The sequence below is a fragment of the Akkermansia sp. BCRC 18949 genome (assembly GCF_045011645.1).
Lineage (GTDB): Bacteria > Verrucomicrobiota > Verrucomicrobiia > Verrucomicrobiales > Akkermansiaceae > Akkermansia > Akkermansia massiliensis.
Window position 1 is genome coordinate 691,188 of the sequence record NZ_CP123619.1, and the last position, 57,671, is coordinate 748,858.

40 protein-coding genes (2 of these 40 cut by a window edge) are annotated in these 57,671 nt (G+C 58.6%); 25 read left to right on the forward strand and 15 right to left on the reverse strand.

Annotated elements, in window-relative coordinates; all coding sequences use genetic code 11:
• A protein-coding gene (carB, locus tag P8A25_RS02850; protein WP_022396588.1) for a carbamoyl-phosphate synthase large subunit crosses the window boundary here: on the reverse strand, positions 1-1,966 show its 5' portion. The gene continues 1,238 nt to the left of window position 1, outside the view; 1,966 of the gene's 3,204 nt are visible here — the first part of the coding sequence; it begins with the start codon at positions 1,964-1,966; its stop codon lies beyond the left edge, outside the window.
• Between the two features lie 257 nt (positions 1,967-2,223).
• Complete coding sequence (locus tag P8A25_RS02855; protein WP_022396589.1) at positions 2,224-4,359, reverse strand: glutamine synthetase III; 2,136 nt, start codon at positions 4,357-4,359, stop codon at positions 2,224-2,226.
• A 398-nt stretch (positions 4,360-4,757) separates the two neighbouring features.
• Between P8A25_RS02855 and gltB the strand changes: the two genes are divergently transcribed.
• The 3 genes from gltB to P8A25_RS02870 all read left to right on the forward strand — a co-directional run bounded on the left by gltB (position 4,758) and on the right by P8A25_RS02870 (position 12,517).
• The gene (gene gltB / locus P8A25_RS02860) at positions 4,758-9,197 is read left to right on the forward strand and encodes a glutamate synthase large subunit (protein WP_215442464.1); all 4,440 of its coding nucleotides are present in this window, start codon (positions 4,758-4,760) and stop codon (positions 9,195-9,197) included.
• A 288-nt stretch (positions 9,198-9,485) separates the two neighbouring features.
• Positions 9,486-12,014 carry a two-component regulator propeller domain-containing protein gene (locus tag P8A25_RS02865; protein WP_215442465.1) on the forward strand — a complete coding sequence of 843 codons (2,529 nt, stop codon included), beginning with the start codon at positions 9,486-9,488 and terminating at the stop codon, positions 12,012-12,014.
• Positions 12,011-12,517 carry a hypothetical protein gene (locus P8A25_RS02870; RefSeq protein ID WP_022397198.1) on the forward strand — a complete coding sequence of 169 codons (507 nt, stop codon included), beginning with the start codon at positions 12,011-12,013 and terminating at the stop codon, positions 12,515-12,517. Before P8A25_RS02865 ends, P8A25_RS02870 begins: the two co-directional genes overlap by 4 nt.
• A 186-nt stretch (positions 12,518-12,703) precedes the next feature.
• Here the strand turns inward: P8A25_RS02870 and P8A25_RS02875 are convergent, their stop codons facing one another.
• Positions 12,704-15,163, reverse strand: a complete 2,460-nt coding sequence (locus tag P8A25_RS02875) for an autotransporter-associated beta strand repeat-containing protein (RefSeq protein WP_215442466.1) — start codon at positions 15,161-15,163, stop codon at positions 12,704-12,706.
• Between the two features lie 622 nt (positions 15,164-15,785).
• Here P8A25_RS02875 and P8A25_RS02880 point away from each other — a divergent pair.
• Together P8A25_RS02880 and P8A25_RS02885 are read left to right on the forward strand one after the other, a co-directional pair.
• A complete protein-coding gene (locus P8A25_RS02880) occupies positions 15,786-18,329 on the forward strand; it encodes a two-component regulator propeller domain-containing protein (RefSeq protein ID WP_215442467.1) in 2,544 nt (847 codons plus the stop codon).
• Positions 18,326-18,853 carry a hypothetical protein gene (locus tag P8A25_RS02885; RefSeq protein WP_102726592.1) on the forward strand — a complete coding sequence of 176 codons (528 nt, stop codon included), beginning with the start codon at positions 18,326-18,328 and terminating at the stop codon, positions 18,851-18,853. The genes P8A25_RS02880 and P8A25_RS02885 overlap by 4 nt, the downstream gene beginning before the upstream one ends.
• Positions 18,854-19,188: 335 nt before the next feature.
• Here P8A25_RS02885 and P8A25_RS02890 read toward each other — a convergent pair whose 3' ends face one another.
• A complete protein-coding gene (locus P8A25_RS02890; protein ID WP_215442468.1) occupies positions 19,189-21,186 on the reverse strand; it encodes a beta-N-acetylhexosaminidase in 1,998 nt (665 codons plus the stop codon).
• Between the two features lie 237 nt (positions 21,187-21,423).
• Here P8A25_RS02890 and P8A25_RS02895 point away from each other — a divergent pair, with 237 nt between their 5' ends.
• Complete coding sequence (locus P8A25_RS02895) at positions 21,424-22,212, forward strand: hypothetical protein (RefSeq protein WP_146018241.1); 789 nt, start codon at positions 21,424-21,426, stop codon at positions 22,210-22,212.
• Between the two features lie 43 nt (positions 22,213-22,255).
• On the opposite strand, the gene P8A25_RS02900 is transcribed toward P8A25_RS02895, so the two are convergent.
• A complete protein-coding gene (locus P8A25_RS02900; protein WP_102726589.1) occupies positions 22,256-22,855 on the reverse strand; it encodes a M15 family metallopeptidase in 600 nt (199 codons plus the stop codon).
• A 201-nt stretch (positions 22,856-23,056) separates the two neighbouring features.
• Here P8A25_RS02900 and P8A25_RS02905 point away from each other — a divergent pair, with 201 nt between their 5' ends.
• From P8A25_RS02905 to P8A25_RS02915, 3 genes are all read left to right on the forward strand, one after another.
• Positions 23,057-24,847, forward strand: a complete 1,791-nt coding sequence (locus P8A25_RS02905) for a chloride channel protein (RefSeq protein ID WP_215442469.1) — start codon at positions 23,057-23,059, stop codon at positions 24,845-24,847.
• Between the two features lie 197 nt (positions 24,848-25,044).
• Positions 25,045-26,571, forward strand: a complete 1,527-nt coding sequence (locus P8A25_RS02910) for a sigma 54-interacting transcriptional regulator (protein ID WP_215442470.1) — start codon at positions 25,045-25,047, stop codon at positions 26,569-26,571.
• Positions 26,568-27,461, forward strand: coding sequence for a squalene/phytoene synthase family protein (locus tag P8A25_RS02915; RefSeq protein WP_022397733.1), 894 nt, complete (start codon positions 26,568-26,570; stop codon positions 27,459-27,461). Before P8A25_RS02910 ends, P8A25_RS02915 begins: the two co-directional genes overlap by 4 nt.
• A 1-nt stretch (position 27,462) precedes the next feature.
• Here P8A25_RS02915 and P8A25_RS02920 read toward each other — a convergent pair whose 3' ends face one another.
• From P8A25_RS02920 to P8A25_RS02930, 3 genes are all read right to left on the reverse strand, one after another.
• Positions 27,463-29,052, reverse strand: a complete 1,590-nt coding sequence (locus tag P8A25_RS02920) for a glycoside hydrolase family 75 protein (RefSeq protein ID WP_215442472.1) — start codon at positions 29,050-29,052, stop codon at positions 27,463-27,465.
• Entirely contained in the window at positions 29,049-29,894 is an 846-nt protein-coding gene (locus P8A25_RS02925) for an SDR family oxidoreductase (protein WP_250715597.1), read from the reverse strand. Before P8A25_RS02925 ends, P8A25_RS02920 begins: the two co-directional genes overlap by 4 nt.
• Before the next feature lie 440 nt (positions 29,895-30,334).
• Positions 30,335-30,757: a DUF6941 family protein gene (locus P8A25_RS02930; RefSeq protein WP_022397736.1), complete on the reverse strand. Its 423-nt coding sequence runs from the start codon at positions 30,755-30,757 to the stop codon at positions 30,335-30,337.
• 192 nt (positions 30,758-30,949) lie between these two features.
• Here P8A25_RS02930 and P8A25_RS02935 point away from each other — a divergent pair, with 192 nt between their 5' ends.
• From P8A25_RS02935 to P8A25_RS02955, 5 genes are all read left to right on the forward strand, one after another.
• Complete coding sequence (locus P8A25_RS02935) at positions 30,950-34,486, forward strand: ATP-binding cassette domain-containing protein (protein ID WP_022397737.1); 3,537 nt, start codon at positions 30,950-30,952, stop codon at positions 34,484-34,486.
• Positions 34,487-34,712: 226 nt separating this feature from the next.
• Complete coding sequence (locus P8A25_RS02940; protein WP_022397738.1) at positions 34,713-35,279, forward strand: hypothetical protein; 567 nt, start codon at positions 34,713-34,715, stop codon at positions 35,277-35,279.
• Positions 35,280-35,543: 264 nt separating this feature from the next.
• Positions 35,544-36,422 (forward strand): hypothetical protein, encoded by an 879-nt coding sequence (locus P8A25_RS02945; protein WP_146019189.1) that lies wholly within the window; start codon positions 35,544-35,546, stop codon positions 36,420-36,422.
• Positions 36,419-37,051: an ATP-binding cassette domain-containing protein gene (locus P8A25_RS02950; protein WP_022397740.1), complete on the forward strand. Its 633-nt coding sequence runs from the start codon at positions 36,419-36,421 to the stop codon at positions 37,049-37,051. The genes P8A25_RS02945 and P8A25_RS02950 overlap by 4 nt, the downstream gene beginning before the upstream one ends.
• Entirely contained in the window at positions 37,014-38,159 is a 1,146-nt protein-coding gene (locus P8A25_RS02955; RefSeq protein WP_022397741.1) for an FtsX-like permease family protein, read from the forward strand. The genes P8A25_RS02950 and P8A25_RS02955 overlap by 38 nt, the downstream gene beginning before the upstream one ends.
• 128 nt (positions 38,160-38,287) lie before the next feature.
• On the opposite strand, the gene P8A25_RS02960 is transcribed toward P8A25_RS02955, so the two are convergent.
• Both P8A25_RS02960 and P8A25_RS02965 read right to left on the reverse strand, forming a co-directional pair.
• Positions 38,288-38,755, reverse strand: a complete 468-nt coding sequence (locus P8A25_RS02960) for a hypothetical protein (RefSeq protein ID WP_215442475.1) — start codon at positions 38,753-38,755, stop codon at positions 38,288-38,290.
• A 47-nt stretch (positions 38,756-38,802) separates the two neighbouring features.
• Complete coding sequence (locus P8A25_RS02965) at positions 38,803-39,285, reverse strand: hypothetical protein (protein ID WP_022397743.1); 483 nt, start codon at positions 39,283-39,285, stop codon at positions 38,803-38,805.
• 337 nt (positions 39,286-39,622) lie between these two features.
• On the opposite strand from P8A25_RS02965, the gene P8A25_RS02970 reads away from it, so the two are divergent.
• Together P8A25_RS02970 and P8A25_RS02975 are read left to right on the forward strand one after the other, a co-directional pair.
• Positions 39,623-40,786: a hypothetical protein gene (locus tag P8A25_RS02970; protein WP_022397744.1), complete on the forward strand. Its 1,164-nt coding sequence runs from the start codon at positions 39,623-39,625 to the stop codon at positions 40,784-40,786.
• A 79-nt stretch (positions 40,787-40,865) separates the two neighbouring features.
• Positions 40,866-41,822 (forward strand): hypothetical protein, encoded by a 957-nt coding sequence (locus tag P8A25_RS02975; protein WP_102726585.1) that lies wholly within the window; start codon positions 40,866-40,868, stop codon positions 41,820-41,822.
• 75 nt (positions 41,823-41,897) lie between these two features.
• On the opposite strand, the gene P8A25_RS02980 is transcribed toward P8A25_RS02975, so the two are convergent.
• Both P8A25_RS02980 and menB read right to left on the reverse strand, forming a co-directional pair.
• Positions 41,898-42,728: a hypothetical protein gene (locus P8A25_RS02980; protein ID WP_022397746.1), complete on the reverse strand. Its 831-nt coding sequence runs from the start codon at positions 42,726-42,728 to the stop codon at positions 41,898-41,900.
• Between the two features lie 12 nt (positions 42,729-42,740).
• The gene (menB, locus tag P8A25_RS02985; protein WP_022397747.1) at positions 42,741-43,565 is read right to left on the reverse strand and encodes a 1,4-dihydroxy-2-naphthoyl-CoA synthase; all 825 of its coding nucleotides are present in this window, start codon (positions 43,563-43,565) and stop codon (positions 42,741-42,743) included.
• A gap of 281 nt (positions 43,566-43,846) precedes the next feature.
• Between menB and P8A25_RS02990 the strand changes: the two genes are divergently transcribed.
• The 7 genes from P8A25_RS02990 to P8A25_RS03020 all read left to right on the forward strand — a co-directional run bounded on the left by P8A25_RS02990 (position 43,847) and on the right by P8A25_RS03020 (position 52,901).
• On the forward strand, positions 43,847-44,923 hold the full coding sequence (locus P8A25_RS02990; RefSeq protein WP_146019188.1) for an ATP/GTP-binding protein: 1,077 nt from the start codon (positions 43,847-43,849) through the stop codon (positions 44,921-44,923).
• Positions 44,913-45,710: a hypothetical protein gene (locus P8A25_RS02995; RefSeq protein ID WP_102721885.1), complete on the forward strand. Its 798-nt coding sequence runs from the start codon at positions 44,913-44,915 to the stop codon at positions 45,708-45,710. Before P8A25_RS02990 ends, P8A25_RS02995 begins: the two co-directional genes overlap by 11 nt.
• 166 nt (positions 45,711-45,876) lie before the next feature.
• Positions 45,877-48,321, forward strand: coding sequence for an ATP-dependent zinc metalloprotease FtsH (ftsH, locus tag P8A25_RS03000; RefSeq protein ID WP_022397750.1), 2,445 nt, complete (start codon positions 45,877-45,879; stop codon positions 48,319-48,321).
• A gap of 21 nt (positions 48,322-48,342) precedes the next feature.
• On the forward strand, positions 48,343-48,693 hold the full coding sequence (gene rsfS / locus P8A25_RS03005) for a ribosome silencing factor (protein ID WP_102726581.1): 351 nt from the start codon (positions 48,343-48,345) through the stop codon (positions 48,691-48,693).
• 325 nt (positions 48,694-49,018) lie between these two features.
• Entirely contained in the window at positions 49,019-51,520 is a 2,502-nt protein-coding gene (gene mutS / locus P8A25_RS03010; protein WP_404838758.1) for a DNA mismatch repair protein MutS, read from the forward strand.
• 1 nt (position 51,521) lies between these two features.
• Positions 51,522-52,115, forward strand: a complete 594-nt coding sequence (locus tag P8A25_RS03015; protein WP_102726579.1) for a 3'-5' exonuclease — start codon at positions 51,522-51,524, stop codon at positions 52,113-52,115.
• Between the two features lie 54 nt (positions 52,116-52,169).
• A complete protein-coding gene (locus P8A25_RS03020) occupies positions 52,170-52,901 on the forward strand; it encodes a GDSL-type esterase/lipase family protein (RefSeq protein ID WP_215442479.1) in 732 nt (243 codons plus the stop codon).
• 76 nt (positions 52,902-52,977) lie between these two features.
• Here the strand turns inward: P8A25_RS03020 and P8A25_RS03025 are convergent, their stop codons facing one another.
• Positions 52,978-55,293: a thioredoxin family protein gene (locus P8A25_RS03025; protein ID WP_180972878.1), complete on the reverse strand. Its 2,316-nt coding sequence runs from the start codon at positions 55,291-55,293 to the stop codon at positions 52,978-52,980.
• Positions 55,294-55,374: 81 nt separating this feature from the next.
• Between P8A25_RS03025 and P8A25_RS03030 the strand changes: the two genes are divergently transcribed.
• Together P8A25_RS03030 and P8A25_RS03035 are read left to right on the forward strand one after the other, a co-directional pair.
• Positions 55,375-55,782 carry an OsmC family protein gene (locus tag P8A25_RS03030; RefSeq protein ID WP_022397756.1) on the forward strand — a complete coding sequence of 136 codons (408 nt, stop codon included), beginning with the start codon at positions 55,375-55,377 and terminating at the stop codon, positions 55,780-55,782.
• A gap of 132 nt (positions 55,783-55,914) precedes the next feature.
• Positions 55,915-56,376 carry a hypothetical protein gene (locus tag P8A25_RS03035; protein ID WP_146017876.1) on the forward strand — a complete coding sequence of 154 codons (462 nt, stop codon included), beginning with the start codon at positions 55,915-55,917 and terminating at the stop codon, positions 56,374-56,376.
• Positions 56,377-56,387: 11 nt separating this feature from the next.
• Here P8A25_RS03035 and P8A25_RS03040 read toward each other — a convergent pair whose 3' ends face one another.
• Together P8A25_RS03040 and P8A25_RS03045 are read right to left on the reverse strand one after the other, a co-directional pair.
• Positions 56,388-56,852, reverse strand: coding sequence for a hypothetical protein (locus P8A25_RS03040; protein ID WP_022397758.1), 465 nt, complete (start codon positions 56,850-56,852; stop codon positions 56,388-56,390).
• Positions 56,842-57,671: the 3' portion of an MFS transporter gene (locus P8A25_RS03045; RefSeq protein ID WP_180971081.1), read on the reverse strand. Its footprint extends 1,783 nt past the window's final position; only the last 830 of its 2,613 coding nucleotides appear in the window; its start codon lies beyond the right edge, outside the window; the stop codon is at positions 56,842-56,844. The genes P8A25_RS03040 and P8A25_RS03045 overlap by 11 nt, the downstream gene beginning before the upstream one ends.

The window sequence follows — 57,671 nt, forward strand, 5'->3', positions numbered from 1 at the left end:
TGGTGCCGATGACGGGCACGCCGTGGGCTTCCAGGGCGTTGGCCAGGTTCAGCGGCGTCTGGCCGCCGAACTGGACGATGACGCCGTCCGGCTTCTCCTGCTCGCAGATGTGGAGCACGTCTTCCAGCGTCAGGGGTTCAAAGAAAAGCTTGTCGGAGGAATCGTAGTCCGTGGAGACGGTCTCAGGGTTGGAATTCACGATGATGGTTTCATACCCCATTTCCCGCAGGGCCATGGAGGCGTGCACGCAGCAGTAGTCGAACTCGATGCCCTGGCCGATGCGGTTCGGGCCGCCTCCCAGGATGAGGATCTTCTTCCGGCCCGTGTCGCGCGCCTCGTTTTCATCCCCGTACGTGGAATAAAAGTAAGGCGTGTATGCCTCAAACTCCGCGGCGCAGGTGTCCACCAGGCGGTAGCCGGGCACGATGCCCTGTTCGCGGCGTTCTTTCCGGATGCTTTCCTCCGTAGTTCCGCGGGCCAGGGCGATCTGCCTGTCGGAAAAGCCCAGCTTCTTGGCTTCCCGCAGGTCCAGCGCGTCCAGGCGGTCGCCCGCCTTCGCCAGGTCCCGCATCTGGGCCAGGAACCAGGGGTCAATCTGGGTGAGCTGGTGCACCTCGTCCAGGGAAAAGCCGCTGCTGAACGCCGTCTGAATCCAGAAAATGCGTTCCGCCGTGGGGACGGCCAGCTTCCGCGTGATTTCCTCCGCGGTGGGCTTCTGCGGCGCCTTCGCGTCGAAACCCCAGCCCCAGCGGCCCGTTTCCAGGGAGCGCAGGGCCTTTTGCAGGGATTCCTTGAACGTGCGGCCTATGGCCATGGCTTCCCCCACGGATTTCATGGAGGTGGTCAGGTGCTCGTCCGCCTGCTTGAACTTTTCAAACGTGAAGCGGGGGACCTTGGTCACCACGTAGTCAATGGTGGGCTCAAAGCAGGCGGGCGTTTCCCTCGTGATGTCGTTGCGCAGTTCGTCCAGCGTGTAGCCCACGGCCAGCTTGGCGGCCAGCTTGGCGATGGGGAACCCCGTGGCCTTGGAAGCCAGAGCGGAGGAACGTGAAACGCGGGGGTTCATCTCAATGACGATCATGCGGCCGTTGGCCGGATTGATGGCGAACTGGATGTTGGAACCGCCCGTTTCCACGCCGATCTCCCGGATGACGGCGAAGGAGGCGTCCCGCATGACCTGGTATTCCCTGTCCGTCAGGGTCTGGATGGGAGCCACGGTGATGGAATCCCCGGTATGCACGCCCATCGCGTCAATGTTCTCAATGGAGCAGATCACCACGCAATTGTCCGCGCGGTCTCTCATCACTTCCATTTCAAACTCCTTCCAGCCGATGAGGGATTCCTCAATCAGGATTTCGGAAACGGGGGAGAGGTCCAGCCCGCGGGCGCAGATTTCCTCAAACTCCGTCTTGTTGTACGCCACGCCGCCGCCCATGCCGCCCAGCGTGAAGGCGGGGCGGATAATCAGGGGAAAGGTGCCTATGTCCCCGGCTACCCGGCGCGCCTCCTCCATCGTGTGGGCGATGCCGGAGCGCGGCACGTCCAGGCCGATGCGGATCATGGCCTCCTTGAACAGGTTGCGGTCCTCCCCGCGGTCAATGGCGTCCGCATGGGCGCCGATCATGCGCACGTTCTCCCTCTCCAGCACGCCGCTGCGGTGGAGCTCCATGGCGCAGTTCAGGGCCGTCTGGCCGCCCAGGGTGGGGAGCAGGGCGTCCGGCTTTTCCCGGACGATGATTTTCTCCACGAACTCCGGGGTGATCGGTTCAATGTAGGTGCGCGGGGCGGTCTCTGGGTCCGTCATGATGGTGGCGGGATTGGAGTTGACCAGCACTACTTCATAACCTTCTTCCCGGAGGGCCTTGCAGGCCTGGGTGCCGGAGTAGTCGAATTCGCAGCCCTGGCCGATGACGATCGGGCCGGAGCCGATCACGAGAATCTTTTTGATGGAGGTATCTTTAGGCATAATGGCGATGGAAGAATCCTGTGGTTCTGGACCGTGGATTTCCGCCGGGGGAATTAAGTGCCCGCAGGGCTCCGGAGGAAAGTTTTTTTACGGCCAATGACGCGGATTTTTCAGGGGTTGGTGGTCGGTGGAAAACAGTGGGAAAAAGGGCGGCCGGGACAGGGCGCGCCAAGGCCCCGGAGCCGTGCCTTTCCCTCTGCGGGCAGAGGCTTGCCCCGCAAGGGGGCCGGCAAAGCTCCGGAGCTCGTCGGTGCACCCTAATAGATGAACAGCATTTCCCGGTACTTGGGGAGAGGCCAGGACCGGTCGTTCACCAGGGTTTCTGCGGCATCGACGCTGGTTCTCAATCGGGACATCGCGGCAAGGATGTCCTCATGGCAGCTCGTGAGCGCGGTTTCCAGGGTATCCAGGTCGGACACGACGGAATCCAGGGCGCCGCCCAGCTTGTCCGCCAGCTTTTGCAGGGCGGCGGTCCCGTTGGTCCGCTTGGCGTCCAGCGCCCTGGAGAGCGCGGAAACGGTTTGCTTGTATTCGTTGCGCAGGGCAGGGAGGATGATGGTGGCCGCCATTTCCCAGGACAGGCGCCCTTCAATGCGGATGCGCCTGTGGTATTCCTCCAGGAAAATCTCAAACCGGGATTCCAGTTCCCTGCGGGAGAACACCCCGTACTTCTCGAACAGGGCCACATTCTTCTCATTCACCAGGGTGTGGAGGGCGGTCATCGTGTTTTTCAGGTTGGGAAGGCCGCGGCGTTCCGCTTCCTTCACCCATTCCTCCGAATAATTGTCTCCGTTGAAGATGATTCTCTTGTGTTCGGAAATCCTGCGCTTGAGCGTCTCCTGGAGCTGGGCCAGGAAGGTCTCCGGAGCGAAGGAGGAAAGCTCCTCCGCCAGGGAATCGAAGGCCTCCGCCACAATGGTGTTCAGGGTCATCATGGGGCCCGCGCAGGACTGGGCGGAGCCGGGGGCGCGGAACTCGAACTTGTTGCCGGTGAAGGCGAACGGGCTGGTGCGGTTGCGGTCCGTCGCGTCCCGGGGAAGGACGGGCAGCGTATCCACGCCGATCTGGAGCGTGTCGTTGCGCCTGCCGCGGCCGGATTCCCCGTTGATGATATTCTCGATCACTTCATTGAGCTGGTCGCCCAGGAAAATGGAGATAATGGCGGGAGGGGCCTCGTTCGCGCCCAGGCGGTGGTCGTTCCCGGCGCTGGCTACGGAATTGCGCAGCAGGTCGCTGTGCTTGTCCACAGCCTCGATGATGGCGGCCAGCACGGTCAGGAAAATGGCGTTCTGCTGCGGGTCCGTGCCGGGATCCAGCAGATTCTTGTCCCCGTAGGAAATGGACCAGTTGTTGTGCTTGCCGGAGCCGTTGACGCCCACGAAGGGCTTCTCGTGGAGCAGGCACACCAGCCCGTGCCTGCTGGCCTGCTGGCGCAGGATTTCCATCACCAGCATATTGTGGTCGATCGCCAGGTTCACGTCCTCAAACAAGGGGGCCAGTTCAAACTGGGCCGGGGCCACTTCATTGTGGCGCGTCTTGGCCGGAATGCCCAGCCGCCAGAGTTCCTTTTCCACATCATTCATGAAATTGAGGATGCGCGGCTTGATGGAGCCGAAATAATGGTCTTCCAGCTGCTGGTGCTTGGCGGGCGGCGCGCCGAAAAGGGTTCGGCCCGTCTGGACCAGGTCCGGGCGGTTCAGATAGAAATTCTTGTCAATCAGGAAATACTCCTGTTCCGGCCCCAGCGTGATGGTCACGCGTTCATCCGGCAGCCCGAAGCACTTCATCAGCCTCTTGACGGCGTTGCCCAATGCCTGCCGGGAGCGGAGCAGAGGGGTTTTCTTGTCCAGCGCGTCTCCCGTATAGGAACAATAGGCGGTGGGAATGCAGAGGGTGGCTCCGTTCCCGTGCCTCTTGATGAAGGCGGGGCTGGTGGGGTCCCACGCGGTGTAGCCGCGGGCCTCAAACGTGCAGCGCAGGCCGCCGGAGGGGAAGCTGGAAGCGTCCGGCTCGCTCACGATCAGGTTCTTGCCGGAAAAGCTCATGATCGGCTCCATGCCCTTGGGGTCCAGGAAGGAATCATGCTTCTCCGCCGTGGAACCCGTCATGGGCTGGAACCAGTGCGTGTAGTGAGTGGCTCCCCGTTCCAGAGCCCACTGCTTCATGGCGTGGGCTACGTCCGCGGCAATGTCCGCGTTCAGCGGCAGGCCGTCCTGGATGGTGGACAGGAGGGTTTTCGCCGTGTCCTTGGGCAGGTACTTCTTCATCACCTCCGTACTGAAAACGTCGGCGCCGTAATAATCAATGCGGACAGGAGCGCTCTCGCTCACCCCGCTCACGGGAAGGGAGGCGATGGCGCTGATGGCTTGTGTTCTTGTCGAGTCACTCATCATGGTTAACTGTTGTGTCTTTTTCTTAGCAAGAACCGTGCCAGCTTTTTGAATCAACTTGTGCCGGAGTGGGTATGGTGTTTTAAGAAGTTGCCTATAAATATATTGCAGAAATTGTAAAAGGAAGCCGTGGAAAGAAGAGGGATGAAAAAGGTGAAAGCATTAATTACAAAAATGTAAAATCACGGTAAAAGGGTAATTACGAAAATGTAAAAATATCTGCTTGGGAGAGGGAATTGTCCTTTGCCGCCGTGGGTCCTCTGTCATGCCGGAAGGCCTGTCAAATCATGTAAAACCGGGGCGGCGGCGTTCGGAAAACGGGGAGAGTGGAAGGAGTGCATAATGTTGGCACGGTTTTTGCTATAAGAAAATCAGCTTAACTCAAATAAAACAGCAAACTGATGAATAGTGATCAATTCGAGACAGGCATTCCTGCGCCGCAGGGATTGTATGACTTTGAACAGGAGAGGGACGCCTGCGGCGTGGGGCTGGTGGCGGATCTGAAGAATGAACCGAGCCACAAAATCATTGAAATGGGTGTCACCGTTCTCAAGAGGCTGATGCACCGCGGCGCCGTGGGAAGCGATCCCGATACCGGGGACGGAGCGGGCATCCTGCTGGCCCTGCCGGATGAATTCTTCCGCCTGCTCCTTCCCAACAAACTTCCCGCCAGGGGCAAATACGGAGTCGCCATGATGTTCGGCGGCTGCGGCCATGAAGAGGAACTGGAGGCCGCCGTCACGGAAAACGGCGGCAGGGTGATTGCCTGGAGAGAGGTTCCCGTGGACCGCGACAGCATCGGCGAGAACGCCCGGCGCACCTGCCCCCTGATTCGCCAGCTCTTCATCGACGGCAGCGGCTTTGCGGACCAGGCGGCACTGGAACGCAAGCTCTTCGTAATGCGCCGGGAAATGGAGCGGCGCGTGGAAGGATGCTACGTGTGCAGTTGTTCCAGCCGCAGCATCGTGTATAAGGGATTGTTCCTCGGCACGCAAATTGACGGATTTTACGAAGACCTGCGCCATGAGCGTTTCAAATCTCCGCTGGCCCTCGTCCACCAGCGCTACAGCACGAACACCTTCCCCACGTGGAGCCTGGCCCATCCCTTCCGCTACCTGGCCCACAACGGGGAAATCAACACCCTGCGCGGAAACCTGAACCATCTGAGCGTGCGGGAGCCGCACCTGTCCTCCGCCCTGCTGGGGGATGACTTGCAGAAGCTCCTGCCCCTCATTCCTCCCGGACAGAGCGATTCCGCCTGCCTGGACAACATGGTGGAACTGCTCGCCGCCGCCGGGCGCGACCTGCGCCACGCCATGCTCATGCTCATGCCGCAGGCCTGGGGCGTCAACTACCATCTGGGGCCGGACGTGCGCGGCTTCTTTGAATACCATTCCGCCCTGATGGAGCCGTGGGACGGCCCGACCGCCGTCGTCTTCTCCGACGGCGTCAACGCGGGCGCCATGCTGGACCGCAACGGCCTGCGCCCCGCCCGCTACACGCTGACCACGGACGATATTTTCATCCTGGCCTCGGAAACGGGCGTAGCGGACATTCCCGCGGAAAAAGTGGCCCGCAAGGGCCGCCTGCGCCCCGGAGAGATGATCTACTGCGACCTGGTGAACCACCGTCTGGTGTCCGATGCGGAAACCAAGAATGAAATGGCCCGGCGCATGCCCTACCGCCGCTGGGTGGAACAAAACAAGATTTCCGTCCGCTCCCTGTTCGACTCTGTCTCCGCCTCCGCGGAAATGCCGGACCTGGCGGTTCATCAGCGCCAGTTCGGCTTCACGCAGGAGGATGTGGAACTCATCCTCCGCCCGATGATGATGAAGGGCGCGGAACCCCTCGGCTCCATGGGGAACGACGCGCCGCTGGCCGTTCTCTCCGGAAAGGCGCCGCTCCTGTTCAACTACTTCAAGCAATTGTTCGCGCAGGTGACCAACCCGCCCATCGACCCCATCCGGGAGGAACTCGTCATGAGCCTGACCACGTACATAGGCAACCATCCCAACATTCTGGAGGAAACGCCGGAGCACGCCCGGCTCATCAAGATGGCGCGCCCCGTCATTACGGACGAGGAGCTCAACCGCCTCTGCAACATCCGGGAAGCCGGCTTCCCCTCCGCCAGGCTCTCCCTCCAGTTCCCGGAAGGCGGGGACGGAAAGGCTCTGCGGGAGACGCTGGACAGCCTGGCGGAATCCGCCGTGGGGCTGGTCAGGTCCGGCGTGCGCATCCTGGTGCTGACGGACCGCAACATAGGCCGCGGCTACCTTCCCGTTCCCAGCCTGCTGGCCTGCTCCGTGGTGCACCGCGCCCTGGCGGCCGCCGGACTGCGTTCCGACGTGGGCCTGATCCTGGAAACGGGGGAGGCGCGGGAAACGATGCACTTCGCCCTGTTGCTGGGTTTCGGGGCCACGGCGGTCAATCCGTACCTGGCTCTGGCGACGGTCACCTCCCTGGCCGCGCCGCAGGACTGCCCGCTGGACGTGGTGAAGGCCTCCGGCAACTATATCAACGCCATTGACAAGGGGCTGCTTAAAATCATGTCCAAGATGGGCATTTCCACCCTGCGCAGCTACCGCTCCTCCCAATTGTTCGAGGCCGTGGGGCTGAACCGGGAACTGATTGACGAATTCTTCCCCGGCACCGTCAGCCGCGTGGGCGGCATCGGGCTGGAGGAAATAGCTGCGGAATGCAACCAGCGCGCCGCGCAAAACGCCGGGAAGGAAGGCGGGCTGGATGCGGGCGGCCAGTACAAGTACAGGAAGGGCGGAGAAAACCACCTCTGGAACCCGCAGACGCTCCAGGCCTTCCGCGCCGCCGTTCGCGACAATGACGAACGGAAATACCGGGAATTTGCGGACTACAGCAACCACCAGGCGCAGCACCTCTGCACCCTGCGCGGCCTGTTTGAATTCGCTCCCGCGGACACCGTCCCGCTGGAGGAAGTGGAAAGCGCGGATTCCATCCTGCGCCGCTTCGTCTCCGGGGCCATGTCCCTGGGTTCCCTCAGCCCGGAGGCCCATGAAACCATCGCCATCGCGATGAATAAAATAGGAGCCAAAAGCAACTCCGGTGAAGGGGGCGAGGATGAAGCCCGCTACGAACCCAACGCCAGGGGCGAGGTGCGCTACAGCGCGATCAAGCAGGTGGCGAGCGGACGCTTCGGCGTGACCATCAACTATCTGCGCCACGCCTCCGAGCTCCAGATCAAGATGGCCCAGGGCGCCAAGCCCGGAGAGGGCGGCCAGCTCCCGGCGCACAAGGTGGACCCGTACATCGCCCGGCTGCGCCATTCCATGCCGAACGTCAGCCTCATCTCTCCCCCGCCGCACCATGACATCTACTCCATTGAAGACCTGGCCCAATTGATCTACGACCTGCGGAACTCCAACCCGGCCGCACGCGTCTCCGTCAAGCTCGTCTCCGAGGTGGGCATCGGCGCGGTGGCCGCCGGAGTGGTGAAGGCCCACGCGGACGTGGTTGTGGTCAGCGGCCACGACGGCGGTACGGGCGCCTCCCCGCTCACCAGCGTCAAGCACGCCGGACTGCCGTGGGAACTGGGTCTGGCGGAAACGCAGCAGACGCTTGTGCTCAACAAGCTCCGCTCCCGCGTCCGGCTCCAGGTGGACGGCCAGCTGCGCACCGGGAGGGACGTCGTCATGGCGGCCCTGCTGGGAGCGGAGGAATTCGGCTTCGGCACTGCCGTTCTGGTCGCCATCGGCTGCGCCATGCTCCGCAGGTGCCATGAAAACACGTGCCCGGTGGGCGTTGCCACGCAGGACCCGGCCCTGAGAGCCAAGTTCAGCGGCAAGCCGGAATACGTCATCAACTACCTTCGCTTCGTGGCGCAGGAAACGCGGGAAATCCTGGCTTCCTTGGGCCTCCGCTCCCTGGACGAAGCCGTCGGCAGGGCGGACCTGCTCTCCGTGAACCGCGCCATTGACTTCTACAAGGCTCAGCATCTGGACTTCTCCTCCATCCTGCATGCGGCGGAGGGGGACGGATGCAGGTTTGACCCCTCCTTTGAAAAGGAACCTCTGGACAACTACGACCGGCGCCGCCTGCTCCCGGACTTGAAGGGCCTGCTGGAAAAAGGGGAAAAGACCGAACTCTTCCGCGACGTCCGCAATGTGGACCGGACGGTGGGCACGGAGCTATCCGGAGAGCTGGTGATGAAATTCGGACCGCGCGGCCTGGCGGAGGATACGCTCACGGTGCACTTCACCGGATGCGCGGGGCAGAGCTTCGGGGCCTTTCTGGCGCCGGGCATCACCTTTGAACTCGCCGGGGAGGCGAACGACTTCGTAGGGAAGGGGCTTTCCGGGGGCAAAATCATCGTGAGGCCTCCGGAAAACATCTCCTACGCTCCGTCGGACAACGTCATTGCCGGCAACGTCATCGGCTACGGGGCCACGTCCGGCAGCATCTTCCTGCACGGGCAGGCCGGGGAGCGTTTCGCCATCCGCAACAGCGGAGCCAAGATGGTGGTGGAAGGCATAGGCGACCACGGCTGCGAATACATGACCGGGGGCCGTGTGGCGGTGCTCGGCAAGGTGGGCGTCAACTTCGCCGCGGGAATGACCGGCGGACTGGCCTACGTGTACGATGCGGACAACGACTTCGATCAGAAATGCAACCTGGGCAGCGTGGACCTGGAAACGGTCATGCCGCACTCCGCCGACGAGGCGGAACTGCTCCAGCTCATTTACGAGCACTACATGGCTACGAAAAGCCGCCGGGCCTGCGACCTGTTAAACAACTGGCCGGAGGAACGCGGCAAATTCATCAAGGTCTTCCCGGTGGAATACCGGCATGCCCTGGCCATGCATTCCTGAAAGAAGCATGCAGCAGTTTTCTGTTGTTTGGGTAAGCTGGGGGCCTCCGCGGATGCGGAGGCCCTTTTTTTATTCTTTGAAGTCTTATTGGTCTCATTGCCGGAGCGTCCGCTGACCTTTTCAAGGTAGCAGATTGGCCCTGAAAGCAGGAATGAAGTAAGTTTCTGAAATCCGATATTAAAAAATAACTTTCCATTTGGTTGACTTTGAATGATGCATCAATTATACAGAAAATATCATAAAAGGATAATGAGTGTCATATTCGGAAATTTATGCAGTGCTGTCGCTATGCTGCTGATTGTTATGGGGATGTGGACTGAGGGGGGAATTGCCTTTGTCCAAGTGCCGGAACAACTGCCGGAATGCCCGGTGCGCTTCATCCGCGGTACCCTGGTGGCGCAGGATGGAGCTATATGGGCCGTGGGGGAGAGGGAAAGCGTTTACCGCCTTCAAGTCGGCGACAGGGCATACGAGAAGTCGTGGCTCAACATGGATTATTATTCCGGCTTTCCCAAAGGAAAGAATTTCACCTGCATTGCGGAGGACAGGCAGGGCCGCATCTGGGTGGGCACGGACGACAGCGGCGTGGCCGTTTTCAACGGGAGGGAGTGGAAGACGTATGACCGCGGCAATGCTCTGAACGGAGAGCATGTTTATGCGCTGGCCGTCTCTCCCGTTTCCGGGGAAGTGGCCGTTGCCACGTCCGGAGGCGTGTCCGTTTATGATCCCGGGAATGATTCATGGAAGGCGCTGGACCGGTCCACGGGACTGGTGGAAGACCAGGCGGCTTCCGCCGGCTTTGACGCCAGGGGGAATCTGTGGCTGGCCTATGCCTGCGGCGGCGTGTCCTGCTCGCCGCGCAAGTCGGGGTACATGCAGTGGAAGAACGTGCAGGCGCCGTGGTACTGGGACAGCAAGCAGTTTGCCCGGCAGCCGTACCAGCCGTATGGGGACGGGCTGCCTTCCAATATCTGCAATGTTCTGGCCTGTACGGAAAAAGACCAGGTGCTGGTAGGCACCTGGTCCGGCCTGGCGTACAGCAACGGCATCAGCTCCTGGCGTTTCTTGCGCGGCCGGGATTATGCCCGGAAGAATAGTAATCTGTATGGTTCCGCTGCGCGGAAGACGGCCGTTCCGGGTGAGGGAAATGCCAAAATGCTGTCGGAAGACTTCGTGTCTTCCATCCTCCGGCAGGGAAAGGATATTTTCATCGGCTACCGGACGCAGGGAGTGGACGTGCTGGATGCCGAAAGGATGACGGTGCGCCGGAGAATCAGGAAGGGACTGGAAAATACGGATGTCCCCTCCCTGCTGGCGCTGAAGGACGGAAGTGTCTGGGCGGCGACGTATGGGAAAGGGCTTGTCAGTCTGAAAAAGGGTTCCCTGTCTTATCAACTGGACAGGAAGCAGCGGGACGATGAAATCGTGTTCCCGTCCCCGGCCCGGATGGAGGATTCTGCCGCAGTCCTGAGGAGGCTGGAAAAGCTGGGTGCGGGCGCGCATGCGGGGAAGAGCATTGTGTTCCGCGGGGAGGACTGGTCCACGAAGGGGGACTGGTGCGGGAGGTACGGCCTGACGCGCGCCACGCTGTGCGCCATGAATGCCCCCATGAACAATTCCGAGTTTAAAGCCAAGCAATTACCTGTCCGCATGGAAACGAGCGCTGAAGACCCTAAATGGAAACGAGTGTATCCCTGTTATTGGATTCAGGGACTGATGGGGCTCAACCGCAATCAGGGAGATGGATTGCGCTGGTGGGTACAAAGCGCCAATGTGGCAGGAAACCGCAATGTTCTCTTTGACCCCAGTGATTCCACAAGAACAGAGGCGGAATGGGACGACCACGGGGAAGTATATCCGTCCTTTGTGGACGGTCCCGGTATATGGGTAGCTGTGGAAGTGCCGGAAGGGGTTCATGAAATAGCCCTGTATTTCTATAATCCCAACGGATATCTTCAACATGAATCCAGGCGGGATTATGTGGTAGAAGCCCGGAGGCATCCTTTTTCTTCTTCCATTCAAAGCCTGTTCGACAACAAAGCGGATATTGAAATTGGGAACCGCACTAAAAAAGGGAAGACGCTTGCCGCTTCTATGGAGCAGTGGCAGTCGTTCCCGGTGGAAGCGCGCACGCGCGTTTCCAGGTTTGCGGGGTCCGGAGTTTACAAGCGCTTCATGTGCAGGAAAGGCGGCGTATACTTGTTCCATGTTTGCAGGAACGGTTCCTTCAATACTATTTTAAATGGGGTATTCATCAATGCGCTTCTTCCTCTGGAAATGAGAACGCCTGATGAATTGCCTTATTATGTTGATGGATTATTTGCAGGCATTATTCCTTCCCCCGAGAGAGTTCATTCTTCTGTTGCCGGGCCGGAGGAGAAGGTTCTTCTCAATCAACTGCTCACTCTCCAGTATCAGCCACGGTATGTTACGCCCGCAGGATGTTCCTGCTTGAACAGGTACATTCTTTCCTCATTCCGTGAGGCGGTTGAAGGAAAGAAAAAGAGCAGGTGCTTGGAAGACTGGTTTCAATGGGAAGCCAGAATTTACTCTCCCGATGTACGTTCTTCTTTTGACCAGACCATGGCGGCTGCGTGGGACCAGTGTCAGATTTATTATCCGGATCTCAGATCCAGGGAATGTGTTCCGAATGCCCCGGGCACGATACCTTTTTCCGTAAATGAAGTTTATTTGATGGATAAGCTGGATATTGATTGGAGGCAATATCGAGATGATGCCGAACAACCTCCTGTGAAATCAGTTCAAGAGATGAAGAAACACCTTGAACATGAATCCCAAAAGAAAACGACAACATGAATAATAAAATGATATTGGCTGCGGGAATCAGTCTGTTGAGCATGAACGTGCTCAACGGAGAGATTACCGGGGAGCATACCATGTGGTCAGGAACTCATCTGAATTATGATGGGGTTTCCATTATTAATAAGCCGGCGCTTCCCCAAAAAGGAGTGGAAGCAAAAAAGGGTGTAAAAAATGCCTACAATATTATGCCGGGTAAAGTGACGGTGATCACAAGCCTCAATAAAAATCCTCAGGAAAAACAGGAATGGCTGTACAAAAAAATACATGAAGTACGGATATCCATGACTGGAAATATATATGTAGCGCTGATATTCGCCGATACGAAGAATGATGTCCCCTTCGCCTATGATCCCAATAAATTTGGAACATCGGGAACCCTTTATTCACAAGTCTATATCACGGCCCTGCACAAGGTGACTAAAATGGAGAATAAAAGTGATTTCGGGACCAGCGGAAAGGATGAAGACCCTACTTTTACTTTAGTTAAGAAAATATGACCGGCATTCCGGCAGTATGATGCGGAGGTTTTATTCCTTATCCGGAAAGGGATAAGACTTCAAACAAGGGTTTCCGTATGGCAGCGGCCCTTGTTTTTTAGAGTTGGATATATAGCAAACAGGGGCTGTTCCGCACCTTGCTGGCGGAACAGCCCCTGAATGGAGTCTTCTGTTAATTCAGGAAGCTCAGGCCTTCTTTCTGCGGCGCATCAGCAGGGCCGTGAGGCCCAGCAGGCTCAGGGTGGCCGTGCCGGGTTCCGGTACGGCCAGGCCGGTGAAGGTCAGGCTGCCGTTGTTGTAGGTAACGCCGTCCCAGATCAGGTTCTGGCCGTTCTGCGTAAGCGTCAGCAGGGAATCCCAGTCGATGTTGTCCGCCAGGGATGTGCCTTCGCCCACAGTGATCAGGTCGATCGTCAGGGAGGTAAGGTCAAGCGCCAGGGCGCTGTCCAGATTCAGCGTCAGGCCGCCGGTCAGGTTCAGGGTGGACGTTCCCTGCATGTCGATCAGAGCCGTGTTGAAGCTGGAGAGGTTCAGCGTGGCGTTGTTCAGCGTGGCTGAGGTAGTGCCGGAAAGCGTCAGCACCTGGCCTGTGGAAATCATGGGCGCGCCGGAAGCGTTGCCCAGGATTACCGTTGAGTTGTTGATGGCGGCGTTCCCCGTCAGGCTGACGGTGAGGTCCTTGGGAGCGGAAGCGCTGCCGAGGTTCTGGATGGTGCCCGTCTGGAGCGTAATGGCGTTGGCCAGGGCCTGGCTGTTGGCGTTGAGCGTTCCTCCCTGCACCAGAACGGAACCCTGGCCAAGTGCGGTTGCGGAGTTGGTCTGGAGCGTTCCCTGCACGATGGTGGTGCCGCCGGTGTACGTGTTGTTGCCGGAGAAAACGACTACGGAGCTGTTCTTGTTCACCTTCACGCTCATCTGGTGGGAGGCGTCCTTGTCGGAAATGACGGAGGAAATGGTGAAGTTGTTGCTTCCGCTGGAACCGTTGGTGACCAGCAGTTCTCCTTCGCCGGTGATCGTTCCGCCAAGGTTGGTGGCGTTTCCGTAAAGGGAGCCGGAGATGGTCACGCCGGCTCCGGCGGCGTCAACGGTAATGTTGGCGCTGATGGGGGTATCCGCGCCATACGCGCGGCAGTTGAGCATTTCAAATGTGGAGCCGGACTTCATCAGGATATCCGGCGTGCCGCCCAGTACGATGCCTACGCCATTCAGGCTCAGCTTGGAGTTCTGGCCGATGGTGATGGATTCAAACGTGTAGGCGGTGTCGCTGCCGGACAGGTTGACTGTGCCGGCGTCAATGATCAGGTGTGCGATGTCGGAGGCATGGTTGGCATTGATGGTGCCGGTGCCGTCCGTCACCTTGCGGACCGTCAGGGTGCTGTCTGCATGGGTGATGGGAATGAGCGTTCCCCCTTCAAAGGTGTATTCCACGTCTCCGGCTCCCGTCAGGGTGAGGGAGGAGGCGGTGTGCGCCCAGGAGTCGTTGGCATTGTAGTTGGCCGCCGCTATGGTCAGGGCTCCGGCGAAGGTCCAGTTGGGATTGGCTGCCGTGAGGGAGGCGTTTTCTCCCAGAGTCAGGGCTCCCGTATAGCGGGAGGCGGTATCTCCCGTGATGGAAATGGAGGCGTTGTCCCCCAGAGTCAGGGCTCCGGAACCGGCCAGGCCCGTCAGGGTGCTGGTTCTGTTCATGATGACGGTGCCGGCCCCGTCCAGAGTAGCCGTTCCGGACAGGCTGGAGGATACGGTGAGCGTGGTGCCTTCTGCCGCGCGGAGGATGCCGGGGCCCGACAGGCTCAGGGTGCCGCCGGAAATGGTGAGGTTTCCGCCGGTGAGTAGGATGGCGTCCGTATGGCGCGTTTCCCCGTCCGCAATAGTCAGGGCTCCCGGGCCGTTGGTGACGTTGATGGAGGCATAGGTGCCGGCTCCGTCAGCGGAGTCCGTCCATGCGGCATCCCCCAGTTGGGAGGAAGTCCACTCGGAGGAGGAGCCATCCAGCGTAGCGGAAATTTTAACGCCCTCATAGGTATTGACGATCTGGATGCCTGCAATGCAGCCGCGGGTGCCTGAGCCGCTGGTGTTGCTCGGAGCGGTGATGCTCAGGTTGGGTGAAGTCTGGCCTTCCACATACAGCGTATTGGTCCCTTCCACCGCCTGTCCAAAGGTTCCCGTTGCCCCCCACCCGGCAGAGCCTGCCACGGTGGAAGTTCCGTTCCAGGTGTAGGAAACGCCGTTGACGGTCTTGGCGGAGAAATTGCCGTTGGCGGTGTCCGTATTGCAATAAATGTAGACGCCGTAGGTCAGGAAATCAACGCCGCTGACATTGATGGTGATGCCGCTGCCGTCGTCCAGGTAGCCCTTCAGCATCTGGCCGTCCCCGGTGGAGGGGGTGTCGCCTCCGCGCCAGGTATTTTTACTGGACCAGGTGACGGTCGCTCCGGTGGCGTCTCCGTTGTTATCCTTCAGGTTCTGGGCCGTGGATTGGGAAGCTCCGCTGAATTGATTCCAGTTGGAGCCGGGAACGGCTTCAAGCCCGGCGCTGGAAGAATCGGAAATGGTGCCGTTTGGTTCGTTGGTACCAAAATTGATGCTGATGCTTTCTCCGGCAGCCTGGGATTGGGAGGCGAGAGTTCCGAAGAAGGCGGCTGCCATAAGCCACGCTGTTAGTTGATAAGGCAAATGAGGTTGCATGAAATTAATACTATAGTAATTTAAATTATTCCATTCAAAATTCAGGAGAGAAAGAAACCCCTGCGATACCCGGTTCTTATCGGATTCCGAATCCGAAGTCAACAGGAAAGTTTGGTTTAAAACATGTTAGAAGAATTTGGATTTGGAAAAATTGGAGAAATAGCAATTAATGAAAAAATGAATTAAATGATAACTATCTGACAGTCTTGATATTCATGTGTTCAAGGCATTGCAACGGATTCGGAATTCGATGTTGATGAATGTCCGGAAAGAGCATTTTTGAAAGAAGAAAAAGCGGTTGGTCGCCGCTTTTGAGTTAGTCTCCTGCATTTTTTCTGTCCGGGTACAGGAAGGGCGGTGTGTCTTGGGTTTTTCTAAACCTGAATAATTTTTATAACTAACATATATTGAATGACTTATATATTTGACTGTAAACTGATTGTGTGGTTTTTTGATTGGATAAAATTGAGAATAACTTGGAAATGGGGTTGACGTCAGCAAAATACGATAATATTCTCACATAATAATCAGGAAATAATTGGTTATGTTAATTAAATTCAAACATTTCATAGGAACACTCGCATTGGTTTTCCCCCTGCTGGGGGGATGGTCCGCAGGAGAAGTCAAATCTGTCCAGATCCCGGAACAACTGCCGGAATGCCCGGTGCGCTTCATCCGCGGTACCCTGGTGGCGCAGGATGGAGCTATATGGGCCGTGGGGGAGAGGGAAAGCATTTACCGCCTTCAAGTCGGCGACAGGGCATACGAGAAGTCGTGGCTCAACATGGATTATTATTCCGGCTTTCCCAAAGGAAAGAATTTCACCTGCATTGCGGAGGACAGGCAGGGCCGCATCTGGGTGGGCACGGACGACAGCGGCGTGGCCGTTTTCAACGGGAGGGAGTGGAAGACATATGACCGCGGCAATGCTCTGAACGGAGAGCATGTTTATGCGCTGGCCGTCTCTCCCGTTTCCGGGGAAGTGGCCGTTGCCACGTCCGGAGGCGTGTCCGTTTATGATCCCGGGAATGATTCATGGAAGGCGCTGGACCGGTCCACGGGACTGGTGGAAGACCAGGCGGCTTCCGCCGGCTTTGACGCCAGGGGGAATCTGTGGCTGGCCTATGCCTGCGGCGGCGTGTCCTGCTCGCCGCGCAAGTCGGGGTACATGCAGTGGAAGAACGTGCAGGCGCCGTGGTACTGGGACAGCAAGCAGTTTGCCCGGCAGCCGTACCAGCCGTATGGGGACGGGCTGCCTTCCAATATCTGCAATGTTCTGGCCTGTACGGAAAAAGACCAGGTGCTGGTAGGCACCTGGTCCGGCCTGGCGTACAGCAACGGCATCAGCTCCTGGCGTTTCTTGCGCGGCCGGGATTATGCCCGGAAGAATAGTAATCTGTATGGTTCCGCTGCGCGGAAGACGGCCGTTCCGGGTGAGGGAAATGCCAAAATGCTGTCGGAAGACTTCGTGTCTTCCATCCTCCGGCAGGGAAAGGATATTTTCATCGGCTACCGGACGCAGGGAGTGGACGTGCTGGATGCCGAAAGGATGACGGTGCGCCGGAGAATCAGGAAGGGACTGGAAAATACGGATGTCCCCTCCCTGCTGGCGCTGAAGGACGGAAGTGTCTGGGCGGCGACGTATGGGAAAGGGCTTGTCAGTCTGAAAAAGGGTTCCCTGTCTTATCAACTGGACAGGAAGCAGCAGGACGATGAGATTCCGTTCCCGTCCCCGGCCCGGATGGAAGACCCTGCCGCAGTCCTGAAGAGGCTGGAAAAGCTGGGAGCGGATGCGCATGCGGGGAAGAGCATTGTGTTCCGCGGGGAGGACTGGTCCACGAAGGGGGACTGGTGCGGGAGGTACGGCCTGACGCGCGCCACGCTGTGCGCCACGAATGCCCCCATGAGCAATTCCGAGTTTAAGGCCAAGACCGTGTCGTTCCGAACCCTTTCCTCCGTTCCGGGTTATCCCGGATACCAGGGGGCCGTGTCTTCTTACTGGATCCAGGGATTGATGGGGCTCAACCGCAACAAGGGGGATGCCCTGCGCTGGTGGGTGCATAGCATCAAGGAGAATGATAACCGCAACATTCTTTTCGATCCCACGGATTCCGTGCGGACGGAGGCAGAGTGGGACGACCACGGGGAAGTGTATCCGGGCTTTGTGGACGGTCCCGACATTTGGACCGTTGTGGAAGTGCCGGAGGGCGTCCATGAAATAGCCCTGTATTTCTATAATCCCAACGGTTATCTTTCCAATGAATCCAGGCGGGATTACGTGGTGGAAGCCAGAAGGCATCCTTCCACCTCCTCCCTCGTCTTCCAGTTCAACAATGTGGGAGACCTCGCGATAGGGGAACAGAACAAATGGGGGAAAATTCTTACCGCCGCCATGGAGCAGTGGTATTCCTTCCCGGTGGAAGCGCGCACGCGCGTTTCCAGATTTGCGGGTTCCGGGGTTTATAAGAGGTTCATGTGCAGGAAGGGGGGAATCTACCTGTTCCGTGTTTGCCGCAACGGTTCCTTCAATACCATTTTAAACGGCGTATTCGTGAATGAAAAGATTCCGTGGGAAATCCGCATGCCGGAGGAACTGCCCTATTATGTGGCCGGCCAGCTCGCGGGCATTGTTCCCACTCCAGAGAGAGTGAACGGAGCCACCCTGGGGCAGAGGGAGAAGGCCGTGTGCAAGCCCCTCTATGAGCTGCAATACACGCGCAAGTACCTGACGCCTGCGGCGTGCAGCCTTCAGAACAGGTATATTCTCTCCCTGTGGCGGCAGGCCCGGGAGAACCGGGCGGAGGGCGGCTGCCTGGCGGATTGCCTCCAGTGGGAAGCCAGAGTCAGTGACGACCGGGTAAGGGCTTCCTTTGATGAAACCATGAAGCGCTCATGGGACCAGAGCCAGATTTATTACATCGGCAACCGGTCCCGGGATTTCATGCCTAATGCTCCGGGCACCGTTCCTTTCTCCCCCAGGGAACTGCGCCTCATGGCCAAGCTGCGCATCGACTGGCGGCAGTACCGGGACGATGCGAAAAATCCTCCTGAAAAAACTGTTCAGGAAATGAAGGAATTCCTCAAAAAGGAATTATTAAAACAACAACAAACCAGAAAACAACAATGAATAAAATTGCCTGTGCAATTATGGTTTCTCTCTCAGGGACCTGCTTCCTGAAAGGGGAAATAGCTCCGCCGGAAACGGAGTGGAAAGGGGCGCGCCTCATTTATGAAGGGGTCTCCATCCAGAACGAGGTGACTCTCCCTCAAAAGGGGGTCATGTACCATGATGAGGATAAATTATCCTTCAACATTACAAATGCCACCATCGAGATGACTACCAGCCTCTCCAAGAAGCCGCAATGCGGAAAGGAGTGGTGCTACAAGGGCATCAGCCACATCATTATCAAATATTGTGGTCCGATCGCCGAGCCTGATGACGGAGGGACCATCTACTTCGAGCCGACCTACAATCATCACGTTTGGTTTGATAATGACAAGTATGGACAATGGGGAATTATGTTCTCCAAAGTTTATATCATCACCCGCATCAAAAATGCGAATATCGAGGATACCAAAGACTATGGCATCAGCGGGGAGGACGGAAGCATCTTTTTCCAATACGTGGAAAAGATGATGGCTGAAATGTGAGCTGCGCCCGGTTTCCGCGGATGAAGATTATCGTCCGCTGATTCCGGTCATTCAGGCGCCGGAGGTCTGCAAGTGAGGGCCTCCGGCGCCTTTTTAATGCAACCGGAACCCGGGGTGCGCAGCTCCGGGTGAAGGCGGCAGCAATTCCGCTCTGCTTGATGGAAGGTACGGGCTTCCTGTTCGTGAAAGGCACCCTGTGCCTGGGAAACCTGATGGGATTGAAAAAGAACAATGCCTGGGAAGGATAGTCCAAGCGGCAGTATCCCGGTTGCTGAAACAAAAGCCGGAGGGCATGAAGCCCCTCCGGTTTTTGTTGCGGGTTGATTCAGCAGTTTTTAGGGCGCTTCACAGTACACCGTTCCGTAGGAGTCGCTGCCTCCGGCCCCCTTGAATCTGGCCTTGACCGTGTAGGATGCCCCTTGCCTGGCTTCCGGAACGTTCAGGATGTACTGGATATTTTTCTGATCGGTACCGCTCCTGCCCGAATGAGCGTCCCGGGCAATTTCCTTCTCACCTTCATACAGGGCCACGGATTCGATTTCAATGGCGTGTGCCCCCTTGTCGTAGAGCAGGGTCACGGTGTATTTGCCGGGAACCTTGATCAGTTTGGTGACGTCGAACGAATGCTCCTGTCCGGACAGGTCGTCAGGCGTCCATGTGCCGATCTGCGGCGTGTTGAAAAAGTCGGACTTGTCTATCCGGTTGATCACATCCCCGGCGTACTTGATGCCCATCAGGTCCATGCGCCCGCTATATTCCTTCAAGCGCTTTTTAAAATCCGGGAAATCCTTTTTCCCGGCAGGTGTCCAGCCCACTTCCGCAAAGGCGCAGGCCCGGGGGAATGCCTGGTGGTGGAGGCGCTCCGTATTGGCAATCCATTCCGTCCATACCTGCGTCCCCAGCCCCTTGACCCTGGAATGGTACTGTTCCTCCAGGCCCGGGAAAATGGGCTCGAAGCCGTATGCCTTTTGCAGGGAAATTCTGCCGTAGCTGTAATCAAGGTAAGTGGAGCTGTGGAGGGAATTGATGACCTCATGCCCGTCCTTGATGGCGTTTTTAGCCAGGTCCGTATTCCCTTTCCAGAAGTGGATGACGGCGTTCGTGTCCAGTTTGGTTCCGGCTTTGCCTCCGCCGTCCCCGTTGACGTCATGGCCGTAAATCTCATTCCAGCCCATCATGCGGCGCCCTTTTTTGGCGACGATGCCGGACATGCGGTTGGTGAAGTACATCTGGACGTCCGCATAACTCTTCATGTTGTTCTTTTTCATGAACGCCTCAATTTCCGGAACGTCCTTCCATTGCTGGGCATAGCGCACTTCATCGCCGCCGATATGGATGATCCTGCTGGGAAACAGCGCCACGACTTCATCCAGTACGTCGGACAGGAAGGCATAGGTCTTTTCCGAGGTAGGGTCAAAGGCCGTGTTGACGATGAACGTGGTGGGTACTTCCCTGGGTGATTTCAAGCTCAGGAACGGGTACGCTGCGGCAGCCGCGCTGGCGTGGCCCGGCATTTCAATTTCAGGGACGATGGTGATATTGCGCCGGGCCGCGTATTGAACGATGTCCCTGATCTGCTCCTGGGTATAAAAGCCTTCATGCGGCGTGCCGTCGGACTTGCCGCTGTTCCACGTACCGGTTTCGGATTCCCTGCGCCTGGAACCGATGGTGGTCAGACGGGGATACTTCTTGATTTCAATGCGCCATCCGACGTCGTCCGTCAGGTGCCAGTGCAGGATGTTCATTTTCAACAGGGCCATCTGGTCGATGATCTGCTTGATGGCTTTTTCACCGAAAAAGTGGCGCGCTTCATCAATCATCAGCGCACGCCAGGAGAACCGCGGGTAGTCCACCATGTTGAACGGAGCTCCGGAAATATTCCACTGGACGGCGGATTTGTCCGCCTTCCGGTCGTGGAAAATGACGGGCATCATCTGGATCAGGCTTTGCCCGGCGTAAAAAATGCCTTTGGCATGGGCGGCTGAAAGAATGATTCCCCTGGGGGAGGATTGGATGGAGTAGGCTTCCTCCCCCTTCGCGGCCAGGGCCGGGTCCTTTTTAATGATGATGCAGGCGGCATTCTCCGGTGCTTCTCCGGGCGTTTTAAGGGGGAGGGGCAGTCCGGTTCCTTCGCCGAGCATCTGCTGCAATTGCCTGGCGCGGTTCAGGAAAGCCTTGTCCTGCGTCGCGGTAATGATGGCGGACGCCGGCGTGAGCTGGGCAGGCTTCCCGTGGAACACCGTGATTTCTGCCGGTTTCGGGATAATTTGTTCTTGCGAAAATGCCGCGGGAAGGCAGGCGGACAGAACGAGCGCGGGAATAAGGAACTTCATGAATACGGTCTTGGATACAAATCCTGCTGACACAATCTTTCAATGGAGGTTTGTTTTTTGGCTCTGGAGGCTGCATATTGTTTTTTCCATGGTGTCCCATTTTCAGAAGGCATTTTATCCGGCTGCGGGCGGAGTATCGGCTTGCAGTAAAAAACGGAGCGGGAGTACAACATGGAAGGATGCCGTCCTCGTCCGGATGCGCCGCCCCAGAAAACGCCTGTCCAACCATAAATGAATATGAAAACGAACACTGCGACTCAACTATTGCTGGCGGCCTGTGCGGGTGTGCTGTCATGCCCCGGCGCCTGGGGTTCCACGACGGTTTGCCAGGATCAGTCCTACTACCTGAAGACGGCCTGCCCCCATCCCCTTTCCCTGGCCGGCCCCACGGATGACCGGGTTTATCTGCGCTTCCAGACGGGATGGGCCAGCAAGTACGAGTGCGAGGGTCTTGACCTGTGGGACGGCTCCCTGTGCATGTTCGTTCCTGAAATACAGTACAAGGAATGGGTGGGGAAGATATGGTACGGCGTTTCCACGGACCACCGGAACCATGCGGAATTAAAGTACCGGCTGGATTACATCAAGGAGCTGGGGAACTGGACGGTGATGCCTTGGTATGAGCACAGCTTTGTTTTTCCGGGGGACAAGGGCATCCCGCGCCCCGGCCTGAAGACGACCTATCATTTTTCCGACCGCTGGTTCGGCGGCACGGACCTCTACTGGCAGTATAACAATCATACGTTCCGCGGCTATTACGCCGTGTTTGCGGGGCTGCACGAGGAGATCGCGGATTGCGTGAGGGTGGATGCCGTGGTGCGTTACGGCTACAACGGGGGGTACGTGGGCCCGGTGGTGCACCACGGATCCAACGCCCTGGATTACAACCTGAGTTTTACCTTCCGCGCTACCTCGCGCCTGACCGTGGAATTGTTCACCAACTACAGCCAGGCGCTGACCGTGGTGAAGCAGAGGGACCTGGGGGATGATTTTTATTACGGCATCAACCTGAAATATACGTTCTGACGCCCGGGCCGCTCCGGTGCCGCCTGGGGGCTTCCGCGCACTTTCACGGCCTGGCGAACTGGAAGTGCATCCAGTCGTAATTCCTCTCGCGTCCCAGGGAAAAGGCCCCCTCCTTTTCTACGATGGACCAGAAGGCATCGTATTCCGGTCCGGAAAAGACGGCTTCCGGCGCGCTCATGTACAGGGTATTGCGTTCGGGGTCCATGTCTATCGCAATGCCCCACGCGTGCAGGGACGGGCGGGAGCCTCCGCGGATGGGGCGGTTGTTGAAGCAGCCTCCGTAAACGTCCAGCCGCAGTTCGCGGATGCGCTCCATGCCGTAATGTTCCAGCGTGCGCTGGAAAATCCTGGTGAGCGGCACGGCGATGAAACGGTGGCAGGTAATGGACGCAAGCTCCGTGTCCGGGGACCAGGACGGCCTCAGCGGATAGGGCAGCGGAACCGTGACCAGGGAGGCCGGGTCCCCCGGCTGTCCGAAGATGGAATGGCCGGAAAGCACTTCCCGTTCCGTGGGCCAGACGGAGGCGGGATGTTTGAGGCCGTACAGCTGGCTGCCTGAAATGGCGCAGGCAATCAGCAGAAGCGCCTGCTTCCGGAGGCGCGGGGATAGCCGTGGCGGAGGTTGCGGCGTGCGGTCAGGCATGGGAAAAGGGGTTGGGGTTCTTCCGGTGTAGCAGGTTTCCGGCGCGGTGCAAGACCTTTGCCGGGCAGGCGCCTTCTCCGGAGGGAGCGGCCTTCCGCGTCTTGCGGCCCTTCACGGATGAAGCACTGCAGGTATTTTCTGCGGCATCGAACATCCGGAGGCGTTTTTTTGTCACAATGGAATAATATTGCCGCTTTGCCCATGAATTCTCCATCCCCCCAGCCCCAGCCGCCGCCGGATTCCGTCTGGTACGGGTGGATTTTAAGGCTGTTCCATCATTGGAAGGTGGGGGAAAGGCAGGTCACTTACGTGTGGGCCGTGATCGTGGGGGTGGTGGGCGCCAGCATGTCCCTGTTTTTTGAGTGGACGGTGGAAGTGATTCAATGGCTGCTCACGGGCATCTGGTCGGATTCCCGCGTAGGCACCTTTTCCCAGGTGGAGCCTGAGTGGCGCATGTTTATTCCGGTGGTGGGCGGCCTGGCGGCCGGCTGCATCCTGCTGTTCCTGAAAAAAAGGATGCCGGGACAGGCCACGGAATACATGGAGGCCATGTCCATCGGAAACGGGCTGATCAAATTCCGGGCGTCCGCCCTGAAGGTGTTTTCCGCGGCATGGAGCATTGCTTCCGGAGCGGCCATCGGCAAGGAAGGGCCTATCATCCAGTCCTCCGCCTTGATCGCGTCCGCGGTGGGGCAGCGGCTGCACGTATCCATTCCGCGGCTCCGGCTGCTGGTCGGCTGCGGGGCGGCGGCCGGGTTCACCACGGCGTTCCATGCCCCCTTTGCCGGGTGCCTGTTCGTGAGTGAAATCATCATCGGCACCGTGAGCATGGATATTCTGGCGCCTCTGCTGATTGCCTCCTGCACCGGGTTCGCCATGCTGCACCTGCTGGGGGATCCCGCCCCGCTGTACAGTTCCCCGTTTGAAAGCTTTACCGTCTTTTCCCAGTCCCTGTGGTGCATTGCGCTGGGAGTGGCGGCCGCCGTGGCGGCCAGGGGATGGGTCAGCCTGCTGGATGTAGCTACCAGGTATTTGAACGGCCGCCAGTCCCTCCTGCCGCTGCGCCTGATGGCCGCCGGACTGGTTGTGGGGGTGCTGGCGGTTTTTTATCCGGAGGTGGTGGGCAACGGGCAGGCCCTGATTACCGGGCTGGTGGATGAAGATTACAGCACGCAGCAGGCGTTTATCCTGCTTCTGGTGAAGGTGTCCGCCGTGGCGATCGTGTTCGGCTGCGGTACGGTGGGCGGAGCCATGACGCCCACGCTGTATGTGGGAAGCATGGTCGGGTTTATTTTCAGTACGGTCCTGACGTCTCTGGGCATGGAGGGCAACCATACGGTGGCGTATGCGATGGTGGGGATGGCGGCCTTTTTTGCCGTGGCGGCCCAGGCTCCCCTGACCGCGCTGGTGATGGTGGTGGAGTTCTCCATGAGCGGGGAAATGATTTACCCGCTCCTGATCGGCGTGGTGAGCGCTTATGGAACGGGGCGGCTGATTCGCGCGCGGTCCATGTATGCCGCCAGCCTGTCCGGCAGTCCGGAGTCCGTGGTCAACCTGCCCATGGCGCAGGTCCATGTGCATGACCTGGCTCGCCATGTGGTGCCCCAGGTGGCGCCGGACGCTTCCCTGGACGACGTTTCCTCCCTGATGCTGCGGAATCCCGGAGACCTGATTTTTGTGGTGAAAAAGGACGGGACTTATGAGGGTGCCATTTATCCGGATGACTTTCTGGCTGTCCGCCGGCAGATGGAGGAGAAGGGGAAGAGCCCTCCTCCCACCGCCGGGGAGCTGATCCGCGCGGGCGCCCCCGTGCTGGATTCCGGCACCCATCTGACGGATGCCCTGAAATTGTTTGAACAGACCCATCTGCCCGCCTTTCCCGTGGTCTGGAAAAATACCGGGCGGCTGGATGGCGTCCTGTACCGCAACGCGCTGTTCCAGGTCATCACGGAAATGATGAAAAGGGAGTCCGGCGGAGACGTGGGCATGTGAAACGGGAGGAAAGAGGCGCCATGCATTACAATTTTGTAAACTTCTTTTCTCCTTCGTTCATAACAACATCAAAGTTAAGTACTAGAACGTTATCTGCATTTCCCGCGGCAGCTTTTTCCCCGGCTGCATGACGGTGGAAGAAAAAGTAGTTGGTCTGCCAGGACCGTACGGTTAATATTCGCCCAGCCCCGGACTTCATGAATGAAATAAACAAGTCACCGGATTTGGAAATGGTCGTGCTGCAGGAAATCAGCTCCGCCATTGTCAATGAACGCAACGGCACGGCGCTGCTCCGGCATATTCTGGACGTGCTCTACCGCCGCATGAAGATGCTGCGCGGCACCTTCACCATCCGCCGCGGGAATGATCTGATGATAGAAGCGTCCCACGGCCTGGACGAGCAGGAGATGAAGCGCGGCCATTACCATGTGGGGGAGGGCATTACGGGCCATGTGGCGGAAACGGGGAGGCCCCATGTGATTGAGGACATTTCCCGGGATTCCAGGTTCCTGAACCGTACCCGTACCCGCAAGAGCGGGGAAAAGGTGGCGTTCATCTGCGTGCCCATCATTCATTTGCAGCAGGTGATCGGCACCCTGAGCATTGACCGTCCCGTGGACAGGGAAACGGACCTGGAACGGGACCAGAAGCTGCTGGAGATTGTGGGCAACATCGTGGGGGACGCGCTGGCGGCCAGCCTGCAGGCGCATGAGGAACGGGCGGCCCTGATGGCGGAGAACGAGAAACTGCGCCAGCTTTTAACAACCAATCCGGGCGAACTGATCGGCAACTGCCGCCCCATGCTCCAGGTGTATGAACAGATACGCCAGGTGGCCCCCAGCGACGCCACGGTGCTGATCCGGGGCAGTTCCGGAACGGGGAAGGAGCTGGTAGCGCGCGCCGTAGTGAACCTGAGCGGCAGGAAGGACAAACCGCTGGTGACGCTGAACTGTGCGGCCATGCCGGAAAACCTGCTGGAAAGCGAGTTGTTCGGCCATGAAAAAGGCTCCTTCACCGGAGCCACCGCCCGCCGCATCGGCCGGGCGGAGGCGGCGGACGGAGGTACCCTGTTTCTGGATGAAATCGGGGATTTGAGCCTCCAGATGCAGGTGAAGCTGCTGCGCTTTCTTCAGGAAAAGACTTTTTCCCGCGTGGGGAGCAACAGGGAGCTTCATTCCGACGTGCGCTTCATTGCCGCCACCAGCCGCAATCTGGAGGAATTGATGGCGGAAAACAAATTCCGGGAGGATTTGTACTACCGCCTGAACATCTTCCCCATCGTCATGCCGGACCTCTCCAAGCGCAAGGGGGACATCATGCTGCTGGCGGAACACTTTCTTTCCAAGTTCAACCTGAAATACGGGAAAGATATCAAGCGGCTGTCCACGCCAGCCATCAACATGCTCATGGCCTACCACTGGCCCGGCAACGTGCGGGAGCTGGAAAACTGCATGGAGCGTGCAGTCATCACGGCGCAGGACGACTGCATTTACGGTTACAACCTGCCCGCCTCCCTCCAAATGCCCAGCCATGACGCTCCGTCTTCCCGTAACGGAGAGGATCATGCAGACTTGCCGACGATGGTGGATTCCTTTGAACGGGAATTGATTGTGGCCGCGCTGAAACGCTCTCCGGGCAACATGTCCGCAGCGGCGCGGGAACTGGGCATTTCCCCACGGGTGCTCCATTATAAAATGCACAGGCTGGGCCTGCAAAAATCATGAAAGGCCTTCGTCAGCTTCTGTCCGCCGTTTCCCGGTCCTTTTATTTGAGCATGCGCTTCCTGCCCCGGGAGATGCGCCCCGGCGTGGCCGTGGGCTATCTGCTGGCGCGCGCTACGGATACGGTGGCGGATACCGTGGACATGGATTGCCGGGAACGCCTGGCGCTGCTGAGGATGATGGGCGCGACGGTAGCCGGGGACGCCTCCCGGGAGGCCGCCGCCTCCTGTTTTGGCCGTCTGGGCATTCTTTCCACCGTCCAGACGCACCGGGGGGAGGCGGAGCTGCTGGCCCGTTTCCCCGAATGCCTGGCGCTGCTGGAAGCCCTTTCCCCCCGTGAGCAGATGCTCGTGAGGCAGGTGCTGTCCACCATTGTGGAGGGGCAGGCGTGGGATTTGGAATATTTTGAAGCCCGTTCCTCGGTTTCATGTCCCGAACAACTGGAGCATTATACCTACATGGTGGCCGGCTGCGTGGGAGAATTCTGGACCAGGCTGGGCCTGCTGGCGCTGGGGTCAGGCTTCAGCACGCAGCCGGAGGACCAGCTTTTACGCTGGGGCAGGCACTACGGCATGGGGCTGCAATTGGTGAACATTCTGCGCGACCGGGAGGAGGACCTCTCCCGTGGAAGAAGCTATTTGCCTACTCCCGATGTTCAGCCGTGGCTGGACCGGGCGGAACGCTGGCTGAAGGAAGGCGTGTTTTATGCGGAATCCCTCCGGAACGGGCGGCTGCGTTTTTCCACCGTGCTGCCCGCATGGCTGGGGCTGGATACGCTGGAACTGCTCCAACGGCAGGAACAGCCGGGGACAGGAAAGGTAAAAATCACGCGCGGGAACGTTTATTCCCGCATGTGGAAGGCCTTTCTCTTTTCCTGGAAGGAAGCCCTGTAGCCTACGCGGCGGTTTTGCCGGGTTCCGGAGCGGGCGGAGTGACAGGGGAGGCTGCCGGGGCCGCATTTTCCGCCGGCTTGTCCGCAGGGGCATCCGCCTTCTTCTGGCCGTTCGCAGGTGTTTCCGCAGGATTGCCGCTCCCTTGTTTGGGCGCGGGGGGAGCGGGCGGCGGCTTGGGCGCCAGCAGGTCCTCCCACTGGTGGAGCTTGAAATCCTTTCCCATGCCGCCGATGTCATGGAGCAGCTCCTGGCATTTGGCTGTAAGCTTCTCGTAGTCGGGCGGTCCGGCTTCCGGATCCGCGGAACCGGGGAAGATCAGGTAGCTGACTACCAGGTCGGAAACGGGGCGGCTGTAAGGCCCCGCCTTGGGGTTGATTTCACGGCTCAGGCGCAGGGAGCCTTCCCCCGTCTTGTAGCGCGGTCCGGCGTCTCCCACCAGGGCCGGGTACAACTTGTCCCCCACGATGACGACGGCGTAATCCCCGAACTGCGGGGAAAAGGGAGAGGATTGGTTGACCACTCCCAGCGGGACCACGATGAACGGATCGTATTCCGAGATCAGGAAACTGTAGCGCTTCAATTCTTCAATGACCCGTTCCGCGTGGTCTATCTTGCGGCGCAGGGCCGGTTTTTCCGCGGCGGAGGCTTTTTCCAGCGTCTTCTTGTAGGAAGCCAGCCTCTGCTGCCAGGGCTTGAGGAGGGGATTGGGCTTGTCCGTGCGCTTCTTCCAGCGGTAGGAAGTGCTGGGCTGGTAGAAGGAGCTTTTCAGGATTTTATCCGGCATGGTGGACAGGCGGTCCCCGTCCGAACCGTCGGAAACAACGTCCATTTCACTCTGTAGCCAGAGGAGTTTTCTGCCCGTATCCGGATAGGTGGTTTCCAGAATCGTCTCCGTATCGTAGTAATTATGGCGGTCCAGGAGCTTGAGCAGGGAGGCCAGGTTCTTGCGGATTTCCGTCTGCTTGCGGACGTAAATCTGCCCGTAATAGGGGGAGACCCGCGCATGCTTGAACAGGGTGGACAGGCCGGGAAGCATGGTTCCCAGCTTGGGGTTGATGTTCAGGATGTCCTCCTTCTTTGTCAGGGCCTTGGGCTGCTTGACGTTCAGGGTGAGGGTCATCTGGTAATTGCTTTTAGTCTCCCTGTCCCTGGAAGCCAGGGTGCCGGGCTGGAAATTGACCTGCGTTTTCAGGTTCAGGCCGCGTGCCAGTTCGTAGATATTCGTCATGGCTCCCTCCGCGGGCTTCGTGGGGAGGACGGGCGGGAAGGGGGGATACTGCACCGGAGGGAGGGCAATCGTGCGCTCCGGCGTCCAAGGCGTGGTCAGCCGTGAATCTTCAGGTTCCTTTCCGGAAACGGATGGAGTAAGGGGGGGCGCAGGCTCTTCCTGTCCGGGCTGTTCCGCAGGGATGGATTCATGCGGCGGATAGGCCCCGGAATCCGGGGGCGCCTGTTCAGGTCCCCCTTTCAGGGCCCGGATAATCTGGGCCGGATACGGTGTGAACAGGGATGCCGCCATGGCTGCCAGGCAGATGCAGACTGCAAGCTTGAACCAGGTGAGGCGGGGTGTTCCGCGGCGGTGTGCTTTCATGATGCTGAAGAAGGTGAATCGTTGGGGGCAGGAAGGACTTTCCGGGGACGCCTGCCCATGAAAAAGCGGATCAGCCCCAGCGGGGCAATGCTCAACAGCAGGGCCGCCAGCCGTATTTTCATGCCGGGGAAGACACGTGCGCGCCCGCGGGACAGGGCGCGGAGGCTGTCTTTCACGACGGTTTCAACGGACGTGTCAAAGGCGTTGCGGCCCGGCATCATGTTTCCGGTAAAGCCGGGGCGCCGGGCCGCTTTTCCGAAGCCCGTGGAAACCGGGCCGGGGCAGACGGCCAGCACGCGGATGCCGTGTTCGCGCAGTTCCAGCCGCAGCGCTTCCGACAGGCTGGAAACATAAGCCTTGGTGGCCGCATAAACGGCAAAATCCGGAATGGGCAGGAGGGCTCCCAGGGAGCTGAGGTTGATGATGTCCCCGCCGTTCCGTTTCATGGAGGGGATCAGCGCATGGCACAGGCGGGTGAGGCTTTCCACGTTCAGGCGCAGCAGGGCGCGGATTTTTTCCCAGCGGCCGTCCGCGAATTCTCCGTAATCCCCGGCTCCCGCATTGTTGATCAGCAGGGTTCTGCCCGGAGGAAGGCTGTCCAGATGTGAAACGAGCGTGTCCAGGGAAGCTTCATCCGCCAGGTCGCAGGGAAAGACGGAGGCGCGCAGGCCGGGGTGGCGTTTTTCCAGCGCGGCGGCAAGCTGGCGCAGGACGTCCCCGTTCCGGGCAATCAGCACCAGTTCCGCCGCATGAGGGGCCAGCGTTCCGGCAAAGGCTTCCCCGAATCCGGACGATGCGCCCGTGATGATAATCCTGTCGTACTGGAGGCGTGGGGTTTGCATGGCGGGTGGGAGCGGTTCGTATCATGGTCAATCCGGTGGGGAACCGCAATGAAAAAGGGGGCTGGAGAACGCAAAAAAGGCGCACCTCCTTTCTTTCCAAAGAGAAAAGAGGGCTGCGCCAACCATGGCGCTTCCCCACCCGGCGAAAGCCTGCCTGCGCTCTCCCGGGAATGAGGGACTCCCGGCCCTCATAGCCATGTCCGGTTAGTAAAAGAGAAAAATGAGCCTAGGTTCCGCTTTGAAAAGCTTTTCAGTACGAAGGCCGGAAAGCCACCTCCGCTCCCGGGGGGAAGGCTTTGTGAGCGAACCGGCTTTCATGGGAACATGGAACCGGTGGTTTTCATCCCCCTCCTTCGGACAGACGGGGGCTCCATGCACCCCAACAAAAAACCGCCTGCCGGGTGAACGGGAGGCGGTTTGATGAAAAAGAAGATTTATTCTTAGGCCTGGGGAGCTTCTTCCTGCACCTGCACCACGCGGAAAGGCACGCGGGAGGCCAGTTCGCCGTCAACCGTCAGGTCGATGGAGTAGTTGCCGGGCTTTTCAAAGCGCAGGCCCTGGAAGTTCATAATCAGGTTGCGGGTGAAGAAGGAGGCGCCTTCCGGGAAAGCGGGCACCGGGAAGTTGATCTTGATGGGCATGCGTTCCTTGTCCAGCGGCGTGCCGTCGGCGTCAACGATGCTCAGGCCCAGTTCGTGGGTGCCTTCGTCTTCAGGAGTGAGGCAGATGCGCAGGGCAACGGCGCAGACGGGGTGCACGACGGGGAACTGACGGGCGACCAGGGAGTCAAAACCGCCCTGGATGCAAAGCTTGCCCTGGTAGTCGGCGGCGAAGTCACAAAGAGTAGAAACTAAAATATCCATGTTGTGATAATGTTGATGTATTTGGCTCGCTTTCGCATGGAAAGCATGAACATTGGACAGAACTATACTTCCTCCAGACCTATTGCAAGATAAAGCTGTAGAAAATATTGTCATTTCTCCGTGAAATTCCGGTTGCGCTTGAGGTAGGCCGGGAATCCCTGTACTACTGGTTCCGGCAACGCGTTCCCTGGCATGATCCGATGGTTTTTTGACATACCCTCCAAGCTGATTCACTGGAGGCTGAATCTGGTCAGGACGCTGGGCGCCTACGTGCCGTGGCTGCGCCGGGACGACGGTTCCATGAAAGTGCATGCCGGCACGCTGGTGGACCTGTTTGCCACCATTCTGAGCGGGCGCCGCCACTTGAGCGCGCGCGACGCGGATGCCGCGCTGGACATTCTGCGCTACACCTTCCCGGAAGTGGAGCACCGCTGGCTTTCCAACCGTTTCGAGCGTTCCATGCGGGCCAATCTGACGGTGGCGGACGTGCTGGCTTCCGCCGCCTCCGGCAGGGACGAGACGGAGCGCATGGCGATTGCGCTGGAAGTGCTTTCCCTGCTCATCAACACGGGAGACCCCCGCATGACCGGGGAGCTGTTTGACCAGGTGACGTACGGCCTGGAACTGCCGGGTACGGCAAACCACTTGAGGCAGCTTCTGATGACGCCGGACGTGGAGGCCCAGGAGCCGGCGTACAGCGTCGGTTTTTCCTCCGGCATTGGTGCGGAGGTATCCCTGCCGGAACAGGACAAGGGCATTTCCTTCCGCCTGATCCGGTGTTCGCGCCTGGTGCTGGTGGTGAATGACGGCTCCAGGCCTATTGTGGTGCGCGGCCGCCACCTGCCGCCCGGCGGGGTAATGCCGCTGACCAACGGGCAGGTGGTGCTGCTGCCGTCAGGTCCGCTAAGCTTTGAAGACTTCGCGTTCTTCCTGGATTGCAAGCGTTCCGGCAAGCAGGAAGTATGCTATATTTCCCTGGACAACGGCGCCCTGCAAATCAGCCGGGTGCGTTCACGGGCCAGCGAGGTGCGCGTGAACATGGGGTTGGCGTGCAGGGTGGAGGTTCTGAGGCCGGAAGTGGAATTCGTGGTGGACGGGCGGCGCCTGTACCCCGGTGAGAACGTGCGCATGGCCTACTATTCCTCCTTCACGCTGGACGGGGAGGGGCCTTTTTCCATGGGGGAGGTGCAGAACTCCATGTCGGACATCGGACGCCGCTTCCGCCTGGACCCCGGGACCCGCAAGCTGCGCGTAACCAACCTGCCGGAAAAGGCGCGCAAGGGGGACATGCTGCTGACGCCGGGTCTGGCCGCCGGAGTGGTGCTGGAGGTTTCCTTTTCCAGCGCCACCAATTCCGGCTGGCTGGAAGTGGTGGAGGCTTCCATGCCCCTGCTGCTCAATGGCAGGCCCGTGCGGGGAAGGGTTTCCCTGCGCGACGGGGACGTGGTGCACCTGAACGCCTACCACGCCTTGCGCTGCCGTTTTTCCGCCGGGGTGCTGGATGAAGAATACCACGCCATCAGAACCCTCAGCGTGGAGGGCGTGACCAAGGAATTCATGCGTTCCGGCCGTGTGCTGGACAACATTGACCTGACCGTGAAGCGCGGAGAGATGGTCTGCATCCTGGGCCCCAGCGGATCCGGAAAAAGCACGCTGCTCTCCATGCTGGCCGGGCAGCTTCCGCCCACGCGCGGCTGCATCCGTTACAACAACCAGCTTCTGTACAGCGCTCCGGACCTGATCCGGCCCTACATCGCCTTCATTCCGCGGGAGGACATTCTGGATGCGGCCATGAGCGTTTCCGAGCACATCGCCCAGGCCACCATCATCCGCCGTCCGCGCCTGACCCGGTCGGAGCGCGTCAGGCGGGTGAACGCCATTCTGAAATTCCTGGGACTGACGCACATCGCCTCCCGCCGCGTGGGAGAGATGAATGCGCGCACCATTTCCGACGGAGAGCGCACGCGCCTGAACCTGGGGCTTGACCTGGCGGGCATTGCGGACGTCTTCCTGCTGGACGAGCCCATCAGCGGCCTTTCCACCTCCGACGCCAAGCTGGTCATGCAGACCATGCTTAACATGAGCCGTGACAAGATGGTGATCGCCACCATGCACCGGCCCAGCACGGCCATCCTGAACCAGTTCCAGAAGGTGCTGGTGCTGGACCACGGCGGCCAGATGGCCTACTGGGGAGACGTGCCGGGCATGATGCGCTATTTCCGGAAGGCGGCCGTGGATATGGCCATTGACGTTTCCGAGGAGGCGCGGACGGCCGGCGGCGCGGACTACGTGTTTGAAGTGCTGGAAGCCCCCCTTTCCTGGCATGACCGCCGCAGGCGGCAGCACCCCCGGCTGTGGCAGGAGCGCTTTGAAGGCTACCGGTTCCGCAACGTAATGGGGCACCACCATGAAGGAGGGGCGCCCAGAACGTTGTATGAAGGCACGCTGGAATTCCCGCCTGCCCCCCGGCGCAGCGTGATGCAGCTCTGGCGGCTTTTTCGCATCTGGGCCGTGCGCACCTTCCTGGGCCGCGTGCGGAGCCGCATGGGGCTGTACACCATGCTGCTGGAAGGGCCGGTGCTGGCCCTGCTGATTTCCCTGACCCTGCGCGCCTCTTCCAGCCCGGAATACACGTTTGCCACCGCCCTTCACATACCTTCCTATTTGTTCCTGGCGACCATCGTGGCCATGTTCTTCGGCCTGACCGGGGCGGCCAGCGAAGTGCTCAAGGACCGCGCCCTGCTCAAGCGGGAGAGCAACGCCAAGGTGTTCGTGACCGGTTACGTGCTCGCCAAGGCGCTGGTGCTGACGGGGCTTTCCGCCGTGCAGTCCGCCCTCTTCCTGTGGGTGGGGAACGCCATCCTGGAAATCCATGAAATGTTCCTGATCTACCTGGGGACGATGACCCTGACGGCCTTCATCGGCGTGAGCCTGTCCCTGCTGGTCTCCGTCTTTGCCAAAACGGAGCGGGCGGCGCTCAACATGGTGCCCCTGCTGCTGATTCCCCAGATACTGATGGCCGGGGCCATTGTCCACTTTGATGAAATGAACCAGTTCATCCCGTGGTCCGCCCACCGCACGGATGAACACGGGCGCCTCAAGCCGGGCCGCGTGCCGCTGGTGGCGGAATTCTGCCCCCTGCGCTACTCCTTTGAAACGATGGTGGTGGACCAGGCCTCCAAAAACGTCTGGGAAAGGGAGCGTGAAACCATTCAGGAGAAAGTGGACGAGCTCAAGGAGCAGCCCCAATTGGACAACAGGGAATTTGAGGAATTCAAGCTGCTCAAGATGGCGCTCCTGCATATAGCCGCCATCGGGGCGGACGATCCGGAACAGGCCAAGGCCGCGGTCCGGCGGGTACGTAGGGCGGCGGTCAACGGCTATGAGAAAAACTACAGGCAGGTGATTGCGGAACTGGAACAGCAGGGGAAGGGCAAGCCCTCCGTTAAATCCTTTTACGTCAATGACCGCATTGTAATGCTGGATGAATCCGCGGAAATCCAGCGCGTCAGCCGTGATACGCTGGACCGCCCGGAAATTTTCCTGGCGCGCCGCCAGCCCCTGCCGTGGGGCAACACGGGGAAGGCTCCGGACGATCCCGGCTACAGCGCGGACGAAGGAACGGTGCCTACCCCCTGGAAGGACTCCCTGCTGCTGTTCCTGATGGGGGCGGCCCCCCTCTTCATCACGGGGCGCGTGCTCAAGCGGCGTTTGGAAAAGGTCAGGTAGGTTGATCATAAGATGATGCTGCTTATGCATGAACGCTGCTGGAAGATGCGGAGAGGGGTTTCCGTATTTCGCGTGTTTTGATGTGCTGGGGAAGATAAACCAGGCCGTCCGTTCTTTTCCCCGGGGGCTTTGAGTCCGCGGAACAGCATGAAGATGCAGATCAATGCAGTTATTTTGTTGACGTTCTCCCAAGAATCACTATCTTGAAAAAAACTCATTTTCCATTATGTTTGCCCGTGTATTTAACAAGTATTCTCTCTCCTTTTTGTCTCTGGCGGCAGTGTCTGCCGGGCTCCTGTCCTGCGGAGGCAGCGGCGATAGTGGAGAAGGAACCTGTCTTCCCTCAGGCAGCAGGCTGAATATGGTAGTGCCGATTACGGATCAGGTGAACCCGGATAACGCCTCCTCTCTCATCATCCAGCTGGATGGCAATGATACCGACCTTCCTCTGGCGAAGATTCAGGGAGCCGCTGCCGGTACTTCTATTCCCGCCACGACTCACATGGTGTACAGAAGGACGACTGCGGAAAAAGCTTCTCTGGTGGGCAACTTCGTGATTGCTCAGGGCCAGGTCACTTTGCCTGGTCCGATTGTGGTGATTTTCTACGGCTCCGTTCAGGTGAACATGGACATCACATTCAATACCTCTTCAAAGTATGAAACGGCCGAGGGTACGTGTACGGGCAACGTTTCGTTCGTGAGCGGCATTCAGGACGGAGAAGGAGCTATTGTTGCCGGGAACCCCTGGGCGGGAACGGATGGCACGGTGTTCTATTATCCTACCGGTAATTGAGTGGCCCATGAGTCACAGTTTTTATATTCAAAGTGCGGTCATTCGTGAAGGATGGCCGCGCTTTTTTTTGCAGGAAATATGTTGAAAAATTGGGGAAAATTATGCCTGGTGACATTTTCATGCATGCTGGCGTCTTTTTTGCCGCATGGCTTCGGAACGGAGACTGTTCCGAACGTTCAAGAAGAAGTTCCGGAAACAGCCAGGGACTGCTACATCAATGTATTCAGGGCCAAGGTCGTCCCTGAGAGGATACGTTCTTTTAGCATGCCGGCGGACGGCATCGTCAGCAACTGGATTCCGGCGGACGGCCGCGTTCGGCGGGATACCATCATTGCTACGGTCAATGAGGATGAAATTGAGATGGAGCGGAGGGAGCTGGAGGTCAAGATTTTAAAAGACCGTATCGCCAAGGAGGAGGAACTGTCCGAATTGGAGAAACAATTGGAAGAAATGAAATTTTATTCTTCCCTGTCCAGGGAGGAAAGGCAGTATGCCAGCAAACAGCCGGAAGGCGGCCAACGGGCGGAAAAATCCTTGAAGGACAAGATTGAACTGACCAAAAAGGAATTAGCCATGGTGGGGGACAAGGCCAGATTGGACTTCAGCAAGAAAGAGGAAAAATACATCCTTAAAATGCCCTTTGACGGCAAGCTGCAGTACCAGTTTTCCTTCCCGCGGGACAACAGCGTATCCCTGTATCTGGATGCGGCGGCAGCCATTGCTACCGTTTGTGATGATTCCGCCTATTATATTACCATTTCCATAGCGGATCCTGATTTGACCAGGCTGCCGCCGGAATCATTATATCTGGCTGTTCCCATGAGTGACGGTTCCATGCTGCGGGGGAACTTTGCTTTCAAGCGTGTAGAGAAAAACACTTCCAGCGGGGGGGATTTACTGGCTTATTTTTTCCGCCTGTCTCCAAAGGATCATGACCGGGCTCACGCCATGCTGGGTTCCAATTGCACGGCCAGGCTCTATTATTCTCCTTCCGGAGAGGTGATTCGTCTCAATAAGGTTTTGCTGGCCTCTAGTCCGGAAGGAAGGAAATGTTCCTCCTGGCAGGAACTGCTTGAAAAAACGCATCCGGATATGGAGCTGATCGTAAATGGAGAAACGGAATTGATTGTACGGAAAAAATGAAATTGGCATGTGAATCCGTTTATTTCAGCTACTCGGGAAAGCAATGGATTTTTGAAAACTACAGTAGGCTTTTTTCATCTGGAATCACTATTTTAAAAGGGTATTCCGGATGCGGAAAAACCACGCTGCTGAAACTTTTGGCCGGTTATCTGAAACCCCAGCGCGGAAAGGTTCTTGCTCCCGGCCGGCGTTCTCTCACTGATGCTCTTTATCGCAGGAAGGAAGTAAGTTACATGTTTCAGGGGATCAATCTGCTGCCTCTGGCTACGGTGGAGAGGAATCTTCAATTGTGTGCGGAGATGGCCATGCTGCCTAAAAAACAGTGGACACAAAGAGTGGACGACCTCGTGGAGCGTTTGGGATTGGAATCCCTGCGTCACAAGAAGGCGGGCAGCCTGTCCGGCGGACAGGCCCAGCGTGCGGCTCTGGCCCGTACGCTGATGAAGGATTCAGATATTCTGCTGCTGGACGAACCTACTTCCGGTCTGGATGACAGCAATACGGAGATCATCAAGAAATTGATCAGGGAATACCCGTCCGATAAGATATGCATTTTAAGCACGCATGATTCCCGGCTCTTTGACCTGACTCATGAAATCATTGATTTTAATCAGCCTGTATCTCTTTAAGGATACTCTGCACCGGTGGAGGGAAAGGCCCGCCAGCCCGCTTTCCCGGGTATTGGTAGCGTTTTTCCTCTCCCTGTGCGCCCTTTCGTTTCTTGCGAATTATGTTCTCTCTGCAAAGATGCTGCATGATGAGATCAAAAGAAACGGGGCTGATCTGATTGTAGTCCTTGATACCGTGCGCGACGGTGAACCTTCCAAAAGGAATTTGCTTCAGCATGAATTGCCTTCCTTGTATGGCTGCGACGTCCTGGCGTTAAAAGATGCTCCCGCGGGATTCGCCCGTGTGGGAAAGGCGGTTTTCCCCATTCTGGAATACAATATGGAGTCCTGCTTTTATCTTGCTGATCTGGGGCTGGAGGAAGTGCCTGTCGTCCTTTTGTTTCACCCGGACAGGAGTTCCCTGCATCCGGGACCGTGCAGAGTTGTCATCGGGGATTTTGACTTTTCATTGAATGCATCCCCGTTGCCGGAGAACCACCTTTTAGGAAAATTATATCCTTCAGGAGTGGTGCTGGCTCCGGAAGGAGCTTTCAATACCGGGCAGGAGGCCCCTATAAGCAATGACCGGTATGTAATCAGGGTTCATGAGATGACGGCGGACAATATCCAGAATATTGAGGAAACGCTTAATAATATGGTGCGCTATGACGGGAGCATGACGATGGTTCAGACTCATGTGAGCATGTTGAAGAGGTTGGAAGTGCTGATGAGCAACCAGATGGAATGCCGGACCGGTTTTTCTATCGGTATTGCGGTTATTGTAGGCATTCTTCTGATTGCCCTGGCGTCTATGGAATTCCGGCAGAACGAGTATGTCTATACATTGATGAAAAGTTTTGGGGTGCGTCCGGCTCTGCTGGTGCTGACATTTATTGTGGAGAACATATTCCTGATAGGAATTTCTTATGCCGGAGCTGTATGGGCCTTCATGAAGACTCAAAAGATTGTCCTGGGAGAATTTTTCAAGCTGGGCGATGCGGTGTTGACGTATGCGGACATACGGCAGGATTTGTGGCTTTTGGGAGTTTCACTTTTGATCTGTGTGTTGCTTTCTTCCGTGCCGGTTGCCTTCTCTGCCTATCGCCCTATTGGGAAAGTGTTGAAGTAAGCAGTGCGCATGCCCCATGCCGGGGGGTAAATAATTGTTCCTCCTTCGTTTGAAAATGCGGTTTTTTGATACAAAAAGGCCTGCGGAGGAAGTCCGCAGGCCTTTAAAAGTCAGAGAATGAATTCTGGTTATTTATTGAATTTCGTCAGAGTACCGGGCCGGTCGGTAACGGCAGGATCGGCAAAATAGGGATCAGACAGGGCGCATGTAGCGGTTCCTGTGCCTTTGGTTACATTTTTAACGTTGGTCATGATCAAGTAGCAGGGGAAGGCCTCTTCACCGGCTCTGTTGGTGTACCAGTAAAAAGCTATTTCAGCGGCGGTGTCATCAGCGGGAACATAGCCTCTGACGTGCATGGACGCGACACTGGGCTCCGCGCTCTCTCCGGAATAGATGTTGGCGTTGTGTGTGGAAACAACGTCAAAGGCAACCGTATATACCTGGTTGTTTTCCAGGGAGATTTCTACATTGCGAGCTGTTCCGACAGGAATATAGATTTCTTCCGTTTTACTGGAGCCCCCGCAACCTGTGAGCACGGACGTGCACAAAAAGGAGGGGAGGAGCAGAGATGCCATGATGCAAAAACGAGTATTCATATAGATGGAGGATATTGAAATTATATGAGTAAGACGGAAAGGGATGATTAGTTGCTGTAAGTAATGGTAACGTCTGCACTGACGCCATTGAGAGTTTGCATTTCTTGTCCTGCGGGCTGGCGTGAAAGCGTTCCTCCTTCGCCGCCTACGGATGCATGGGTGGATTGGTCAAATTCCAGAGCAGGGAGGTCCATGGAATATGCCGTAGTATTGTTTTTCCCTGCAATCCAGCGCAGGTTCAGAGTAGCTGCATTATTGCCCGTCTTGTGGTAAATCACGGTTGGAGAGCCATTCCATTCTTCAATATTCTGTCCACGGGTTTGAAGACTGGACTGTCCGTTGGTGGCGGTGATCAGTTCAAAAATATTCGGGAAATCCGATGCCGTTATTCCCAGCCTGATAGATAATACGGTACCGTTGAGGGTATCGGGGGCATTGCCGCCGCTACTGCTGCTTCCGCCGCATTGCGTCAAAAAGAGAAGTCCAAGGGAACAGCAGGCCAGGGAGATTTTCTGGGAAAGAGGGAGCATAACAAATAACTGTAGATAATGTTTATTGAAGGAGATTGTAGTATTTCCTATGATCTGTCAAGGAAGGAAATTTGGAAAATGGAACCCCTTTCAGAAAGGGGATGGAAGAGGATTTCGGCTTGCCATTGCTGATCTTCCCCCTTCCTCCTTTTCCCGGTTCTGCTGTGTTGGTACTTGACTTTTCAGAGGCAGAAGTTATGAAACGGGCACCAGTATGCTCCTTTTCTCCTCGGTTTGCAGCTTTTTCTGGAGTCCATTCAGGGTGGCTCGGTGGAGGACTCTGTTGGGTTTCTGTATTTGCGCCGTTGCATGTACTTCCTGTTCCGTGGATAAGCACATGGAAAGAAAAACGGTGGAGCTGATGGATAAAATGGCTGCCATCCCCAACTGGGACGAACTGCCCCGGAGGGAAATCTCATGGGATACGGCAATGGCCGTCATGATGGAGGGAAATTTGGATTTGAAGCGCTCGGAACAGGCTCTCAGGGCTACGGAACGTTCTGTTATCAGCGTGTATACCCAGGTCATTCCGGGCGTGAACCTGGATTGGATGCTGACAAAAGAGCTGAGCGAGCTGACCCGTGTAACAGCGCAGGATGTAGAGTATAATACCAATATTCTGTTTAATATGCCGTCCCTGACGCAGATACCTTTTGATTATTATTCGGCCAAATCCGCCGTTTATACGGCCCGGAAAACCTTGGAGATGAAAAAAAGGGAGCTGGTGTCCAGGCTGTACCGGCAGGTACTTTCCTATCAGAATGCATGTGTCAGCCATAAGAACCGGCTGGATGCCGTGCCCTATGACGATGATGGAGTTCAGAAGAAATTGATCCAGGATGACTGGGAGAAGAGAGTGAGTGAAATTTCCCAGGGATTTGCTGTCCTCATGGGGAATATGGATGCCCAGTGGCTCGTCAGGCCTGAAACGATGCCCAGGGTGGACTGGAGGAAATACAAGAGTGCTTCCCGCCATTTGGATTTGCTGGTGGTGACCATGGTAGCCATGGAATTGGAAGCTTCCAGGTTGCAGGTTTTAAATGCCAAGATGAAGTTTTTCCCGTCCGTGGATATTAATTTTTACAGCCCTACCTTGTTTTCCAGTACGGGCGGCACTTACCAGGGGTTCTTTGCAGGCGCCGGAGACATGCAGGTGAATATGAGCCTGCGTGAAGAATTGGACACCCGGCTGACCTCCTGGTTCCAATACAAGACGGCCAAGGAAAATCATGATCTGATGCAGAAAAAGGTTGTGATGGATTTGCAGCAGAGGCGCATCAAGGTGGCCGCGCTGATGGAGAGCAGGAAAAGATTTGAAATCTGGAAGAAAGTCATTTTGAAGGAAATTGAGTTTAAAAAGTCCAGGATGGCTTTATCAGGCAAGGAATATCTGGCGCAAAGGAAGGATATTAAAACCATGCATGAGAATCTGGATGCGGAAGCCGCCAAGAATGCGGAAGTGGAAGCGGCGCTCATCATGGAGTACGGCTGGCTGAAATAAGGGGAAGGCGGAGCGGCCCTGTGTGACTGCGGTGCCTTCCTTTCTTGATGCCTTCAAAGGCTTGTGTTACGGTCCGGACATGCAAAAAGTTCGGCAGCCCGTAGGCATGGCGTTGATGATTCTGGCTTTTCCGGCCGCCATTTACGGGGCGTTCCCGTGGGGAATCGCCCTGGGGGCCTTTTTGTTCCTGCTGGGGGTGGCCGTGGCGGTCAGCCGTTTTTCCGCCATTGTCTGGTCATGGTGCCTGTTTTCCCTGGGGATTTATCTGGCCGCGCCTTTTATCTGGATGTGGAATCCGGACTATTTTTTCAGCCGCCCGTTTGACGTTCTGTTCGTGAGCGGCTGTTTGGTGGGCAGTCTGGTTCTGCTGACGATCCGGTTTGCGGTAGTTCCCGTGCTGTGGCCTAAAATCTTCCGCCATTTTGTAGAGGGAAGCCCCACGCTGGAGGACCTGGCTCCGGAGAAGGGAAGGACGGTGGCGGAATTGCGGAACGGCATTAAACGCAGGCAGGTGAATTTCCTGTTCGGGCATGCGGATGAGGAACTGGTGGAAAAATGGGGGAAAATAGCCCAGGGCATCGCGGCGCTTTCCAGGAGCCGTAAACGGCTGGCGGCTTGGGTAGTAGGTATTCTTCTGGTCTGGCCCGCAGCCGTGTTTTTCCTTTCCGGAGGCATGGGCGGCGCGCTGGACCGTGACATTGACCGCATGTGGGAAACCCGTCCGTTTCGCAACAGCATGGTGGTTTCCACCCCTGCGGCCATGAATGCGGCGCGGCGCGTTTTCAAGGATGCCCGCGCCCTGCGGGGAATGACGATGGAACAGGCGCGCACGTGGCTGAAAACGGACCGCAGGAATGCCGCCTTCAAGCTCGGCAAGCCCCGTTACGATTTTGAAAAGGATGAAACCGTGCTGGTGCTTTCGGACGGGCGGGATTCCATTCGCCTGGTGGCGGTCTTCAATGACGCCGGGCAGATTACCCATTCCTGGCCGGAAGAATACATGACCCTGATGGTCAGGGATTTGGAGAAAAACTAAATGCCGGAGACAAAGGTTTGAATAGGACCTTTGAGCTTTGGTGTTTGGCCCTTGCGGAACCCCTGCGGATTTCCGCTACAGCGTGCGTTTTTGCGGAGGCGTCAGGTTCAGCCTGCCTTCACTGATGTGGATGCCCATGCCGCTTTCCTCAATCATGTGGATGAGCGGCAGATAGGCCTGGAGCAGGTTTTCAAATGCGGGAAGGAGAAAGATCATGTAGCCCTGGGGGACGGAAAGGCTGCCGATGGTGCCACCCACGTGGATACCCCCCGGCAGAGTCTCGTCATTGTAGAATTCAAAGCGGGTCTGCACCGCCATGTAGTTGTGCGGGTCCATGGACTGGAAGGGCGTCAGGAACAGGGAAATCGTCTGGCGGGAGTCGATGCCCGTATAGCGTTCAATGATGATTTCCATGCAGCCTTCCCCGATGGCGCCGTCCGGCTGTTCCTTGCCGCCGTGCAGCCGGATGCCTACCGCCGGATTGGTGGCGAAGATGGCCAGGGCTCCGTGCTGCTGCGGATGGACGGAGGAGGCCAGGTAGCGGTTGATGTCTTCTTCCGAAAAGGAAACGGAGGCGTCCCTGTTAATGGCCTGTTTCAGGATTTTGGGGATGTCCGGAGCGTTTTCCTTTTGGCGGAAGCCGGGCAGGTCAGCCGTGTTCTGCGGGCTCCAGGAGGAATAAATCAGCCAGGAAATAGCCGCCAGAATGGCTATGGTGAACAGGAAGATGAGGTTGCCGATCAGGGAGAAGGGCGTTTTTTCACGGACGGGTTTCTCCTGGCCGGCCTGTTCCTCCGGATCGTAGAAATGTTCCACGATGTTTTCATGTTCCGGCAGGTCGTGCAGGGATTCCCTGCCGGCGGAGCCGTTCCGGGTGGCGCCTTCGTTGTCGGAGTTGGGGGACATGGTGCGGAGGGGTTACGGGAGTCTGGGGAATTTGGAGAAGTCGGGTGCGCGTTTTTCGACGAAGGCGTTTTTGCCTTCCTTCGCTTCCTCGCTCATGTAGTAGAGCAGGGTGGCGTTTCCGGCCAGGTCCAGCAGGCCCATCTGTCCGTCGCAGTCAGCGTTCAGGGAGGCTTTCAGGCAGCGGAGGGCCAGGGGGCTGTGCCGGAGCATCTGGCGGCACCAGGAGAGCGTTTCCTCTTCCAGCTTTTCCAGAGGCACCACGGTATTGACCAGTCCCATGTCCAGTGCTTCCCGCGCGTCGTACTGCCTGCACAGGTACCAGATTTCCCGAGCCTTTTTCTGGCCCACGATGCGTGCCAGGTAGGAGGAGCCGAGACCGCCGTCAAAGGAGCCGACCTTGGGTCCCGTCTGGCCGAATTTGGCGTTGTCCGCGGCGATGGTGAGGTCGCAGACGACATGGAGGACGTGCCCACCGCCGATGGCGTAGCCGGCCACCATGGCGACGACGGGCTTGGGCATGGTGCGGATGGTGCGCTGCACATCCAGAATATTCAGGCGCGGCACGCCGTCTTCACCGATGTAGCCGGCATTTCCGCGCACTTTCTGGTCGCCGCCGGAGCAGAAGGCGTCAGGGCCTTCCCCGGTCAGGATGACCACGCCCACCTTGGGGTCTTCATGCGCGGCGTTGAGGGCGTTGAGCATTTCATGCACGGTCTGGGGACGGAACGCGTTGCGGACTTGGGGGCGGTTGATCGTGATTTTCGCGATGCTGCCGTCGTCCGTTGTTTCATACTTGATATCCGTATATTCCCTGGCGGTGGTCCATTGTGCGCTCATGCGGACTACTTTAATAAGGCGTCCGTCAATGGGAAGCTTAAAATGCGCCGCCTTCCGGGTGTATGCGGACTTGGGCGGGGGGAAAGGCGGCGGAGGGCGGGAGCAGGCGTTTTTTCTGCGTTTTCCGGGAGACAGGCTCTGGAAAAGCGTGGATGGAGCCGGGCGGCAATCTTTTTCCTTCATCCCGGTTTTCCGCTGCTTTTCCGGAAGGCTTCCCGGTGACGGAAGCTGGCGGCATTTGTAATTTACGGCATGCGCTTCTGTGCTACATTGGGAACGGTATGATACATGACCTACTGGTGCGCGGCGTGACGGTGTTTCCCGGGAGCGAACATTTTGAGTTTGTCCCCGGAATCAATGTGGTGGTGGGCGGCAATGATTCCGGCAAGAGCCATCTGCTGAAATTGTGCTATACCGTAGCCAAGTGGAGCGCGGACGGGGGCAGGAAGTCCCTGCCGGAGAAATGGGCGGAGGAACAGCGGCTCCGGAAGGACCTGATGCGGGTGTTTGCGTCCCGCGGACTGGCCGGGCTGACGGCACGGAACCGCGGGAACGCCCATGCCCATGTGGAGGCTTCCATGGAGGGGGACGGGGTGCCGGAAGGCATGGGGAACCTGGTGTTTGATTTTCAGGCGGGGCATGAGGAGGAGGGGCTGAGCATTCAGGAGATGCCCAAACGCTTCCTGAACGTGCCGGTGGTGTTCCTGGCGGCGCGGGAGGTTCTGACCATTTACCCGAGCTTTGTACAGGTGGGGAGCAGGTTCCCCGAGTTCCTGGACGGGGGGAGCTGGGACCTCTGCCGTTACCTGGACGTGGATGCGGCAGCGGAACCTATCAGCACGGACGCCGGGCGCGTGGTCGCCAGGCTGGAGAAGATCATCGGCGGGGAGGTGGTGAAGCGCGACGGACGGTTCTTTTTGCAGCGTCCCGGACAGCAGCCGATCGAGATGAGCCTGGTGGCGGAGGGCTTCAAAAGGCTGGGCACGCTGAGCTACCTGATCCGGAACGGTTCCGTGAAAAGAGGGTCCGTGCTGTTCTGGGATGAGCCGGAAATGAACCTGAACGCCTCCCATCTGCCCGTGCTGGTGAAAACCCTGACGGGGCTTGCCAAGACGGGGGTGCAGGTGATTCTGTCCTCCCACAGCCTGTTCCTGCTGCGGGAGCTGATGATTCAGCTTTCCGAACCCCGCAATGCCATGGTGCAGAGGAAGTTTTTCGGGATGAGCGTGCCGCGGGGAGACCGCTCCGGGGTAAAGGTGACCTGGGGGGAATCCCTGGAGGATGTGGGGCCTATCGAATCTCTTGAAGCGGAAATCGAGCAGGCGGACAGGTATTTGAAGCTGAGCTATGAGTCATAAGCCGTCAGAAGCTCATTACGTGGAGGGAGTCCACCGTTTCTGGATCGATGAAGGCTACGTCGTGTGCCGCATTGAATGCTCGGACTATTATGCCCGGCAGGCGCAGAATTTCTGCGGGGGGTGCAAGGAGATGGACTTCCTGCTGTATCATCCGGAACGCCGGGATTTATGGCTGGTGGAGGTGAAGGACTACCGTTTTGACGCCCGTCCCAAGGTGGGGGAACTGGTCTGCGCCCTGAGCCGCAAGGTCCGGGATACGATGTTTCTTCTCCGGGCTGCTTCCGTAGCCGCCCCGCATGAAGAGCCGGCGGAGGGCATTTCCCTGAGGGATTTTTCCATTCTGGCCTCGGAGGCGGAAACGCTTCACCTGGCTTTTCTGCTCGAAATGGGCATGGGCGGCGTCTGGACGGACGGCGGCCTGCTGGCAAACGTCAAGAACCTGCTGGTGGGCTCCATGCGGTTTCTGGATGCGGAGCTGATCTGCGCGCCCATCACGTATCCCCACCGCATCGGCCCGTGGCGCGTGACCTCCGCCCACGGGGAGGTGAGCAAGCGGGTGGAAATCCGGCGCGCCAGGAAACTGGCGGAAATTCAGGAACAGCGGCGGCGGGAACGGCTGGAGGCGCAGGAGGAGAGCGCCTGGCAGGAAAAGAGCCGGAAGGGGAGCGGCTTTCATCCGGCGGAAACGGCGGAAAAGATGCCCCAGTGGAAGCGCCGCCTCCAGCAGCGCATGAACGGGGAAAGCGCGAATCACGAGGGACGACGCAGAAAAAGGAAACGGGACTGAATCCCGCGCTGTCTATTGCCTCATTGCCGGAAGGCGCTTCCGGGCCCGGAACGGTCCGGTTCCATCCTGCGCCGGCTGTATGGCATGTCTCGGAAAAAAGTTTTATTTTACAAGGACTCGCGTATCATGCCGCCCGATTCATTAACTTCTGTGTGCTAACCACATTATGTCTGACAGAATGCCACCCAGTCCTCCTCGTCCTCCCAAATTTCCCGGCTCCGGAAAGCCCGAATCCCCCAACTGGGGCGTGTGGGTCATGGTTCTTCTCATTGCAGGCGTCCTCGCGTTCGGATTTTTCACCCCGGAATCCTTTGGACTGGGGCCCCGCAAGGAAAACCTGGAATCCTTTGAAGCCCAGTACAAGGCGGGCCGCGTGGTGCTGAACGACCCGAAGGCCCCCGTGGAAGTGGTGCTGAGCGAGAACGGCTCTGAAGGCGTCATCCATGCGCTGGTTTATAAAAAGGACATCCAGCCGAAGGTGGAAATGAAACCCTTCGTGCTGTCCTATTCCATGTCCCTGCCGGACCGCGACAAGCCCCTGCTGAACGAGCTTTCCGGCTACAGGATGGTGGAAAGCCCGTACCGGACGGAGGCGGGGAAAAATGTTTCCATTATTCCTGAAGAAGCGCAGAAGCTTTCCGTGCCCGAGTTCAACCGCCTGGCTCTGGAAGGCCGCATCGCGGGCGGAAATGAGGGCCTTCTCCTGGCGGAAGACGGGAACCAGAACGTGCTGGTCGGCCAGATTGTCACCCGCATCTGGCCTGCGGCCACGGGGGACGCCTCCGTGGACAAGCAGCGTTTTGAACGCGTGGAAGTGCCTTTTACCCTGGAATTCCAGGGAGACCGGGTCAAACAGTTGCTGGGACCGGATACGAAGTTCAAGCGCGAGTCCGGCTCCTGGGGCGGCATTCTGCTGAACCTGCTGCCTATCGTGCTCATTCTGGTAATCCTGTTCTTCATGTTCCGCGCGCAGAGCGGCGGGGCCAGGGGCGCCATGAGCTTCGGCAAGAGCCGGGCGCGCCTCATCGCCCCGGACAAGAACAAGGTGACGTTCAAGGACGTGGCCGGCATCAGCGAGGCGAAGGAGGAGGTATGGGAACTGGTGGAATTCCTGCGCAATCCGGAAAAGTTTCGTGACCTGGGCGCCACCATTCCCCGCGGCGTGCTGATGGTGGGCTCTCCCGGTACGGGCAAGACCCTGCTGGCACGCGCCATCGCCGGGGAATCCAATGCATCTTTTTATTCCATCAGCGGTTCGGACTTTGTGGAAATGTTCGTGGGCGTGGGCGCGAGCCGCGTGCGCGACATGTTTGAGCAAGCCAAGAGAACGGCCCCCAGCCTGATTTTCATTGATGAAATTGACGCCGTGGGCCGTCAGCGCGGCTACGGCATGGGCGGCGGCAATGACGAACGGGAGCAGACGCTGAACGCCCTGCTGGTGGAGATGGACGGTTTTGAAAACAACTCCAATGTGATCGTAATTGCGGCGACCAACCGTGCGGACATCCTGGACCCGGCGCTGCTCCGTCCGGGCCGTTTTGACCGGCAGGTGGTGGTGAACCTTCCGGACGTCCGGGGGCGCGAACAAATCCTCCAGGTGCACGCCAGAAAGGTAAAAATGGCTCCCGGAGTCGGTTTTGCGCGCATTGCCCGCGGCACGGCCGGCTTCTCCGGAGCCCAGTTGGCCAACCTGATCAATGAAGCCGCCCTGCTGGCCGCCCGCAAGGGATTGAAGGAGATTACGGAAGCGGAACTGGAAGAAGCCCGCGACAAGGTCAGTTGGGGCCGCGAACGCCGCAGCCTGGCGATCAATGAACGCGGGCGTCGCATTACCGCCGTGCATGAGGCGGGACACGCCATCTGCCTGCTGAAAACGCCGCACAGCGAACCTCTGCACCGGGTGACCATCGTTCCCCGCGGGGGAGCCCTGGGCATGACCATGTGGCTTCCTTCGGACGACAAGATGCACCAGCTCCGGTCCGAGATGCTTGACCAGCTCGTCGTGGCGATGGGCGGCCGCTGCGCTGAACAAATCGTCTTTGGCGACGTGACCAGCGGAGCTACCGGAGACATCAAGAGCGCCACCAGCCTGGCCCGCCGCATGGTGTGCGAGTTCGGCATGAGCGAGAAACTGGGGCTGATCGAATACGGCGAACACCAGGGGGAAGTGTACATTGCCCGCGACCTGGGGACGCGATCCCGCAATTATTCCGAATCCACGGCGGAACTGATTGACTCGGAAGTCCGCTTCCTGGTGGACAGCGCCTATGAACGCGCCATGACCATCCTGACGGAGAACCGGGACAAGCTGGACATGCTGACGGAAGCCCTGATGGAATTTGAAACGCTGGAAGGCTCCCAGGTCATGGACATTCTGGAATACGGGGAAATGAAGAATCCTCCCGCCAAGGTGACCCCGCCTCCCATGCCTTCGGAGGTGGAAGAGCAGCCCGGGAAGGGTGATTCCGGTTCTTCCGTGAAGAAGGATGCCGAAGAAGACCGCACGGAGGACGCGGAGGAACGGAAGAAGGAGAGCGGCCAGACGGAGCAGGACCCCTTTTCCTACAATCCCGTGGAGGAGTACGGCAAGGACGGCGAAGAGAAGAAATAATCCAATAGAAACGAATCAATTATGGTAGCCAACGATGCGATGGAACTGGCCAGGATGTGCGCCCGCGCCGCGGATGACGCCAAGGCTGAAAACGTGCAGGTGTACGACCTGCGCGGCATGTCTTCCCTGACGGATTTCATGGTGGTGTGCACGGGCTTGTCCGTCCCCCACCTGCGCGCCGTCATCCGGGAGCTGGAAGAATCCGTCCGGGAAAAGACGGGAGCCCTCCCCACCTATGTGGAAGACACGCCCGTGGCGCTGTGGTCCGTGGTGGACTACATTGACGTGATGGTTCACATCATGGGGCAGGAAACGCGCGAATTCTACGGTATGGACACCCTGTGGAAGGATGCTCCCGTGGTGGAGTACTAACCCCCGGTGATCTGGATTTTCCGCCGTGCCTCTGTCTGACAGCGGCACGGCTTTTTTATCTTTCCGGAGGGGGGACGGCTTGTTGGCCGTCCGTCGGAGCAAAGGAATCGGTGACAGGATGTTTGCGCTCCTCCGCATGATGGGGGCCTGATCCGGCCCGGAAGAAAAAAGGGGCAATGATTGTTGCGTCAGCGCATTTTCTTTACCAGGGATTTGGGGGCTCTCTCCCCGGTTTTTCCTTGGAAAAGCGGCATGGCGGCCCGGTTCTAACAAGATTCCAATCTTGCCTTGCAGCCGCAATCAGATTACTCTTTCACCGTTATTTATGAGTAATTCCGGACCTACCTCCACCCCGATGATGGATCAGTACCTTCGCATGAAGAAGGGCTTGCCGGAGGACGTCCTGCTGTTTTTCCGGCTGGGGGATTTTTATGAGATGTTCTTTGAGGACGCCAAGGAGGCTTCCTCCATTCTGGGCCTGACGCTGACCAAGCGCCACGGCATTCCGATGTGCGGGGTGCCTCACCACAGCGCGGAAGGGTATATTGGCCGCCTGGTGAAGGGAGGGAAGCGCGTGGCGATTGCGGAGCAGACCACCATTCCGCAGCCGGGCAAGCTGGTGGAGCGGGAGCTGACCCGCGTGATTTCCGCCGGAACCCTGGCGGATATGAATCTGCTGGATTCCTCCCGCCACAATTACATCGTGGCTCTTTATAAGGATAAAAAGCATTTCGGCCTGGCATGCGTGGACCACACCACGGGGGAATTTTCCGTGGCCCAGTTTGAGCACATGGACCTGCTTCTGGACGAGCTGTCCCGCATCAATCCTTCCGAACTTCTGGTCAGCGACGAGCAGACGGACTGCTTCCCCGGCGCCTATCCCACGCTTTATTACGACGGGTATACGTTCCTGCCTTCCACGGCCATTCCCAATCTGCTGAGCCACTTCCGGGTGCATTCCCTGGACGGTTTCGGCTGCGGGGAGATGACCGCCGCTTTGGGGGCGTCTGGCGCGGTGCTTCATTACCTGGGCTACCAGCTCCGCCGCCCCACGGACCATTTGCGCCGTATTTCCGTGCGCGCCACGGAGAGCGCCGTGCTGATTGACCAGGCCAGCCAGAGGAACCTGGACCTGGTGGATTCCCGCGGCGGCGTGAAGCTTTCCCTGCTGGGCACCCTGGACAGGACGAGCACCCCGATGGGCGCGCGCAAGCTCCGGGACTGGCTGCTCCACCCCCTGTGCGACCTGGAAAAGCTCCAGGCGCGGCAGGAGATGATCTCCGTTCTTTTGCAGGAACCCTACCTGATGAGCAAGCTGCGGGAGAGCCTGAAAAACGTCCGGGACATGGAACGGCTGACGGGCCGCATTTCCCAGGGCGCGGGGAACGCCCGTGACCTCCAGGCGCTGGCTTCCTCCCTGGGGCGCATTCCCGCGCTCAGGGATGATCTGGAATCCCTGCCCGGAAGCGGGGAAATGCTGGAAAGCATCCGCTCCCGCATGGGCTGCTTTGACGAGCTGGTGGACCTGCTCCAGCGCGCCCTGGTGGATGAGCCGCCCGTGACGATCAAGGAGGGCGGCATCATCCGGGAAGGGTACCACGCCGGGCTGGATGAGTTGCGCCTGGCTTCCCGCGACGGGAAGGAGTGGCTGGCCCAGCTCCAGGAGAAGGAGCGCAGGCGGACGGGCATTGATTCCCTGAAAATCCGCTTCAACAACGTTTTCGGCTACTACATTGAAGTAACCAAGAGCCATTACGACAAGGTGCCTCCCGACTACCAGCGCAAGCAGACGCTGGTGAATGCGGAACGCTTCGTCACCCCGGAGCTCAAGCAGATGGAGAATACCATCCTGGGGGCGGACGAACGTTCCCGCCAGGTGGAGTATGAACAGTTCCTGCTGCTGCGGGAGGAAGTGGGGCGCCACATTGACGGCATCCAGATTACGGCGGACGCCATGGCGGACCTGGACGTGCTGCTGGGGCTGGCGGAGGGCGCGCAGCAGTACCAGTACTGCCGCCCCGTGCTGGACAATTCCATGACCCTGCGCATTGTCAACGGCCGCCATCCCGTTATCGAGCAGAATGTTTCCGGCGACGTGTTCGTGCCCAATGACGCCTTTCTGGAACCGGAGGAAAACCGCCTCATCCTGCTGACCGGGCCCAACATGGCGGGCAAGAGCACCTATATCCGCCAGGTGGCCCTGATTACGCTGATGGCCCAGATCGGGGCTTACGTTCCGGCGGAGTCCGCCCACATCGGCCTGGTGGACCGCATTTTCTGCCGCGTGGGGGCCAGCGACGACCTGGCGCGCGGGCAGTCCACCTTCATGGTGGAGATGAGTGAGACGTCTTTGATCCTGAACAACGCCACGGAGCGTTCCCTGATTATTCTGGATGAAATCGGGCGCGGGACCGCCACCTTTGACGGCCTTTCCATCGCGTGGGCCGTGGCGGAATACCTGCATGACGAGTTGAAGTCCCGCACCCTGTTCGCCACACATTACCATGAACTGACGGACCTGGCCCGTTCCAGGGCCGGCGTGCAGAATTACAATGTGGCCGTGCGGGAATGGAAGGAGGAGATTGTGTTCCTGCGCAAGATCGTGCAGGGGGCGGCGGACAAGTCCTACGGCATCCAGGTGGCCCGCCTGGCGGGCATGCCTGCCGCCATCGTGGACCGCGCCAAGGCCATCCTGTCCCATCTGGAAATGAATTCCACGCGGCCCCGGAAAAAGGACCGCGCCCGTCTGGCGGAACCCAGGGCCAAGAATACGGACATGGACGACGATATGCCCACCGGAGAGTACGCCCAGCTGGAGTTGTTCTGATATGCCTCTGCCCGCAGACATGATTGGCGCCCTGCGCTTCGCCGCCATTGATTTTGAATCCGCTGGGGCTGCACGGGGGGAGACGGACCAGCCCGTTCAGATAGGCATTGCCGCCTGTCCTTCCCTGGAAGGGGAGCCGGAGCTGTGGACGTCCTATATTTCTACGGACAAACCCGTTTTATGGTCGGCCTCCCAGGTGCACGGCATTACTACGGAAATGCTGGCGGATGCGCCTTCCTTTCCCTCCCTGTGGCCGGCTATCCGTTCCCGCCTGGGGGACGCCGTGGTGGTGGGGCATAACCCCGCCACGGAACGGAAGTTCCTGCGCCGCTTTCCGGGGCACGGCTTCGGGCCGTGGCTGGATACGCTGGCGCTCGGGAAGATGTGCGTGCCGGGCCTGCCGGATTATTCCCTGTCCACCTTGTGTGATTCCCTGGGGCTAACCCCCTCCGTGGATGCGCTGCTTCCCGGCCGCCGGTGGCATGACGCCCTGTATGATGCGCTGGGAAGCCTGCTCGTCGTCCGGTTCCTGGTGCGGGAGCTGAAGCTGTCCTCCCAGCCCCTGGAGGTGCTTGGCAGGGCGTTGGGAAAGTGATTTTCCTTTTCTCTTGGAAAGATTGGTCTGCCGTCCATGCGTATTACAGGGAAGATGAAAGCTCCCGTTTTTCTTGCCGCTTTTCTGCTCCTGTCCCTTTCTTCCGTTTTTGCGGAGAAGCCCCCGGCAGGGATTGTCCCGGATCCCCCGGACGTTCCCAGGATGAACACGCAGCACTGGGTTCCCGCCCGTTACAAGGTAGTCCGGGAGCAGTTGCTGGGGAAGGAGTGCGGCATCCTGTTCGTGGGGGATTCCATCACGCAGGGCTGGGAGCAGGAAGGCGCGGAATGGTGGAAGAAGGTGTTCCTGCCGATGAAGGCGGTCAACTTCGGCGTCAGCGGAGACAGGACGGAGAGCATCCTGTGGCGCATGGAGGATACGGAGCTGGCAGTCAAAACGCCGCCGCGTTACTGCGTTCTGCTGGCCGGGACGAATAACATCGGCCGGTGGGAAGGGAAGCAGCCCGCGGAAGAAACGGTAAAGGGCATCCGGGAAGTGGCCGTGCGCCTGCTGAAGAGGTTCCCGGAAACCCGTCTGATCCTGATGGAGGTGACGCCCTACGGTCCCAATCCTTCCGCACCTCTCCGCAAGCGGCAGGAGGAGATCAATGAACGCCTGCGCGGTTTGAAACTGCCCCGGACCACCATTCTCTCCATTAACGGACGCCTGTTGAATGCGGACGGAACGTTCCGGGAAGGAATGTTCAGAGACAAGGTGCACCTGACGGCGAAAGGCTACCAGGCCTGGGCGGAGGCGCTGATGCCCCTGCTGAACCGGGAAGGCTGAGTTTTCCCGGTTTCTTGTCCGCCTTGCCGTTGCTTTTGTGGTCCGGACTGGTTTCCGTCTGCGGAAAAGGCCGCTTTCAGCGGTCCATTTCCGTTTCCAGGAATTCCAGCAGGTAGGAGGGGGACAGGAGTTCCCGGGTGACGACCGGCTTTTTGCCGGGCAGGTACAGGGCGTTCACGGGAACCGCCGTGCGTCCCAGGTTTTTGAGTTCCTGGTCAATGGCGGGGTTCGTGCGGGTTTTGTCCGCCTTCATCATGACAATGCCGTATTTCCTGAAGGCGGCCAGCACTTCATCCGTGTAGGATGCCTTGTTGACCTGGCAGGTGGAGCACCACCGGGCCGTGAAGTCCACGTAAACGGGCTTTCCCTCCTTCAGGGCGGCCTGCATGGCTTCCGGGCTCCAGGGGGTCCACACGCTCCCTTCCGCCTGATGGGCGGGAGCCGTAGCTGCGGAGGAATCCGCTGTTCCGGAATCCGCTCCGCGGCCGAACCAGGCGGCTCCTTCCGGAGGGAGCATGTAGTACAGGCCGGCCAGCAGGAAAATCACGGAAAAAATGCCCCCCGTGACGCGGGATTTCCGGCTGCGGTACATGGGGCACCATCTGCCGTACACCCAGAAGGCCATGGAGAACAGCACCAGGCCGAAGAACAGGAACAGGATGTCCTGCGGATGGTTGTCCGCGTCAAAGAACGCAATGTAAATCCACAGGAAGTAGGCGGCGGTGCCGAACATCAGGAAGGACATGGACTGCTTGAAGGATTCCATCCACGCTCCCGGTTTGGGAAGGTATTTGGTCAGGACGGGGAAGGCTCCCAGAATGATGTAGGGCAGGGACATCCCGAGGCCCATCATGGTCAGGCAGAGCACGATGCCCAGCGGAGGCTGGAGCATGGCCGCGCCGATGGCCTGCCCCAGGAACGGCGCGCTACACGGAGTGGAAATGACCGTAGCCAGGGCGCCGGACCAGAAGGAGCCGGCATAGCCCTTCTGGTGCTGGAGGTCGTTGCCCATGGTGGTGGCCTTGACGCCTATTTCAAAAACGCCGAACATGCTCAGCCCCATGGCGAGCATCAGGCCCAGCAGGCAGAAGTTCACCCAGGGGTTTTCAAACCAGAAGGCCCAGTTCACAACGCCTTCCGCGCCGTGGCCCAGCCAGAATTCACTGCTGAAAATGCCGGGTCCCGCAGGGGCGCCCCAGTCGAACATGTTCGCTTTCAGCGCAATCAGGATGGCCGTAATGATCCAGAAGGAGATCAGGATGCCCAGCACGAAGGTCAGGGAGTGGGCCAGCACTTTTTTCCGTTCCCCCCCTCCCAGCTGGACGAAGCTCATGATCTTGAGGCCGATTACCGGGAAGACGCACGGCATGACGTTCAGGATGATGCCGCCGATGAACATGAAGAACATGATTTCCCCCAGTCCCATCAGCGGCGGCGCGGGAACGGGTCCGGAAGACGCGGGGGAGGCTTCCGCGGCTGTTGCCGCCGCCTGCGCTCTCTCGGAAAAGGGGCGGTTGTCCGCCGTGATGCTGACGCCTTCCTTCCCTGCGCGCAGGATGCCGGAAAGGCTGGCCAGCGGTTTTCCTTTGTCCGCTTCCGGCAGGTTGTTGGGGTAAAGGCCGTCCGTAGTGTCATTGTACTGCATGGCCAGCTCGTAGTTGGAGCCGTCCAGTTTTTTGAAGGTCTGGGGAGTGGTGGGGTTGATTTCCCCCTGGTCGCAGAAGAAATAAACGGAATCTTCCGGAACCGGTTGCCCGTTCGTCCTGAGGTGCAGGGTGACGGTTTTTCCTTCCTGGGAAATCCGGGCCTTCAGTCCCTGCGCCCATGCGGGGGTGGAAAGTCCCGCCATGCCGCCGGACAGTTCGGCCGCGTCGGGGGCGGCCTGTCCGTCTCCGCGTTTCAGCGTCACGCTGAAGTCTTTGGTCTCCGGTGCGGCGCATTGTTCCGCGCACATTTGCCACGTCATGGTGGTGGTGAAGGTCGTTTCCGCAGGGGCGTCCTTTTCCGGAGTCACGCGGAAGGCCATTTTCGCCTTCCCGCTGTAACCGTAAAAATCCACGAGTCCTTTCCCCAATTCCGGAATTTGCCAGAAGGGGCCTTCCACCCGGAAGCCGGGAACGGCCTTGAACGCGGCTTCCATGGGCAGCCCTACCGTTCCCGGATTCTTGTAGTAGACGTGCCAGTGGTCCGGCAGAGTCAGCTCCGTCACGATGACGAAGGGTGTTTCTCCGTAGGACGTGACTGTAGCCTTGGAGGTTCCGGATGCCTGGGGCGTTCCAAAATCTCCCGCGCCGCCGAAGTTCATGGCTCCGAAGTCCTGTGCCGCCCCCGTACCTGATCCCCCGGCAAAAATACCCAGGGAAACGGCGGCGGCTTTCAAAAAGTTTCTCATAACAAAGGCGGTTACCATAAAGAAAGGGGGGATTCAATGTTTGTGTGTTGCATGGTGCGGCGCCTTGTATAAAATAGGGTCATGGTAAAAACTAAAACGACGTACGAGGGCGGCCTCCACTGCTCCATGGTTCATGAGCCTTCCGGGGCCAAGCTTTCCACGGATGCCCCCGTGGATAACAACGGAAAGGGCGAGTCCTTCTCCCCCACGGACCTGGTAGGCGCGGCGCTCGCCGGCTGCATGAGCACGATCATGGGCATTGTGGCCGAACGCAAAGGAATTAAGCTGGAAGGCATGACGGTGGAAGTGGGCAAGCACATGAATGCTGACCCGCGCCGCATCGGCAAGCTGGAAGTGGTCATCACCGTGCCCCTCCCCGCTGATCATCCGGACAGGAAGCTGCTGGAACAGGCCGCCCTGAGCTGCCCCGTCAAGCACAGCCTGCATCCCGATATTGAAGTTCCCATCACCTGGAACTGGGTGGGTTGACAGCCGCCTGTGTTTTCTTGAGGCCGCCTGTGAAAACAGGCGGTTTTTTTATGATGTTAAAAAATGTTGGAAAAATGTAATAATAATTGAGTGAACTTGACTTATATTGTCAGGTTGTGCATTTTTCCGGGCATGAAGAAATTTTTCCCTGTTTTGTGTTTGGTTCCTGTAACAGTGTGCGGGCTTTTGTGCGGATGCGGCGGCGGTTCGGGAAAATCAGGGGATGACGGGAGCGTTTCCCTCAGCGGTCAGCAGGTAAGCCTCTTTGAGGGAGGGGACATGCTGTTCAGGCTTCAGTTCGGCGGACGGGATGTGGACGTCATCAAGATGGAGACGAGAATCGTGTATGATGGGGTTTACACGTACCGGTTCAATGAAGGCGCGAATTCCGGGGTTTTGAATATTGTGCCGGCTTCCAACAGCCGCGCCGCCTGCGCCATGGCGGACGTGAATATTTCCTTTGACGATGCTGAAAGGAGCACGGGCGTGATTGTCTCCGGAACCGTTACGGAAACCGGACCGGACATTGATTTCTCCATTGACGGCGTTCCGCGCCCCATGGCCGGCTGGACGTGCCGCGTGCACCGGGATTGAGTTTCCGCAGATCAGCAGTCCAGGACGAGGGGAAAGTGCTGGCTGAGCGGGTAATCCGTGACCTGGATCAGCTCCACGCCGTAAAGGCTGGCAATGGCCGGAGCCTCGGACTTGTCATACGGCTCGCAGTAATAAATGGTTTTAACGCCATGGGCGCACAGCGCCTGCATGCATGAGGTGCAGGGCATCGTGGTGCATGCCACCACCTTCGCCTCCCCCCTGCGGAACAGGCTGCACAGGTTGATTTCCGCATGCAGCATGTATTTCTGGCGTTCGTCCCGGCTGGCCCAGAAGGTGTCCTGTGCCTTGAAGCCGGGGTACAGGCCGTTGTAGGCGGTGCCGATCACGCGGTTGTCCGCATCCAGGGCGGCAGCTCCCACCTTGCGGTAGGGGTCTTCCGAGCGCAGGGCGGCCGCATGCGCCAGCGTCATTACATATTGCGGAATGGGGAGGCGGGATGATGAGTTACTGTTCATGGTTGGAAGACTGGAGTTCCGCCAGGAAGCCTGACTCGTCCAGATACAGGTTGGGCGGCAGGGAATATGGGGTGGGGAGCGTAGCCCCGGCGATAACGTTGGAGAGGGGGGGATTCAGGTAAAAGCCCGGGAGAAGGCGTCCTCGCGTTCTGGCCCGCATGCCGAGCTGCACGGTGCCGTCATCCAGCTTGAAGACGCTCCTTTTCATGGACATGGCCAGAATGATGCCGCGGTCCGTGGCGAAGCAGGGGCGCCACCCGATGTTGGGAAGCACCAGGTCTCCGGAGCCGCTGAAATCGTAAAACGGCGTGCGCGTTTCCGGAACCAGGCTGTACAGCCTTCGGCGCAGGAAGTCGGAGCCCGTCACCTGCTTGATGCCCTCCGGCATGCTGTGGTCTCCGTCGCTGATGAGGTACACGGGGGTGCTGGTGAGGATGGGCCACAGGACGGAGGCCACCGTTTCATGCACTTCGTCATGCCCCACGCTGGTGAGCAGCAGTTCCCGGGGCTGGAGGGAGTTCACGCGCTCCAATTGCTGGGCGTTCATCCAGAAGTCGCACAGGCGGCTCTGGGAGCGGGAGCTGTCCAGCAGGGTGGCCAGCCACTTCCTGAGTTCCGGGTGGTCCGCCTCCACGGTGTCGTTCATCAGGCATTCGGCTATTTCATACCCGGTGAGCCGCGCGTTTTTTGCTAAAACGAGCGGCTTGTGGGCGATGCGCTCCAGGTGGTTCAGGATGGTGTCCCTGCCGATGCTGGCGGCAATTTCCAGGCAGGTGGAGGAGAGCTCCCGCAGGGTGTTGATGACGATGCGGGGGTTGA

What these genes read in the sequence shown, in the direction of transcription:
- P8A25_RS02855 (WP_022396589.1), bottom strand. Translation starts at nt 4,359, where the DNA reads ATGATGAGTGACTCGACAAGAACACAAGCCATCAGCGCCATCGCCTCC.
- gltB (WP_215442464.1), top strand. Translation starts at nt 4,758, where the DNA reads ATGAATAGTGATCAATTCGAGACAGGCATTCCTGCGCCGCAGGGATTG.
- P8A25_RS02865 (WP_215442465.1), top strand. Translation starts at nt 9,486, where the DNA reads ATGCTGCTGATTGTTATGGGGATGTGGACTGAGGGGGGAATTGCCTTT.
- P8A25_RS02870 (WP_022397198.1), top strand. Translation starts at nt 12,011, where the DNA reads ATGAATAATAAAATGATATTGGCTGCGGGAATCAGTCTGTTGAGCATG.
- P8A25_RS02875 (WP_215442466.1), bottom strand. Translation starts at nt 15,163, where the DNA reads ATGGCAGCCGCCTTCTTCGGAACTCTCGCCTCCCAATCCCAGGCTGCC.
- P8A25_RS02885 (WP_102726592.1), top strand. Translation starts at nt 18,326, where the DNA reads ATGAATAAAATTGCCTGTGCAATTATGGTTTCTCTCTCAGGGACCTGC.
- P8A25_RS02890 (WP_215442468.1), bottom strand. Translation starts at nt 21,186, where the DNA reads ATGAAGTTCCTTATTCCCGCGCTCGTTCTGTCCGCCTGCCTTCCCGCG.
- P8A25_RS02895 (WP_146018241.1), top strand. Translation starts at nt 21,424, where the DNA reads ATGAAAACGAACACTGCGACTCAACTATTGCTGGCGGCCTGTGCGGGT.
- P8A25_RS02900 (WP_102726589.1), bottom strand. Translation starts at nt 22,855, where the DNA reads ATGCCTGACCGCACGCCGCAACCTCCGCCACGGCTATCCCCGCGCCTC.
- P8A25_RS02905 (WP_215442469.1), top strand. Translation starts at nt 23,057, where the DNA reads ATGAATTCTCCATCCCCCCAGCCCCAGCCGCCGCCGGATTCCGTCTGG.
- P8A25_RS02910 (WP_215442470.1), top strand. Translation starts at nt 25,045, where the DNA reads ATGAATGAAATAAACAAGTCACCGGATTTGGAAATGGTCGTGCTGCAG.
- P8A25_RS02915 (WP_022397733.1), top strand. Translation starts at nt 26,568, where the DNA reads ATGAAAGGCCTTCGTCAGCTTCTGTCCGCCGTTTCCCGGTCCTTTTAT.
- P8A25_RS02920 (WP_215442472.1), bottom strand. Translation starts at nt 29,052, where the DNA reads ATGAAAGCACACCGCCGCGGAACACCCCGCCTCACCTGGTTCAAGCTT.
- P8A25_RS02925 (WP_250715597.1), bottom strand. Translation starts at nt 29,894, where the DNA reads ATGCAAACCCCACGCCTCCAGTACGACAGGATTATCATCACGGGCGCA.
- P8A25_RS02930 (WP_022397736.1), bottom strand. Translation starts at nt 30,757, where the DNA reads ATGGATATTTTAGTTTCTACTCTTTGTGACTTCGCCGCCGACTACCAG.
- P8A25_RS02935 (WP_022397737.1), top strand. Translation starts at nt 30,950, where the DNA reads ATGATCCGATGGTTTTTTGACATACCCTCCAAGCTGATTCACTGGAGG.
- P8A25_RS02940 (WP_022397738.1), top strand. Translation starts at nt 34,713, where the DNA reads ATGTTTGCCCGTGTATTTAACAAGTATTCTCTCTCCTTTTTGTCTCTG.
- P8A25_RS02945 (WP_146019189.1), top strand. Translation starts at nt 35,544, where the DNA reads ATGCCGGCGGACGGCATCGTCAGCAACTGGATTCCGGCGGACGGCCGC.
- P8A25_RS02950 (WP_022397740.1), top strand. Translation starts at nt 36,419, where the DNA reads ATGAAATTGGCATGTGAATCCGTTTATTTCAGCTACTCGGGAAAGCAA.
- P8A25_RS02955 (WP_022397741.1), top strand. Translation starts at nt 37,014, where the DNA reads ATGAAATCATTGATTTTAATCAGCCTGTATCTCTTTAAGGATACTCTG.
- P8A25_RS02960 (WP_215442475.1), bottom strand. Translation starts at nt 38,755, where the DNA reads ATGAATACTCGTTTTTGCATCATGGCATCTCTGCTCCTCCCCTCCTTT.
- P8A25_RS02965 (WP_022397743.1), bottom strand. Translation starts at nt 39,285, where the DNA reads ATGCTCCCTCTTTCCCAGAAAATCTCCCTGGCCTGCTGTTCCCTTGGA.
- P8A25_RS02970 (WP_022397744.1), top strand. Translation starts at nt 39,623, where the DNA reads ATGGAAAGAAAAACGGTGGAGCTGATGGATAAAATGGCTGCCATCCCC.
- P8A25_RS02975 (WP_102726585.1), top strand. Translation starts at nt 40,866, where the DNA reads ATGCAAAAAGTTCGGCAGCCCGTAGGCATGGCGTTGATGATTCTGGCT.
- P8A25_RS02980 (WP_022397746.1), bottom strand. Translation starts at nt 42,728, where the DNA reads ATGTCCCCCAACTCCGACAACGAAGGCGCCACCCGGAACGGCTCCGCC.
- menB (WP_022397747.1), bottom strand. Translation starts at nt 43,565, where the DNA reads ATGAGCGCACAATGGACCACCGCCAGGGAATATACGGATATCAAGTAT.
- P8A25_RS02990 (WP_146019188.1), top strand. Translation starts at nt 43,847, where the DNA reads ATGATACATGACCTACTGGTGCGCGGCGTGACGGTGTTTCCCGGGAGC.
- P8A25_RS02995 (WP_102721885.1), top strand. Translation starts at nt 44,913, where the DNA reads ATGAGTCATAAGCCGTCAGAAGCTCATTACGTGGAGGGAGTCCACCGT.
- ftsH (WP_022397750.1), top strand. Translation starts at nt 45,877, where the DNA reads ATGTCTGACAGAATGCCACCCAGTCCTCCTCGTCCTCCCAAATTTCCC.
- rsfS (WP_102726581.1), top strand. Translation starts at nt 48,343, where the DNA reads ATGGTAGCCAACGATGCGATGGAACTGGCCAGGATGTGCGCCCGCGCC.
- mutS (WP_404838758.1), top strand. Translation starts at nt 49,019, where the DNA reads ATGAGTAATTCCGGACCTACCTCCACCCCGATGATGGATCAGTACCTT.
- P8A25_RS03015 (WP_102726579.1), top strand. Translation starts at nt 51,522, where the DNA reads ATGCCTCTGCCCGCAGACATGATTGGCGCCCTGCGCTTCGCCGCCATT.
- P8A25_RS03020 (WP_215442479.1), top strand. Translation starts at nt 52,170, where the DNA reads ATGAAAGCTCCCGTTTTTCTTGCCGCTTTTCTGCTCCTGTCCCTTTCT.
- P8A25_RS03025 (WP_180972878.1), bottom strand. Translation starts at nt 55,293, where the DNA reads ATGAGAAACTTTTTGAAAGCCGCCGCCGTTTCCCTGGGTATTTTTGCC.
- P8A25_RS03030 (WP_022397756.1), top strand. Translation starts at nt 55,375, where the DNA reads ATGGTAAAAACTAAAACGACGTACGAGGGCGGCCTCCACTGCTCCATG.
- P8A25_RS03035 (WP_146017876.1), top strand. Translation starts at nt 55,915, where the DNA reads ATGAAGAAATTTTTCCCTGTTTTGTGTTTGGTTCCTGTAACAGTGTGC.
- P8A25_RS03040 (WP_022397758.1), bottom strand. Translation starts at nt 56,852, where the DNA reads ATGAACAGTAACTCATCATCCCGCCTCCCCATTCCGCAATATGTAATG.